Genomic DNA, 54,343 nt, shown 5'->3' with positions numbered 1-54,343 from the left:
GCACCGCCGCCGGCTACGACCTGACCACGGGTGCCCAGCGTTGGCAGGGGCAGGAGTACCTCAACCTGGAGCTGCGCCCGGCCGGGCCGGGACTCTTCCACCTGTACGCCCGCGACCGGGCGGACTACCGGCACGTCTACCAGCAGTTCCTCGATCCACGGAATGGCGAGGTCCGGCAGACGGACGCGCCGACCGCCTCCAAGTGCCGGCACGACGGCGCGAGCGCGGTCGTCTGCTGGGGCCGGGACAAGGTCGTGGGCGTCGACGCCACGACCGGGGCCGCCCTGTGGCAGCTGCCGGACGAGAAGGCGGGCCGTATCGCCCCCAAGGTGACCACGGTGTGGCACGGGCGGGTCTATGCCAAGACGGCCGACGGCACGGTGGCCCTGGACTCCCGTACCGGAGCGGACCTGCCCACACCTCCGGGCATCGCCCCGGACCTCGTCAATGCCTTCACGGGCATCGCGATCTCCAAGTCCGGAGATGACGTGACGGCCTACCAGACCGCCAGCTGACCGACGCCGCGTACCCAGTTCCAGGCGTCAAACGTCGGGGCCGGGTACGCGGGCCCGCCGCAGGGTGGACTTCGCGTCCTGGACCGACTGGCGTTCTCCGGTCTCCTCAAGCGGGGGCTGGCGCCGTTGTCCGGTGCTCCGTGAGGGTGGGTTAGGCGGCCGGCTGCCCACAGACTCACCTCTTAAGAGGTGAGTGAAGGGGTCGGGGGGATCGGTGCGCTGTCGTGTCTGCCGTCACTTTCCGCGGGCCACCGGTACGGCGGGGCTCGCGGTGCCGCCCCCGCCGGGTCGGGCGAGGGTGGGCTCATGCCCATACCGATGCTGGTGATTTACGAGCCCGACGAGCGCGGCTGGCGCAAGGTCGGCTTCGGCGGGCAGATCCTCGGGACCGCGTACCGGTTCTCCGACATCGCGGAGCTGCTGCGTCAGGCCGGGATGGAGAACGCCGAGGACTTCGACCTGACGCAGGGCGAGTTCGTCCAGTGGCGCGGGGGCGGGCCGGAGACGTGGGAGGAGTCCACGCCGTGAGGGTGGAGCACCTGCGCCGGCGGAGGTGCTGTGCGTCATAGGCCGCGGGCTGGGATGGTGGCTCCCGTACGGCCGGGACCGTCGTGCTCGCGGACGGTGAGGGTCTTGACCATGACCGCGTACAGGGGGGAGTCGTCGGAGGGCTGGGTCTCGCTCCGCTTCTCGTAGCCCCACCGCTCGTAGAGGGCCTGCACGCGGGTGTGCGTGGAGTCGACCTGGAGCGTCACGTAGTCGACGTCGAAGGAGTCGACCAGCGCATCGTGTATCTGCTTCGCGCGGCCGGTGCCCTGCCACCGGGGGAGGACCATGAGTTCGGACAGGGCGAGGATGCGGCCGATGACGCCCTTGGGCCGGCTGGAGCCCAGCCACCAGCCTCCGGGCTTGAACCGCGAGCCGTAGGCGTAGCCGACGGGGCCGCCGTCCTCCCAGCCGGAGATGCACGCCCAGTCCTCGCGGCCGGACCAGCGGTCCACAAAGTAGGAGAAGCGTTCGCGGGAGTTGAAGGGGGTGGGGTCGGCTGCGTACACCTCGTCGTGGATGTCGAGGAGCAGCGAGCGGACGTGGGGGGCGTCGGCGTGGGTGTACCGCTTGAGTTCCATCAGCGTGACTCCTCGATCCAGCTCACGGCCTCGGGTGCTCTGGTGCCCGTGGCGGCGATGACTTTGCGGGTGACAGCGAGCGTGTTCGTGGTGCGCAGGGAGCCGGAGGTCGGCAGGAGCATCCCTTGGGCGCGGCGGCCGGTCGCGGAGGCCAGCTCCACTTCGCCTTGCCGGGCCTGGGCGAGGGAGAGGTGGGCGGTGTAGAGGGCCTTGTTGCGGGCCATGTCGTCGGGGATGGAGGCCAGGGTGCGGTGGAGGCAGGACTCGGCGCGTTCGTGGTCGCCGAGCGCGGTCCACACGTAGGAGGACAGGGCGTCGAATTCGGGTCTGCTGTAGAAGGTGATCCACGCGGCGGGCTGCCGGGTGCGGGCTCGGGCGAAGGCATCTTCCGCGCGGGCCAGGGCCCGGAGGGATTCGGCGGGCTGGTGGAGTCTGGCCAGGGCGTTGGCGTGCCGCATGTGGCCCAGGGACGCGTACAGCGGGTCGCGGCGGGAGACGGTGGAGCGTTTCAGTACTTCCGCTGCGGCCGCTGCTTCGGCGTGGTTCTCGCGCTGGCTGGAGGCGAGCATCAGGTGGTTCCAGACCCGGTACATGGCCTCGGGGTCGCGGGAGAGGCCGGCGAGGGTGAGGGCCTGGTCGAGGTGCGTGCGGGCGCGGCGGGGGGAGCGGGCGTCGATGGCGCCGAAGGCGGCCAGGCAGGTGACGTCGGAGGCGAGTCGGTAGGCCTGGCGCTGGACGCGGTCGGAGGCGCTGCCGTCGGCGAGGGAGGACTGGATGCGGGCGGCGAGTTCGACGGCCCTGTTTTCGATGCGGCGGGCTCCGCCGAGCTGTGCGTCTTCGCGCAGGAGGTCGGCGTAGTCCTGGTGGAACCGGTCGGCGTCGGGCTGGCCCAGGCGTGCGCGCCGTGCGGGGACGGCGGCGGTGGCGGCGGTTGTGGTCGCGGCGAGAAGGAGGGTACGGCGATGCATCGAGTCCTCCGCGTGTGCTGCGGTCTTCGGGAGGCTGAACCCTAAGTCGGTGACGGGGCATCCGAACACCTCCTCCAACGCGATACAGGTGCGGCCGATGGGGCGCCGCGTGCTGCCGTTCAGGAGGTTGCGCACTGTCCGGGCTGACACCTCGCCGGGTCTGCCGGTGATCGCCTGGAGCGCGGTGTTCATCTGACGTGCCAATTCCTCTTGTTTCAGGCCGAGTTCGTCCATCTGCGCCTGGAGGATGACGTTCGCTCCCATGCGACAGAACGTAGCCGCACCCCTACTGGCCGCACTAGCGGACGGGTAATGCGGTCGCAAAGTTTTCCGGTGCGCCGGGAGCAACCCGACGGCAACCCTTCCTGTCCGGCGCCAGCCCACAGCCGTTGACTGGACACACGCCGCGAGGAACCGGCCCACCGCGTCCGGGCCTTCCCCCCTCCCCAGAGAGGCAGGTACGCCGTGACCAACCGCCCTACGCCTCCCCCGCTCCCGGATCCGCCGGGCGCTCCCAGCCGCCGGCTGCGGCTGCGCGCCGCTGGCGGCCTGGCGGTGTTCATGGCCCGCTGGGAGAACCCGCCGCCCGCCGACGACGAGGACCAGGACGACGCCGCCGACAGCGGCCGGAGCGAACAGTGAGAACCATGACCCGCGCCCGCAGCGCGCCGTACGAGGTCGGCGAGACGGACAGCGGCACCACCTACGTCGAGCCGGGCGACCGGGCCCGCGAGGTCCCGGTGACGTTCACCGGCGAGGTGGTGCAGGTCGGGTCCGGCTGGGACGGGGTGGATGCCGATCTCGCCTACCTGTGGGCCCGTCTGCCGTCCGGCCGGGAGGTCAAGGCGCTGATACGGGACGTGGAGCGCGTGAAGTAGAGCACCGTGGCCGGCGCAGGTGTCCGTCGTCACCTGCCGCGGCCCGGTCCTTAAGACTCCCGTACGTCCGGGGCGGACGAGAAACCCCCGGGCGTACGGGGCACGAACCGCACCGGCCCACCCGGGCCGGGCGGGGCACCGCATGACCCTCTCGAAGGAGCCACGCTGTGAGCACGAGCATGCCCACCCCCACACAGACCGCCGCCCGGGCCCGCGAGGTCATGGACGCGATCCTCGCCGACGAGGAGTTCGGCGCGTTCGAGGGCGCCACCATGGAGTACAGCAGCGACTGGCAGTGCCTCACCGGGTTCCCCGTCATCGAGCGGTGGAACCTCGATAGCGACAAGCGGCCGCTGTTCACCGAAGCCCTGCGCGCCCTGTCCATCAAGGCCTCCGTGTTCGACCTGACCGGCGACGAGCGCCTCGCCGAGGTCGCGGTCGCGGTCCCGGTGGACGAGATGACCCACGCGATGATCGCCCAGCCGCAGCTGTTCGCGCGGATCGCTCACCGCACCGGCTTCCAGCTCATCCACCAGACCGACCAGGAGCACACCGACTACGAGGCGGGCGACTTCACCCACCTCACCTACCGCCTCGCTTGGGGGGAGCCCCCGGCCCGCTACTGGCTGGAGAAGAGCGAGGTGGACCGGCGGGTGACGATCCTCACCGCCCGGTACGCCTCGATCGGCCTGAACCGGGCCGGCCGCGAGCACGACATCGACTTCGCCGCCGCCTAGCGGCCGGTCCGCTGCCACCACCGGCGGCGCTGGGCCGGTTCGGCAGGCAGGTCGAGCGGCTTGGGCGGCGGCGCGATCCGGTCCGGGTCGAGGCCGACCCTGGCGGGGTGGACGCAGGCCGGGGTGCCGTCGGCGGTGTACCGGTGGCCGTCGGCCGGGTTGAACGGACACTCCCAGCTCGGCCTGCTGTAGACCACGAAGCCCTCGCGGGGCAGCCGGTGGGCGGGACAGATCTCGCACGCCGGATGGTCGGGGTCCGTCACGAACGGCGTCGTCATGGCCGGACGGTAGCGCAACGCCCCACCCGACCGCAGGGTCCTCATCACCTCGCCGGCCGCGGTGCTCGACCTCACCTGTGAAGTCCAGCGCCACCGCCGGCCCACGAGTTCCATCCGCCGCCGCACCGTACGGGTCGGCGGCGGACGGTCCGGCGCCCGCCCCGTCCTGGGGCGGGGCGGGCGCCACCCCAACCGCACCACTCGAATCCGACCGAGAGGAGCACCACCATGCAGAGCAGCACCGTCGAACGCGTAGAGCTCGGACGGTTCTTCGCCGTCGCCGCCGACCGGCTCACCGCCGGGCAGTCGGGGCCGGCTCCGCATCGTGCGTGAGGCGCGTTCACTGTCCGGTATGCGTCCATACATCGCGGTCGCGATCGACGGCGTGCTCTCCCCCTACGCGGGACCGGCGCCCTCCGGGTACACCGTGCACGACGTGGAGTCGGCGGCCTGGCGAGACTGGGCCGTGTGGGTCTACCCGCGCCCGGCCGGCCTGCGGCTCACCCTGAACCCGGCGGTCGGCCGGGCCCTCGCCGAGCTCCCGGCGGACCTGACCCTGGTCTCCAGCTACGCCCCGGCGGAGGTTGAACCGTTGCTGCCCGCGCTGGGCTGGGAGGCGGTGCCGCCGATGATCCCGCTGCCGAGCACCGGCTCCGTGCACTACATGAGGGTCGACGATCCGGGCCGGTCTCCCGACGCGGAGGACGGGCTGCCGTGGCGCGCGGAGGAGATCGCCTCCTGGGCGCGTACCCACGACCGGCCGGTGGCGTGGGTCCGGGCCGGAGACGAGCACCGGGAGGCGGTCCGCCTCACAACGTCCTACCTCTCCACGGTCGGACCGGTGCTCGCCTACGGAGTGGATCCCGCCCTCGGCATCACTCCCGCCGACCTTGCGGCGCTGCGGGAGTGGGCGCAGCAGATGGAGCGCCTGCCTGAGCCGGCCCCGGTGACGCCCCGCCGGTGCAGGGACTGCGGGGACCGGCGCACCACCGTCATCGGCGGCCGTCGCGTCGACCAGGTCCACGACGTGTGCGGGTCCTGCTGCGAGTGCTACTGCCCTGGGGCAGACGACGCGTTCCAGCCCTGCGGAGACCTGAGGCGGGAACAGTGTCTGGACTGCCGCTGCTGCCTGGTGTGCGTGGGGTGTTGCTGCGCAGGGGATTGACACGGCGTATGCTCCCTGGCGCCGGTACCTCAGGCGCTCCGGTGCGGCTTCCTCTTCGCCGACGCCTTCTTGGCGACAGCCTTCTTCCCGGCTGCCGTGCTGATCTTCTTGGTCGCCTTCTTGTCGGGTAGCGGGTGCACGGTGGCGTTGCCGCGGGTGACCTTGGCGTCCTGGACCGACTTCTCCAGCATCGCCATGAGGTCGACGACCTCCGCAGAGACCGCCGGAGCCTCCTCGTCGGCCGCGGGCAGGGTGCCGGTGCCGCTCTTCGCGGCGATGACCTGCTCCAGCGCGTCCCGGTACTCGTCATGCATCTGGGACAGGTCACTGCTGGCGAGGGTCTCGGCGAGCCGGACGGCCGCCTCGGCGTCGGAGACGGCGGTGTCGGGGACGGGGACCTGGCCGGTGGAGCGGATCTCGTCCGCCACCGGAGCGCGTGCAGCATGATCACGTTGTCCTTCACCCGCAGGAGCCCGAGCCGCTCCCGGTCGCGCATCGCGAACTTGGCCACCGCGACCTTGCTGCTGCGCTCCAGGGCCCGGCGCAGCAGCTCGTACGGCTTGGCGGCGACGGCCTCGGTCGCGGCGAGGTAGTAGGAGGCGCCGATCTGGATGGGGTCGATGCTCGCGGCCGGCACGAAGGACACGATCTCGATCGCCTTCCCGGTCGGCAGCGGCAGGTTGTCGAGGTCGGCGTCGGTGACCGGGATGGTGCCGGTCGCGGTCTCGTACCCGCGGACGATCTCGTCCTGACTCAGCTCCTGCCCGTCCAGCTCGCACACCTTCCGGTACCGGATCCGCCCCCCGTCGGCGGTGTGGATCTGCCGGAAGGAGATGTCGTGCGACTCGGTCGCAGGCACCACCTTGATCGCAATGGTGACCAATCCGAAGGAGATCGCTCCGGACCAGATGGGACGCACAGGGACCTCCCGCTCGCAGGCCCCTCCTTCAGGGTCGCACCGGCCCGCTCCCCGGGCGTGAGGTACGCGGCCGTCCGGGCCGAACCGCTTCCCGGGCGCGTGGCGCATCCGCTTCAGCCGACTCGCTTCGCCGAGGATCGGAACCGCTGCGGCGCAGAGGGGTACTGGGCCCTTGGGCCAGAAAATCGAACATGCGCTCTAATGGGAGGTGAAGCCTCCGCACCCCCACCAGGGAGCCCGCCATGATCACCCCCACTGCCGCGCCGCGCCCGCATGACCCCGCCCCGAACACCCTGAACTCACGTCATTAACAGCCGCACCGCAAAGGCCTCGCGGGATCTCGCCCACCGAGGCCCGGCGGAGAGGCAAGGTGTGCGGGGACCGGGGCACGTCACGTCCTTGTAAGGACGGCCACCAGGAAGTCGGACCCCTCGGCATAAGGCTGCAGGTCCCACGCAGACAACAGGAGACCGGGGGACAGGCCGACGGCCTCGGCGTCCTGCAGGAATTCTTCGGGCGGGTAGCCGCGTTCGGTGCCGAACCCGATCACCGCTCGCCCCCCTACCCGTAGGTGCTTCGCGAACCGGTCCAGGACGGTGCGGCGCGTGTCGGGGGCAAGGAAGGTCATCACATTCCCGGCACACACCAGCACATCGAAGCCCTTGGCAGGGAGGTCGAGCTCGGAGAGATCCCGAGTGAGCCATTGCGCTCCGGGGTGATCGGTTCGGGCCGCGGCAACGAGGGCCGGGTCGAGGTCGACACCCGTGACGTCGTGTCCGGCCCGAGCCAGATACCCGCCGACCCGGCCGGTACCGCAGCCCGCGTCGAGGATCCGAGCTCCGCGAGGAACCATCGCGTCGACCAGGCGGGCCTCACCATGCAGATCGACGCCGTCCTTGGCGAGCTTCCGAAAACGGTCGATGTACCACTGCGAGTGACCCGGGTTCTCCTCGAGAAGGGCGAGCCAACCGTTCTTGTCGTTCACCCAGCCAACTATGCCTGCCCTGGCGTAGAGGCATGACACACCTCCTCTACTCGCAGTAGAGTCGAGGTATGGCAGACGAGACGAGCATCAAGGTGAGCGCGGCGACCCGCGACCGTCTGGCGGCTCTGGCGACCGAGCAGGGCACGACGATCCGGCAGCTGGTCGAGGAGCTCGCCGAGGGCCGGCCCACCCAGGCCGAGTACGCGGAGCGTGCCGAGCAGGCCCGCGCCGAGCTTGCCTCCGTCCTGGGGGCCGTCCCGAGCGAGGAGGCCGAGGCGAAGGCCCGCGGACTCCTGGAGCGTCTCGGCGCCCGGCAGGACTCGGCGGCCGCGTAGTGGGGCCGATCGCCGTCGTCCTGGACCATACGACCGCTACCGCACTGCATGATCCGAAGGACCTGTACAACGAGGCTGTCGCCGCCTTCTACGTCCAGGCCTCCGGCGGTCTGGGCACCCTGTACGCGCCCGTGCTCTCCCTGACCGCTGGCGACACCGGGCGGCCTGGTTTGGTCGCCTACATCAACGGGCTGCGGTTCATCCAGATCGAGCCTTTCGACACGGCCGCCGCCCTGTCCGCGACCGAGCTCCTGCACGCCGGGCACCCTTGGGCGGTCGTCCACGCCATCCACGCGGCCCGCCCCTCGGCCGACTTCCCTGCCGGCCGCTACCTGCTCACCCTGGAACCCGAGCTGTACGAAGGCACCGGCGTCCAGGCCGTCCATCCCGATCACTGACCCAGGACAGTCCCGGCGGGGTCCGGAGACGCGCTGCTAGGGTCGACGCACTTGAAGGGGCACTCTCCATCGCCGGCCACTGCCCCTCTTTCTTTGGTCCGCACGCGTTCCGCGTGCGGACCATTTGCTTTGCCGGCCCTGGCTCTGGCGAGGGTCCCGGGCGGGCGAGCTCGGTCCGGGGCCGTCGTGTTTGCGGGGTGGTCAGCCTTCGGTGGGCAGGTGTTCCTGCCGGGCGTGGACCAGGCGGCGCCATGCGGAGCGAACATGTTCTTCGCTCTCGGTCCAGCGGATGGCTGAGGGGGCCGGCAGGGGCAGGCCGGCCATGAAGTGGGCGACGTCGACGAAGTACGCGAAGTCGCCGCTGCCCGTGAGTTCGCGCAGGCGGCTGCTGGTGGCGGCCAGGTCCTGGTGTTCGTCGCGGACGGTGTGGTGGAAGGCGGCCGCGAGTTCCACGAACCGGTGAAGGAAGGGGAGTCCGGCGCCCTCGATGTCGGCGTGCAGGCTCTGGGCGCGGTGTGGAACGTCCGCCGTCCGTACCATCCGCATCCTTCCGCCCGGCACCGCCCCCGCCGCCCCGCGCCCTGCTGACACCCCCCGCAGTACGGCACCCACCCCGGACCCGGTTCAGCTGCGGACGGAGCCCTACAAGCAGCCCGCGGGCTACCTGGAGGCCATCGCCCAGCACCGCGCCCACCGTCGCAGCGGCCCCGTGGACACCCGGATCGCCCAAGCCGCACGCGAGCAGATCCGCACCCGGATCCTCGAGCCCGAGAGCGCCTTCGCCCAGGGACGGGCCGAGGCCCAGCGCCTTCGTGAGCAGACAGAACGGGATCAGAGCAGGGGAACCGCGGAAGCCCGCGCCCTGGTTCGGGCCCGCGCCGAGAAGGCCGGCCTCACCCACCTTCCGCCGCGCCAGACCACGGCAGCCGCGCCCGAGCTCCTTGAACGCACCGCTTGAACGGGCGCTTCGTCGGCATGGCACGCGACTGATGCCCGGGGCGGCCGCCCGCCGGCTCAACAGTGGGTGTGTCCGGAACCCTGGTCGGAGGAGACGAACCGCCACTGCCCCCCGACGGCTTGGGGAGGGATCGTCAGCCGCAGTACGTCGTTGTCGTTCAGGAGAAGACGTCCTGCGGCATGCATGTGGTGCAAGTGCACCCAGATTTCGTGCTCGGCGGCCACATGCCGCTGTCCTGCGCAGTTCAGCTGAGGACACACATCCGGGTGCCCGCTCCCGTCGGAGGAGGCGACCTTCTCGGCGAACTCCGTGACTGGCAGCGCGGTCACGGGAGCGGCCGGGTCGTCGCTTTCGCCGTACGCGATGAATCCCGCCTTGATCCGGTCGTCGAGGTAGGTTGCGGCAAGCGGCACCCTCCGTCCGTAGATCGGGAGGAGTAGTTCCTCGATCCGGCGGAACCAGATCCGGGTGTCCATGGGCGCCGTCGTCTGGAGAGCGAACATGCCGGTCACCGGGTCAGGGGTGAGCCACTGCCGATATCCCTCGTAGGGGGGCCGGCTGTGGAACAGAGGGTCTCCAGCAGCCGCTGCTCCCGACGCTGCCTGGCGGCACGGGCCGCCTGCCTGTTCGGACCGTCCTTGGAGTCTTTGCGCTTCTTGGCCATGATCCGAATCCTGTCGCGTTATCCCTTCACGCCCTGGCAGAAAGGGAGCCCCCTGATCCGGCGCGTCAGGGGGAATCCGACTGTTCATGCGCTGACGAGTAGCCACGGACTCCGCCAGCACGATGCGGCACTGCCGGCTGTGCGCACGCCTTGCGGTGGAGCAGCAGACGAAGGCGATGCGGGAGCTGTCCCGCCGTGCGTTCCCCGAGCCCGACATCGTTCAGGACGATGCGCGATCCCGAACGCGTGAACGAGGACCGGTCGCGCCGTATCCAGCCAGGCACGATGGCTTTGTGCCATTCGTCGGCAACCCGCCTCCGACATCACCAACGCGCCGCTACACAAGAAGGCTGGGGTGGCGTGCTGCCGCTCCCTGGTGATGTCCGATCGTTGGGGGAGGTCTGGACGGTTGCTGACCATCAACGTGGCCGTGCTGCTCGCAGTCATCGTCTTCTTCCGGCTGCGGCGCCGTACGCAGGCCCGCAGCCGCTTCGACGAGAAGACGACCGTCGTCATCGTCCTGGCGCTGGGCGTTCTGCTCGCTCCTACCCCGGTCGGCCAGGGAATCCTGGATGTCCTGGGGCAGCTGGCGAGCGGCGTCACCCAGGCCAGCCGATGAGCCCCCGCACACGCACGGGCCGGACGGCGCCCGCCAGTTCACACGGCGGACCACCGGTCCGGGAGGCGGGGGAGTGATGGCGGCACGTCGACGGCGCCTGAAGAAGAAGACCCGCAAGAAACTGCAGGTCTGGGGTGCGGTGGCGGCGATGATCGCCGTGGTGTGGGTCGCCGGGAACTGGTCGACGGTGTGGCCCGTCCTGGTCGCCGTACTCGTTGCAGCCGTACTCGGCGGAGTCGGCTGGGTGCTGCTGCGGGCGCACCGCCAGGCGGTCGGCCGGGACCGCACGTGGCGGGCGCAGGAGGAGGCCCGGGCGCGTGAGTTGTCCATGGCCCAGGTCGATGCCCTGACGTGGCAGGAGTTCGAGACGTATGTCGCGGAGCTGTGCCGGCGGGACGGCTGCAGAAACGTCATCGTCAGCGGTAAGAGCGGTGACCTGGGCGCGGATGTCGTCGGCTACCTGGCCGACGGCCGCAAGCTGGTCATCCAGTGCAAGAAGTACGCGGCGCATCGGAGCGTGTCCTCGCAGGACATGCAGAAGTTCGTCGGCACCGCCCGCCTTGAGCACGGCGCGGACGTTGCCTTGTTCGTCACCACCTGCCGCGCGTTCACGAGGGACGCACTGGGCCTGGCACTGCGCCAGGACATCGTGGCCCTGCACCGCGACCTGCTGGGTTCCTGGGTCAAAGGCGCTCACCTGGAGAGCCTGATCCCGCTCAACGGCAGCGGCGGCGGCACCAGGCGTCGCCCCGCCACCTGACCGCGTCAAGTCCGCGCACAGTTCGGCGCAGGGACGGGTCCGCAGCGACGGCGCCGACACCCGCCCAGCAGCCGCGGCCCGTACCCGGACAGAAGACCGGCGCCTGGGGGCACTGGTCCCTGACCCTCCTCCTACGGAGTGGTCCGACCCACGGCGGCCGAGGGCGAAGAGGTGAGCACCGGGATATGACCGGGTGCGGCATGACGGGCGGGGGTCAGCGGCCCTGCAGAGCCCTCGCTGCGGCTCGTGGGTCAGGGCCGCCGATGCCGACTTGCAACCCGGGCGGGTCCCCCCAGACGCCGGGGCCACCATCGTCCGCCTCGCCGAGCATCGACTGCTTCCGTCCGCGGTCTACAACCTTGGCGCCGGCACCACTGTCTCCTTCGCCGACATCGCCCAGTGGTGCGTCCGCCTCCACCACCGGGCAACCGGCCGGAACCTCCGTGTGGAGCTCGTACCGAACCCGGTCGCTCACGCCTACCAGTACTTCACCTGCGCGGACATGACCGCGCTCGACAGCGTCCTGACCGACCGGCCGGCCACCTCGGTGGCCTTCGTCGAAGCCCGTGCCACCGAGCTGTTCGAAGCCTTCCTCCGCAATGCACACGGCTGAACCGCCCGGCTACGCCCCCCGACTCGACCGCCCACTGCGGCCCGCGGTATTCCTCGACCGCGACGGCACCCTCACCGAGCTCCGCCACTACCCCACCCACCCTGACGACCTGGTCCTCCAACGAGGAGTCGGATCACCGCTGCGCGCCCTTCAGCACGAGGGCTTCGCACTGATCGTCGTAACCAACCAGAGCGCACTGGCACGGGGTCTGCTCGACGCCGCAGGTCTGGACGCCATGCACGACCGGCTCCGCACGCTCCTCGGCCACCATGGGGTGCACCTCGACGGATCTACGCCTGCCCTCACCACCCCGAGGGCACCGTGCCCTACTACCGGAGTGCCTGCCAGTGCCGCAAGCCCGCCCCGGGCATGCTCCAACAGGCCGCCCAGGAACCAGGGATCGACCTCACTCGCTCCTGGACCATCGGCGACTCGCCCTGCGACATCGACGCAGGGCGTCGAGCCGGGACCGACACCGTGCTCGTTGCGACCACGCCGCTTCACTACATGGCCGCGGACGCTCACTGCGCGACGACAGCCGAGGCACTGTGCCAGGTAGTGCGTCACCACCGGGTTGCGAGACGGTCGAAAGCTGCGGTCGAATCGGGCCGCCTGTGCATCTGCCGCCCGGGCGGGGAGGGATCGGTTCATGGATGAGGCGACAGCGCTGGACAACGTGCTGCATCAGGCACATGTGGTTCAGGTCAGCTCGGTGAACGGGGTCGGGGCCGGCGGGGAGATCCGGGTGGATCTCTCCGATCCGGCGGAGTCGGCCCAGCTCAGGACGGCTATGGCCGTGGAGTCGATGTCCGGGTTCCACTGCATGTGCCTCGGGGACGTCCGCTTCGAGGTGTTCGACCGGCGCGGTGAGCGGCTTGCAGCCGTCGTCCTGCACCACGGGGCGACACTGAGGTGGGAGGCGTGGGAGAGCGACGCCGTCCTCGCTGACGGCCGCCTGCTCCTGGCCTGGCTGGCCAGGCACGGCATGCCCGGCCCCCTGCAGCAGTTCGAGGCCGCCCGGCTACGGGCACAGAGAGGGACCGAAGAGGAGCGCAACTGGCTGGCTGCGATGCCCGCCGGGCTGGAAGGACTCGCCGACCGGATCCTCGGCCTCTCCCGCACCGGTAACAATCCCTCCCCCGAATTGCTTGCGGAACTCAAAGACCAACTGCACCTGATGTTCCCCGACCCGGTGGAGCGGGTGCTGGCCCTGCTCAACTGGTGCGGATCCGGTGGCGGCCGCTGCTCCGGATACCCCGTCCACGAGGGCGTACCCGGCGAGCTGCTCGGCAGAATGCCGATCGCCGAACTGCTCGCCGCCCTGGCCGACCCGCGGGCCGAGGAGCGGCACGACGCCGGAGCCGTGCGCCATCTGGTGGGCTGGAAGACCCGCCCACGCCAGAAGCGGGACGTCGCCCGCCTACCCGAACCGCTCCGCGTCCGCCTGCTGGCGCACGCCCGCCGCTGTGGAGACTCCGACAAGCATGTCCGCGCCGAACGGTGGTTGGGACCCCCGCGGGCCTGAGAAGTCGGGCGACCCTGGCTGCCGACATGCGCACGGCCACCTTCACGCCTCACACCAAAGTGCTCTGGAGCGGCAGCTGGCCGAGACCGAGGCCCTGATCAACCGCAGCACCACCGCATTCCAGGAGCGGCATGCACCTCCGATGCCCGAGGACAACGTCTGGCTCCTGCAGCGGCGGGCCGAGCACGCGGCCTCACTAAGCTGCTGGACACCCTCAACTCCAGGCCGGGACGCGCGGTCCAAGGCGCCGGCTGCGGCGCCATCCCCACCGGCCCCGTCCCGATCAGCCTTGATCTCGACCGTCACCGAAGGACCCGGCCATGACCGACGACGCCCGCGCCAAGCGCACCCAGACGCTCGCAGCCGCTGCGAAGGCGAAGTCTCAGGCCAAGACCGCCATGGCAGAGAAGGCGATCCGCACCCTGGTCAAGCGCGGTGAGTCGATCACCTTCCAGGCAGTCCCGCGCCAGGCAGGCGTCTCCCACGCGTTCCTCTATAACCACCCTGACCTGCGGGGACGCATCGAACGGCTTCGGGCCCAAGCCCGGCCGGTTCCCACACCCACGCCTCCGGCGGACGAGCAGAGCACCCTCGTCCTCACGCTGACCGGCCAGATCACCCGCCTGAAGAAGCAGCACCGAGAAGAAGTACAGGCTCTGCGGCACGCACTCGAACAGGCCCACGGAGAGAACCTCGACCTCCGCCGCGAACTCGCCTGCCGCGGCGGCGACGCCCCACCACTAACCCAGTCCATCGGGCCCTGTTGACATCAGTCCGCAGTCATCAGCTCGATCAGCTCGGCGTCCGTGACGTCCGACCGGAGCCGGACGTCGAAGTTGTATCCCTCATCGCAGAACACCAGGTCAAGGTTCGTCGGAGCGAGCCTGCGGAACACAACAGCCAAGCGCACCGCATCAGGCTCCGAGGAGTCGAAATACAGGCAGGTGCCGTCCTCATGCAGATACGCCTCACCCGGACCGTCCTCCGACTCGAAGGACCAGCAGAAGCTCCGTGCCTCGCTGCGGGGCGTCGAGTCCGTCTCGACGCTGGCCCATCCGTCCCGGATCGCAGCTGTCAGAGCCTCGCGGTCGGCGCCCCAGCCCCCCGCTTCACCGTCGACAAGCACCATGAACGTCGCCATAACCCGTGTCTATCACCCACGACCGACACCCTGGGCCGCAGCGCTGTCAGTCCACTACGAATCGATCGCAATGACGTTCTGACCAGGCATGTCATCCGCTCGTTCCGCACGACCTTTTGATAACGCCCGGGATCGGGAAGACCCATTCGGCCATCGGCCTCGGGGTCAAGGCCACCCAGGCCGGCTACTCGGTCCTGTTCGACACCGCCAGCAACTGGATCGCCCGCCTCGCGACAGCCCACCAGGCCGGCCGCCTGGAGGCCGAGCTCAAGAAGATCCGCCGCTACAAGTTGATCATTATCGATGAGGTGGGCTACATCCCGTTCGACCAGGACGCGGCGAACCTGTTCTTCCAGCTCATCGCGTCGCGCTACGAGCAGGGCTCCGTGATGGCCACCGGTGGGCAGAGTGGCGTCGTTGTCGAGGAAGAACAGGTAGGGCGCCGGGGGCTGTTCGGCGAGCAGCTGGTCGGCGCCGGCGTTGCGGCCGCCGGGGATCCCGATGTTCTTCGGCAGGACGACCGTCAGGGCGGCCGGCGGCACCACGGCAGGTGTCACGCCGTTGCCGACCACGCACACCCGTAGATCCACGCCCTGCTGGGCGAGGAGCGTGGCCTTCTGGCGGGCGCCGGGTGGTGCCGGGCCGACGACGCGGATGCGTTGCCGGCGGCGGGGCCGCAGGTAGTCGCTGATGGTCTGGTAGTGGCCTCGGTAGCCGAGTTCCTGGAGTTCGGCGTGTAGGTCGATGGCGTTCGTGCAACCCTCTGAGCAGCGTTTGTCCAGGTGGGCCTTGTAGGGGTCGAGCTGGCTGGGTCGTGGTTGACGTCGTCCGGTGAGCAGTTGTTCGGGGGTTTCGGCGCGGGCGGTGCGGCGGACGGTGTTACCGCCGATGTGCAGTTCCCGGGCAATCTCGCGGATGCCGTGCCCCTGGGCAAGGAGGGCGTGGACGACGGTGTGGCGTTCACGGATGCGAGCTTCGATCGGCGACATCTCCTTGGCCGTGCTCGCCGGGCCGGTAGCGGCGATACTCGCGGTGCCGTCCGGTCCGGTGGACGGTTTGAGAGTGACGTTCTGCCGGCGGACGCTTGTCTCGACCGCGGTGGCGAGGTTCTGCCAGATGTGAAAGCGGTCTGCAACCTGCACTGCTTGTGGTGCGCCGGTGCGGGCGCCGTCGGCGTAGGAGCCGCCTCGGTCTCGGCAGATGATCTCCACGCTGGGGTGTTGGCGCAGCCAGTTCGCCAGTGTCTTCGCGTCCCGGCCCGGCAGCAGGTCAAGGGGCTGACCGGTCGCGCAGTCGATGATCACGGTGCCGTAATGCTGTCCGCGGCGGGTAGCGAAGTCATCGACGCCCAGCACTCTCGGGTCGGGCCAGTGCGGGTCGGGCAGGGCCATCACCAGCCGTAACAGGGTCGTCCGGCTGACTACGCTGCCCAGCATCACGGCGAATCGGCTGCCCGCCCGGCCTGCGAGAGCGACGGCCACCGCCTCCAGAAGCCGACGCGACGCGGGTGTCCGTCTGCCGTACCGGACGGTCAGCCCCTCGACCTGTTCGGCAAGCGTGCGCCGCGAGCAGTCCGTGTTCTCGCAGTACAGCCGGCGCACGGTCAGCTCGACCAGCACCGGCTGACCGCCGATCGGAGTGTCGGCCAGCCGCCGCTCGTAAGCGCTGTGCACCCGACTCGAACGAACCGAGCAGTCCGGGCACGGCACTCTACGGCTCCGCGTCCTGGCCGAGATCCGCACCGTCCCACACTCAAGGAACACCCGCTCCACCAGCACCGCGCTGAAGTGCGGAAACAGCACCGCTATGAGGTCATCACACCGCACCACGGTCCCAGATGACGAGACGTCACCGTGACAAAATGCCGTTGATCGCCCTCACGGAATGTGTGCCTGATCCGGGTTGTGAAGCCCGTTGTTCACGGGTTTGGGAGGCGCCCAGATCCACGGTCGGGTGATGTTCACGAGTTTTGGTTCTGGCTCGGGTTCCGTGCAGCCGCCACGGTGAGTAACGGCTGAGCTTTCCCGAGCGGCATGCGAAGTCGCCCGAAAATAGATGGTGGTCAGGGCCGCTGGGCTGACAGTCCGGGCCGTGGAAGAGGTCGTGCTCCGACTGAGGGAGCTGCTGTTCCCGACGGTCGCAGACATCGCGGTGCTGTCGGTGGACGTGGAGCTGCCGCGTAAATCGCATGAAGACCAGCCACGCAGCCTGAGTGGTCAACTCGGTCTGCGTCGAGCGCCCGACTTCCAGCTCGGCACGCAGGACATCAAGGGCTGTCTCCATCCGTGGTCTGTCGTGCACGCCAGATCTCCTCGGTCCGCGAATCAGCACCCTAACCTCGTAGTGCCGGATCAAATCCAGCCCTGACCAGCGAGGCAGCTACCTCCCGAGGCGCAACGCTCAGTCACTGCTGCACGGAACCTGAGCCAGAACCCCTAGAAGTGAACAAAGCCACTCGATCACAAACGACGGTCCCACCAGGCCTCCTTCACATGAGCTGAAGTGGATTTCCGATCCGCGGAAGCAGGACCTTCGCCATGACGGCGAAGACTGCCGCGAAGCAGAACAGGGCAACCAACAGGTCCACGAGATTCGGCTTTAACGGTCCCGTGAGCGGGATGATATGCGTGTGCGATTCGCCGCCCGCGTCGGACCCGGTTTCCGCAGCGAGCGAGCCGGTGATCGGCTACGGCCGTCGTCCCTACTGCGGAGAGGGAAACAGCCGCTGGATGCCGGCGGTCGGTCATGCGGCGGTGCCGAGGGGCGAGGCGAGGCCGGTGGTGAGCCAGCGCTGGGGGTTTGTCCCGTTGCACTGCCACAGCTGGAGCTGGATGCCGTTGTCGGTGCGGCCCTGGGGGAGGTCCATGCAGCGGTTGTTCATCGGGTTGTAGAGGCTGCCGTCGGCCTGCGGCAGCCACTGCTGGGGTCCGGTGCCGTTGCAGGTCCACAGCTGGACCAGGGTGCCGTTGTTGGCGGCGTCGACGCATTTGCCGAGGACGCGGATCTCGCCGTTCTCGCGGATCTCGAACTGTTGCGGGTTGCTGCCGTTGCAGTCCCAGATCTGGATGCGGTTTCCGTCGGCGGTGCCGCCGGCACTGTCGTCGGCGCACTTGGCGTCGCTGACGCCGGACACCAGGGAGGTACGGGTCGCAGAGGGGACGGTGGAGTGGTTGTAGACGGTCAGGTTGCTGATGCGGCCGTCGAGGAAGGCGTCTGGGTTGCCCTGGTTCTTCTTGCGGCCGAGGACCAGGGGGCCGGTGGCGTTCCAGGCGTTGGCCTTGGCGTGGTGTCCGGTGGCGGCGAGGGTGCCGTTGACGTAGAGGGCGATCAGGCCGGTGGTGTCGTCGTAGGTGGCGGTGAGCTGGGTCCAGACGCCGATCTGCACCTTGGCGGCGTCGTTGCGGATGTTTGTCTGGTCGTAGTTCGCGCCGTCTGTGTCGGTGCGGGCGAGGGCGAAGCGCCAGGTGCCGTCGGGGTCGGACCGGAGCATGAAGCCGCTGGCGCGCTGGCCGTCCTGGCTGACGATCGCCCCGCCCAGCTTGTCCGTCTTGGTCCAGGTGGAGACGGTGAAGCTGCGGCTGGTGTCGATGCCGGGCCCTCCGGCGGTGATGGTGGCGCCTGTGCCGTCGAGGTCGACAGCCTTGGTGGCGGTGCCGGCGACGGTGTCGTCGGCCCAGCTGGCGCCTGGTCCGGTGAGGGTGGCGTTGTTGCGGCCGCGCAGGTCGGCTGCGGTGGTGCCGGTGCCTTCGTTCAGCTTCCAGGTGCTGGTGGAGATGCGGGAGTCGCCCATGGTCTGCGGGGTTCCGAAGCCGGTGACCTTGCCGCTGGTGGCGCTGCTGTTCCAGGTCAGGAGGCGGTGGCGGCTGTCGAGGGCCCACAGGTCAGGGGCGCCGTCGGCGCTGGTATCGCCGGAGGAGCCGATGACGGGGTGGGTGGCGGCGCTGACGCCGCCGCCGATCCGGGTGCGCTTGCTGTGGTCTCCGAGGGCGGCCGGGTTTCCGGCGGCGTTGGCGTACTGGTAGACCTCGCCGGTGGTGTTGTCGCGGGCCCACAGGTCGGGGAGGCCGTCGCCGGTGGCGTCGCCGGGGGCGATGAGGGTGAGGTTGTCCCAACCGGAGCCGCTGAGGACGAGTACGACCGGATCGCGCAGCGACCCCGTCGATGCCTTCCCCTGGAGCAGTACCAGGTGCGAGCCTCCCGAGCCGTTGCTTTCGACGGTCAGCAGGTCGTTGCGCGGTTCGACGCCCTGCTCGGGCAGTGCGTCGCCGACGGCCAGGATCTGCCTGACCCGGCTCCAGTCCGTTGCGTACGAGGCTCCGCAGGGCTGGCCGGTGGCCGCCACCGTGCAGTCCTCCGCGTAGGGGCGCGGCACCGGCGTGGCGTTGGCGGCGGTGTAGTAGAGGCCCCCGTTGGCGACGAGCCCGCCCTGGGTGAGGGAGTTGCGGTAGAGCCGGAGCTGCCCGTCGCGGTAGGCCCACAGGTCGTCGATGCGGATGCCGTTGCCGCCGCGGTGGGTGGTGAGAGTGCCGTTGCCCCAGCCCTTGCCGCCGGGGCTGTTGGCAGCGTTGGAGGCGAGGACGCCGCCGGAGGCCGGGTCCAGGGCGGTGGGGTAGACGACGAGGTCGCCGCCCGTACTGGGTGCCACGAAGTCGACCCGCTCGTCGCCGGTGATGTCTCCGAGCGTCGTCTTCGCGTTGGGGTTGTCGGGCACGTAGAAGGTGTACGTCTGCTGCTGCGAGCGGTTGCCCGCCCGGTCGACGGCCTGGACACGCAGGATGTTGGTGCCCCAGGTGGTTGGGGTCAGGAGGATGGTCGCGCTGCCGTCGGCCAGCGGGTCGAGGCGGTTGCCGCCGCCCGTCGGGATGGCCGCGTTGAACGCCCACTCGTAGTAGAGGACCCCGCTGATCGGGTCGGCCGAACTGACGGTGAAGGTACCGGGCCGGCCGATGTGTCCGGTGGGGCCCGGAAGGGTGCCGGACGGCGGGTACTCGGCTGAGGTGACCACCGGGATGGACGGCGGCTGCGTGTCGACGGTGAACGTGCAGCCGTTCACCCACTTGGAGTCCATGTCGCCGTCGTGGGAGGCGACCCGCCAGCTGTAGGTGTGTCCGTCGGAGAGGCCGGTCGGGTGGACGGAGGCCCAGTGGGTGCCTGTGGCTTCGGCCACGCGGCCGCTGTCGTAGACCAGGGTGTTGTCGGCGGCGTCGTTGACGTAGAACAGTGCGGAGACGGGCTGGTTGTCCGGGTCGCCGATCCAGGCTCCGAGGCTCAGGCCCGCATGGGAGGTGGCACCGACCCAACCGCAGCCGTTGCCGTTCGGGTTCTGCGGGGACGGAGCCATGCCGAGCGACCAAGGATTGTACGGCGCACGGTTGTACTCGACGTAGAGGAACGGAAGGTGGTTCTTGTCGCGAGTGAACCGCTTGAAGGAGTTATTGCTGCTGCTCTTGGACTCGTTGGAGGCGAAGAGGCCGTAGGTGAGGCTGCCGCGCCATTCGTTCGCCATGAGGTGGTCGCGTACGTCCCACTCGCCGCGCGAGGTCGCGTCCGGACAGCCGGGGCCGCCGGCGCTGTTGATCGCGGTGGTGCGCAGGACCTCCCAGTCGCGGGGCTGGGTGTTCCAGGTGATATCGGAGCGAAGAGGCTCGGTGGAGTGCAGGTCCACGGTGTAGGTGCGGCTGCAGGTGGCGTCGGCGGCGTAGGACTGGGTGGCGAAGAAGGAGGCCTTCTTGATGCTCTTGTCCCGCAGGTCGCTGGTGTCGACCTGGACGTAGTACCGCTCCAGGCCCGTCCGTTGGCGCCAGCGCTGGTAGCCGACCCCGGGGTCGTAGGTGTCGCCGTAGTCGTCGTAGCTGACGGTGGTGGGGTAGGCCTCCTGCACCCAGGCCCAGTGCTGCGTACCGCGGTTGGTGGGCTGCCAGCCCGGGTCGATGAAGACCGGGTAGGCGGTCGACGGGTCGGCCAGGAAGGTGCGGTCCGGGGTCAGGGCGACGGAGTCCTTGCCGAGCTCTGTCCGCAGGGGTGTGACCTTGGCGGTGTCGCCGGGGCCCTCGCTGTCGGAGACCGGCTTGGCGGCGGCTCCGGCCGGGGCAGGCGGGCCGGAGCCGCCGCCGGTGTCGGAGGCCCGGAAGGACTTGGCGGGAGCGGGCAGGGCCAAGGAACTCGAGTCCCACATTGTCGGGGCCGGCGCCTGGAAGACCGTACGGCCGGTGGAGTCGGCGGCCTTCAGGTTGCCGGTGGAGTCGGCGGATGCGGTGACGCCGTTGCCCTTGAGGCCCATCGTCAGCCTGGCGAGCTTCGGATGGCGTGCCGCCTCGGCCGACTTGACCACGAGGACCTGCGAGATGCCTCCGCTTTCCTCGGCCGTGACCTTGAGGTCCGTCCCCGGGGCGACCTCCCGGTAGACCGCGGTCGGCCCCTCCAGTACCGGTGCGGGCAGTTGCTCCGCCCAGCTGAGGACGAGCTGCTTGCCGTCCTGCTCCAGGGTTGCGAGGGGGCCCGGACCGCCGCCGGACAGGGCCAGGGCGCTGGACGTGGCCTTCGGACGCAGGGTGCCATCCGGTTCCTTGACCAGCGTGGCGTCCAGTTCGGCCCAGCCGCCTCCGCGCTTCGTACGCAACGGAACGACACTGCGGGTCAGGCCCAGCGTGCCGTCCGGACGGGCGACCACCGTGTCGGTCTCGGTCGTCGCTGCCGGGACGGGGACGGGCTTTCCGCTGCTCCGGGCCTCGGCCAGGGCACTGCTCTCGGCGCGCTCCCGCTCGGTGACCGGTCCCTCCGATGGCTGCTGGGTGTTCTGCGCACCTGGTTCCCCGGCTGCGGAGGCCCCCTGCGTTCCGCAGACCGCGGTGATGCCCATGGCCAGTGCGACCAACCCGGCCAGTGCGACCGGCCTCCTGGCCGGCTGCCTTCTTCTCGGCATGCCCCCCCCACGGCAGCCTCCCCAATGTGCTTGTGACTGACAACTGGGCGCGAACGCTAACAGCCCCTGCGATTGCCCAGCCAGCGGTCACGATATGGAATTCATCATTCCTGGAGGCTTATTCGAATAATCGCGACTAATTACCTGTCGAAAACGAGTCATCGCGCAAGCGAATGAGCTATTCTCGGGCGTATTCTCGAACGTGGGGCGCTTGCCTGGTGTTCCTTGTCCGGGTTGGCCCCAATTTTTCGTTGTGCGAACGGGCTAGGCTCCCGGGTCAATTGACGCTCGGAGACCGTGGGGGAATGCCGTGCCGGCGCCGGATGATCTTTTATCGGCGATCAGAAGCAGGGCGCTCCGGCGCCGTGCCGCGATTTCGCTCTTGATCATTCTGTCCTTGATCTTAGGTACGGGAACGGCCGATGCCGCCTCCGGCTGGAAACCCAAAGATCCCCGCCGCTGGTCACCGGGCCCTCTGGAAAAGACCAAGCCGGTTTCCGGCCGGAATGCGGCCAAGACCGCACCGATCGTTCCTCCGGGCGACCGCACCGCACCGTGGAAGTCGCAGGACGTGCACTGGCCCGCGGCCGCCCAGGCCGAGGTAGATCTCAGCGCGGCCCCCGCCGCGGTGCGCCCCCGCTCCCCCTTCGCCGCGCCTGCGGACGGCTCTTCCGCAGCCGTCCCGGCCGTCCCCTTCCGTGACCCCGGCCGGGCCGGCGCCTCACCGGTGTGGGTGACCGCATCGGGGAAGGGCCTTGCGGCCACGGCGAAGGACGCCCCGAGCAAGGGCAAGGCGTCCGTCCGCCTCATGGACAGGGCCGCGGCCGAGCGGGCCGGCGTCCAGGGATTCCTGCTCTCGGTCCGCCCCACGGCTGACCCAGCGGGCGGAACCCCGGTCACGGTGTCCGCCGACGTCTCCTCCATCGCCGGCGCGTTCAGCGGCGACTGGCTCTCCCGCGCCCGGCTCGTCCGACTGCCCGAGTGCGCGCTGTCCAGCCCCGAGCGCGCGGAATGCCGTACGCAGACACCGCTGCCGACCTCCAACGACACGGACCGGCCCGGCCTACTCAGCGCGGAGGTGGCCCTCGACGGCGGGCCCGGGCCCAAGGACGAAGGGCAGCGGTCCGCCGCCGCGGGCGGAGCCACGGTCCTCGCCGCGACCGCCGCACCCGCCGGCCCCGCTGGCACCTACACCGCCACCAGCCTCGCGCCCTCCGGCACCTGGAGCAGCGGCGGGAACACGGGCGGCTTCTCCTGGAGCTACCCGATCGCGGTGCCCGACGGGCTCGGCGGCACCAAGCCGAGCATCGCCCTGCCGTACAGCTCGCAGTCGGTCGACGGCCGTACGGCGGCGACGAACAACCAGGCGTCCTGGATCGGTGAGGGCTGGGACTACGCGCCGGGCTTCGTCGAGCGCCGGTTCAAGCCCTGTTCCAAGGACGGTGAGACGGGCACTAACGAACAGTGCCTCGCCGGCGACAACGCCGTCCTCTCCCTCAACGGCAAGACCTCCACTCTGGTGCGCGACGACACGTCCGGCACCTGGCGCCTGGAGAACGACGACGCCTCCAAGGTCGAGCGGCTGACCAGCGCCGCCAATGGCGACAACAACGGCGAGCACTGGAAGATCACCGCCGTGGACGGCACCCAGTACTACTTCGGTGCGGGCCGCAGGCCCGGCAACCCCGCGGCGCCCGCGACCCACTCCGCCTGGACCACCCCGGTCTACGGCAACAACACGGGGGAGGAGTGCCACCAGTCGACCTTCGCCGCCTCCTGGTGCCAACAGGCCTGGCGCTGGAACCTTGACTTCGTCATCGACCCGCGGGGCGGCCTGATCACCCACTGGTACGAGACCGAGACCAACCACTACAAGCGCGGCGCCACCGCAGCCACCCCGGACGGGACACGCACCCCCTACATCCGCGGCGGCAACCTCGTCCGGACCACCTACGGCTCCAAGGCAACGGACGCCGACACCGTCAAGCCCACGGCCCAGATCCTCTTCGCCACGGCCGAACGCTGCCTCGCCGACGCCGCCTTCGACTGCGCCCCGGCCAAGCTGACCAAGGCCAACGCGGCGAAGTGGCCGGACGTCCCCTTCGACCAGAGCTGCACGGCCACGGGCACCTGTGAGAACACCGCCGCCACCTTCTGGAGCACCAAACGGCTCACCACCATCACCACCCAGGTCCTCAACGGCAGCGGCGGCTACAGCAGCGTTGACTCCTACGCGCTCAAGCACGAGTTCCCCAACCCGCAGGACGGCACCGCCCCGTCCCTCTGGCTGGCCTCGCTCACCCACACCGGACACGACGGCACGGCCTCGCTGCCCACCCCGCCGGTCACCTTCTCCGGCCGTCTGATGAACAACCGGGTCGACTCCAGCGGCGACAACAAGTCCCCGCTCAACCGGCGCCGGATCGTCGGCGTCACCACGGAGACCGGCAAGGTGACCGATATCGGCTACGCCGACCCCGACTGCGGCCCGGGCATCGCACTGCCCAGGGCCCAGGACACCAACACCACCCGCTGCTATCCGGTCTACTGGAACCCGGACGACAGGAGCCCGCTCGATCCCACCCTCGACTGGTTCCACAAGTACGTCGTCGCCCGCGTCACCGAGATCGACCCCTTCGGCGGTTCCCGTCCCAGGGAGGTCCGGTACGAGTACGTCGGCGCCGCCGCGTGGCACCGCGACGACGAGGAGCTGACCGAGGACAAGCGCCGCACCTGGAACCAGTTCCGCGGCTACGAGCAGGTCGTCTCCCGGACCGGCAACGCTCCCGACGCCGTCTCCAAGTCGGCGGTCTTCTACCTGCGAGGCATGGACGGCGACGTCAAGGCCGACGGCAGCAAGCGCACCGCCACCTTCACCGGCGTCTCCGGGAACACGCTCAAGGACAACGACCACCTCGCCGGCACCGTCCGCGAATCCCAGACCTTTGCCTCGGACAACGGCGAGCTCGTCTCCGCGTCCCAGTCCGAACCCTGGCTGTCCCAGGCCACCGCGACCCACAGCCGCGGCACAAAACTTCCCCCGCTCACGGCCCGGATGCAGCGGCCCGGAGCGTCCCAGGAGAAGTCCCTGCGCGCCGACAAGACCTGGCGGACCACCTCGCAGGCCGCCACGTACGACAGCGTCTACGGCATGCTGCTCAAGGCGCTGGACCGAGCCGACAGTCTGCCCGACACCTGTACCACCACCTCGTACGCCCGCAACACCTCGGCCTGGATGGTCGACAGGGTCGCCGAGACCGTGCAGGTCGAGGGCGACTGCGCCACGACCCCGAGCGCGACGAACACCCTCGCCCGCAACCGCACCCTCTACGACAGCCAGGCCTTCGGCACCCTCAACGGCCCCGGTCTGGCCACCAGCACGGAGAACCTGGACCGCTTCGAGTCCGGCCAGCCCAAGTACACCACCGCCTCCACCGTCACCTACGACGCCTACGGGCGCATCACCAGCACCACCGACCCGGGGGGCGCCAGGACCACGTCCGTCTACGAGCCGGCGACCCTCGTACCCCCGGCCACGACCAAGGTCACCAACGCCAAGGGCTGGACCACGACTTCTACGCTCCACCCGCTGCGCGGCCTCTCGGTCAAAACGGTCGACCAGAACGGCCGCACCACCGAAGCCGCGTACGACGCCCTGGGCCGTACCACCGCCGTCTGGCTGCCGGGCCGGGCGAGGGAAACGACTGCCAGCACGCTCTACACCTACGCACTCTCCAACACCGGCACCAGCTCGGTCACCACCCAGTCACTCAGGTCGGACCAGTCCTACGCGACCTCCATCGCGATCAACGACGCGTTCGGACAGCAGGTGCAGCTCCAGTCCGTCGCGCAGAACGGAGCCGTGGGCAGCCGCCTCATCACCGACACCGCCTACGACAGCCACGGCCTCGCGGCGAAGACCAACCAGACCTACGTCAACAAGAACTCCGACCCGATCGCCACCCGGTTCGTCGCCGACGACAACACCGTCCCCGCCCAGACCACGACGGACCACGACGGCCTCGGACGGCCGACCGCCTCGGTCTTCCTCTCCAAGGGGAAGGAGCAGTGGCGGACCACCACCGCCTATCCCGGAGCCGACCGCACGGATACGCTCCCGCCCATGGGGGACACGGCCACGAGCGCGATCACGGACGCCCGCGGCCGCACGGTCGAACGGCGCACCTACAAGGGCGCCGGCGCGGACGGCGAGTACGACGTGCTCCGCTACACCTACTCGACGACCGGGCAGATGACCCGGCTCACGGACGCCGCAGGCAACGCCTGGACGTACGAGTACGACCTGCACGGCCGCCGCACCCGCTCGACTGACCCGGACAAGGGCGTCGCGACCACCGCCTACGACCAGGCCGGACGCCCCGTCTCCGTGCAGGACGCGCTCGGCACCACCATCTTCACCAGCTACGACGTCCTGGGCCGCCCCATCTCGCGGAACCGGGGCGCCGTCGACGGCCCCAAGCTGGCCACGTTCGAGTACGACACCCTGCTCCCCGGCAAGCCCACGTCCTCCACGAGCTGGGTGAACGGCAAGGCCTGGCGGCAGGAGACCACCGGCTACGACATCGGCTACCGGCCCACCGGCACCCGACTGACCGTCCCCGACGGCGAAGGCGCCCTCACCGGCACCTACTCGCTCTCGACCAGCTACGACCCCGTGACCGGACTGGAACGCCGCACCGCCCTGCCTGCCGCAGGGGGCCTGCCCTCCGAGCGCCTCGAAGCCGGCCGCAACATCAACGGCCTGCCGGTCTCCTACGGCTCTGACACCACCGACTACGTCAACTTCACCGACTATGACGAACGCGGCACCGTGCTGCGGACCACCTTCGGTGACGTCCCCAAGCAGGTCAGTCTCACCACCATCCAGGACCCGGCCACCGGCCGACTGCTCGGCACCCGGATCGACAAACAGGACCAGACCACTGCGGTCGAGACCACCAACTACACCTACACCCCTTCCGGTGACGTCACCTCCGTCGACAACAACCAGGGCTCCGTACGCGACCTCCAGTGCTTCACGTACGACCACCTGCACCGCCTGACCGGCGCGTGGACCGACACCGGAGCCACGACCACCCGGCCCGCCCCCTCCGTCCCCGCGATCGGAGGCTGCTCCCGCACCGCCCCCGAGGCCGGGGCGATCGGCGGACCGGCCCCCTACCGCCAGGACTTCACCTACGACATAACCGGCAACCGCACCTCGCTCACCGACCACGACCCCGCGGGCGACCCGGCCAAGTCCGTGACCATCACGACGGCCTTCCCGGCGCCCGGCTCGGCGCGCCCGCACGCCCCGGCTTCCACGACCAGGCAGACCGGCACCGGCCCGGCGGCCGCAGCCCCCGTCACCTACGACTCGACCGGAAACACCCTCACGCGCCCCGACGGCACGGGACGCAGTCAGACCCTGACGTGGAACGAGGAGGGCCACCTCGCCTCCGCCACCAGCAAGGCGGGCACCTCCACCTACGTCTACGACGCCGACGGCAACCGGCTGCTGCGCCGCGACCCGGGCAGGACCACGCTCACTCTCGGCTCGACCGAACTCACCCTCGACACCGCGACGAACAAGGTCACCGGCACCCGCTACTACGCCACCCCCGGCGGCCCGACCATCGTCCGCACCTCCGACGGCAAGCTCTCCTACGTCGTGGCCGACCACCACAACACCGGCACCACGGCCATCGACGCCACCACCCTCCAGGTCCAGCGCCGCAGCACCAAGCCCTTCGGCGAGGAGAGAGGCCCCAAGCCGGCCGCCTGGCCCGGCGAGAAGGGCTTCGTCGGCGGAACCCAGGACACGTCCACCGGCCTCACCCACATCGGAGCCCGCGAATACGACCCCCACACCGGCACCTTCCTCAGCGTCGACCCGGTCCTGACACCCGGCTCCAGCCAGTCCCTCAACGCATACAGCTACGCGCACAACAGCCCGCTCACCACCTCGGACCCCAGCGGTCTCTGCGCCGAACTCGACTGCCCCACCCGCGCCTGCGCCACCTGCCACAACACCACCCCGGGCCACCAACCCCGGCCGGACGCCCAGCAGCCGGGCAGCGGCTCGGGCAACCCGGCGGCCCGTTCCGGCCACGGCGCGAACTACGGCAACAGCTACCGGGCTCCCCGCTACGGCGGCAGGCCCCCCAACTGCAGCATGACCCGCTACGGCTGCGGCGGCCCGAAGCCCCCTCCGCCGCCTACCCCTCTCCCGGCTCCCCCGTGGCTGCCGCCGCCACCTCCCGTGATCGTTCCGAACGACTGCCGCACGGACGACACAAGGGTTGATTGCATGGTGGATATCTCACCCGATAAGATCCTTTACCGTCCGTTCAATGAGGGGAACAAGAAGAACGGCGCCAATGAATTGGCGTACTGGTATTCCCAAAATTCGGACAGCTGCGCAAAGCGCGCGCAGCAGTACGTGTGCTTCGGCAGCTCACCTGCGGGGGATCAGCCTCTGACTGTTGGTGACGTGCATTTCTATCCGGAAAGTAAGGGTGATTTTTCCGAACGCCTCAAAAGTGAGGCGGATTGGCGACAGGCGATGATGCCGCTCGTAGGACCGGAAATGACTGAGGAGCGTGGGCCGGACCTGGAGCGTCATGAAGCAATTCACTCACAGCAGTGGGCCAGGTCCGAGAACGCTGCAACATTCGCCCTGAAATATTTCAGGGAGGTCGCCGCGTCAGAGCATGAAGTGGGAACCCCTGCGCATGCGAATCGATTTGAAATGGAGGCGAACCTCTGGTGGGGGGGATATCTGAGATGGTATCCGGCACAGTTCATCGTGCCCGGCGAAAAGATGAAATTCTGAAAAGGGCGGCCATGACGTCGAGTCTGAGAGACGCTGGACGGATGGCGGCCGCAGTAGTGCTCACAGCTTTGGCTGCTGCCGGATGTACACCTGCCCCCAAATCCCTGCTTGCAGTCGAGCGTATCGATACAGGTAAGGCTCGCGTGCTGGTTGCTCCTTGCCCGCAATACGTTGCAATGCAGTTCTCTGTCTTCAGCTCTGGGGGTGCCACAGGTTCTCGGAGGTGGGCCCTCATCAGCAACTCCATGGGTGGTTCACTTACGCAGGTGGAGCTCTTTTCCGCTCCTCCGGGCTGGAATGTCACCAGCTCGGACCTGAGTGATCTCACGGGCGGGAGTGAATACACGGTGACGATGCGCGGGGCGGTGAGCGGTCGCGGACTGGATGCGAAAATATCCTTCACTCCCGATCGATTCGAAGCTATCCAGCCTGGGCAAGTTCTGGTCCGAGACGGCAAGGGGGTGAAGATGGTAAAGAGATCTGAATTTATGAAGAAGGACTCTGCTCGCTGTACTCCCGAGTAGGGAGGCCGGGGCCGTGCGCGCCGTCGCCGAAGTCGTTGAAGACCTCACCCGGCGCGACTTCCTCGACGTCGCCGGCCGCTGCCGGCTCCCCGTCCTGTTCGTCAACGGCCTCGGCGACCCCCTCTTCCGCGCGAGCTTGCGGTGGTTGCCCGGCGCCGCCGGCACGCCGACTTCCCGGTCCCGGCCGGGGGAATGGACATGCACCCGCAGTTCGACCGCGCATGAGGGCCCGGGCAGCCCTGCCCACCGGCTTTGAGGCGCCGGGCGGGGTCAGGCTGGGGCCGACCGGGCAGCGGTTTTGCCCCGAGAGGGGGACCGGGACGGTGTCCTCCCAGCACCCAATCATGTGATATGCGTATTTTGCGACCTATGGTCAAGGTCAAGCTCACCGCCCTCGCGGGCGCAGCCGGGGCACTGGCGACTCTGGTCGCCCTGCCCGCCCCCGCCCACGCTCACATCCCGCTGCCCGTCGCGTGCAGCGAGACAGCCCTGCGCACCGCCATCAACCGGGCCAACACCCTCCCCGGCCCGGACACCCTCTTCCTCGCCCTGGGCTGCACCTACACCCTCACGACCGCCGACAACCCCGGCAACGGCCTCCCCATGGTCACCAGCGACATCAACATCATCGGCAACGGCAGCACCATCCGCCGGCAGTCAGCGGCGGACTTCCGCATCATCAAAGTCTCGGGCCCCGGCGGCCGCCTTACCCTCAACAACCTCACGATCCGCGACGGCCGCTCCGCCAGCGGTGGCGAAGGCGGGGGTGGAATCGCCGCCGAGACGGGGACCACCCTCACCCTCAACTCCGTCGAGGTATCCCGCAACTTCGCCGGCGCGACCGGCCCCGGCGGCGGCATCGTCAGCAGCGGCGCACTCACCCTGCGCAACAGCACCGTGAGCTACAACATCTCCACCAACAACGGCGGCGGCATTTACACGTTCGGGACCACGAACATCTCCAACAGCACCATCACCGGCAATACCGCGAAGGACGACGGCGGCGGCATGGACACCCGCGGCAGCCTCACCCTCACCGGCAGCCGGATCACCGAGAATGCCGCCCGGTTCGGCGGCGCTGGCATCTACGCCTACCAGCTGACGGGAACGATCACCGACACGCTCATCCGCGGCAACAGCGCGGCCGAGAATGATGGCGGCGGACTGTACAACCGCGATTCCACCCTCACCCTGGAACGGGCCACCATCCTCGCCAACCGGACCCTCAGCAGCGGAGCACGCGGCGGCGGCGTGGGAAACACCTCCAGCGCGACCCTCAACATCCGCAACAGCTCCGTCACCAACAACTTCTCCAACACGGCCTCCGGCGGCATCTTCAACGACGGCGGAACCGTCAACCTCACCACCACCCCCGTCACGGACAACTACCCCACGAACTGCTCCCCGAGCCCGGTCCCCGGCTGCACCGGCTAACCCTCACGCCGCCACGTCGACCCTCGACTGGCTCCCGGGAGGCGGGACCGCAGCGCCTCGCACTGACAGCGCGACTCCCGCCTGCCCCCCCCGACCGGACCACAGGCGGCGAGAACGGGCACGCGGCGGCGACAGCCACGGAGACCAGGGGAACTTGCACAGTTCTCCTGACCCAAGCGGCCGCGGTGCGCCATGGTCGAGGCAGGGACCGCCGCCGAGGCGGCCCGCATGCGGAAACGTGAGCGCCACGATGGCGGATGACCGGGAGACCTGGACGACGCAGGAGTTCGGCCGCGTCCACGAGAGCTCGGTCGGAGTCCTCCTGGCCGACGGCGGCATCCCGCGGCCAGCGCTCTTCGACACCGGGTCGGGCTTGGACGTGCACGAGAGCACCCACTGGTCCGTCTACGACGGCCGCCTCCCCCCCCACATCCCCCGCGCGGCCGCGCTGCGCGCTGCGTAGCGTGCTGTGGCCGCCGGACCCCCGTCGCGGAGCGGCCGGTGCAGCGCACCGTGCCGGTGGGCGGCAGCGGGTCCGTTTGGCGCTGGGGTGGGTGGATGAGAGCGGCCGGCACGAGGGTGTGGTGGTCGCCGTCCTGGCCGGCGGCCAGGAGGCCGCGCCCATCGCGGCTCTGGATGGGAGCACGGCGTGGTGGGACAGTGACGGAACAGTGTCCGAGCGCGCGGTCGCGGTGAAGGCCGCCTGCGGATGCGGCTGGCGGGCGAGCGCGACTCATCCGGTGGTGTGGGGCGACGTCGAGGCGACCGAGGGCGAGCACGCCCGGACGGGTCCGTTCGCGGACTGGGAGTACCACGTCACCACCGTCGAGGGCCTCTTCCCGCGCGACGTCGAGCAGATGCTGACCGCCCTGCAGCAGCGGATCGGCGAACTCTCCAACACCCGGCCGACGGCCGCCCTGCACGCTGTCGCCCGCCTCCAGGACGCGGTTCCCGGCCTCGCCATCGACACCGTCCGGGCCGCCCGCGGTTCCCTTGTCACCTGGGAAGTGATCGGGACGGCTCTGGGCTGTACCCGTCAGTCCGCCCATGAATGCTACGCCCACCACGTCAAGGAGTAGTCCAGGCCGTGGCATCCTTCGACGCCGTCACCACGCAGCGCACCACAACCTGGCTTTGTTCACGAGTAGTGAAGCCCGATGTTCACCGTTTCGGAAGGCAGCCGGGTCGCTCCGGGGTCGATGTTCACGAGAACGGGAGGCACCCTGTGGCGGCCTCTGCCGATCGAGTGGGGCAAGGGCAACTCAGGGCCCGTCATGGGGCCATGCGGGCCCGGGCAGCGGCCCGTACCTCCGGTGTTTCCATCGGGTCGTCACGGAGTACGGCGATGCGGTGCAGGGCCTGCGGGTGGTGGGGTGCCGAGGCGATGGCGAGGAGCCGAGCCCGTTCCTCACAGTCCCAGAGCGACTCGGTGTACGCCTCGTCCAGGCCGGAGGGGTCGATCGCGGCGAGGGCCTTCAGGTAGTCGGCGCGCTCGTACGAGTGCGGGGTATGCCGCCAGTAACGCCACAGGACGGGCACGGCGTCGGCGGCTTCCGGCCCGAAGCGGGCCAGTCGCTGCGCCGTGGTGTCGGGACCGCACCAGACACGGGCCTCCCACTGTTCGGCGAGTTCGGCCACGAGCCCCGGAAGCGCTTCGGGCCCGGGGTGGTCGGCCAGGACCGCCGCCCCCAGCGCCGCGAGCCACTCCCGGCCGTCCGCGGCCCACTCGCGTGCCGCCGGCACGGCGAGGGCTCCGAGGCGTGCGATCGCCGGCCGGAGTCGGGGCAGGGGGCGGCGGCCGTCGAGGGTTCCGAGCGAGGGCACGAGCGGGATCAGCCCCGGCACCGGCTCCCGCACGGCCAACGCTCGCAGGGCATCGACCTTGGTGTTGAACTCCGTGCCGTCGGCGGTCAGCAGGGCGAGCAACTCCTCGTCGCTCAGGTGGCTGAGGGACGGCCGCGGAATGAACCGGCGGTCCGGCAGCATGATCCCGAACCGGCCCCACGGCTCGAAGGACCACGGGAGGTCCTCCTCCCCGCTGATCCGGGCGCGCGCCACATCGCCCAGGTCCTCCCACCACTCGGCCGGCCAGCCATCCGCGACCGATTGCAGTACCGCCACCCAGTGCTCGCCCACCCGGATGTACGCCCGAAGCCCTTCCCGGGCCTCACCCGAACCGGCCAAGGCCAGCAGCTCCAGCACATCGGCGGCCCGCCGGCACTCCTCCTCGTCCCCCGCCAACTGGGCCACCAGCGGCGCCGGCGAAAGCTCCAGGTCCCGGATCAACCGCGCCTGGTAGACGCAGCGGGTCTCGGTCTGGGAATCCCACTTCCAGTTCCGGCGGATCCCGTCGTACACGAACCGCGCTCCGGCCCCGGGCTCGGCCAGTGCGCGCTGCGCGCCCAGCCCGCGGCCGCGCTGCAGCATCCCTTCCAGCGTGTCGTGGCGGGCGTAGGACAGGGTGCGGGACATCTCATCGTGATAACTCACCACGCCACATCCTGCCTGGCTGGGAACGCAGTCGCCCTGCGATATCGGCCCGAACCACCGGACGCAGCCGCCTCAGCGGTTCGCCCGAGGCCGATGACGATCGAGCAGAACCGCCCAACGCCACCGACCCCGGACAAGGGACTAGAGGACCGACCCCTCTCAGCCCCACAGCCTCGTGCTGTCGAAACTCGTGAACAAACGGTGTGCCGGCTCAGGGCCGCGTGCCTCCCGAACCACTGTCGAAGCACTGTCCATTCCCATGTACAAAGCCACCACCCGCAGGCCCGCGTCAGCAGCGGATCACAGGAGGGTAGGACGAGCGGACGGCGGCGGCGCGTTTCTCTTCCGCGATCCGCTCCCGGTCCCGGACGAGCGCATCCTCTTGGGCCTCCAGGGAGACGGTCTCGCCGCAGGTGATCGCTGCCGTGTCGCTGACGGCGGCCAGGGAGTACCGGATGGGGGAGCGGGTCGCGCGCGTCGGCAGACGCAGGCGGGCGACGCCGGCCGGGAGTTCGGCCCGCACCGCTCCGTGCCAGCGGATCCACAGTGCGGGGCGCCCGCGCAACGCCTCGTCGCGGAGCTTGTCCACGGCGGTGCCAATGTCCTCGCGGTCGTCTCGACCGCGATCGGGGGGCCGTCCTCGCGCAGGAGCCGGAGGTCGAGGTACGCGGACCAGGACGGTGACCAGTACGTTCGGCAGCCCCCCGGCTGCAGGCGAGGCGGGTCGATGTACCGCATGGATGCTTCCGCCCGGCACTTCCACCTCGAAGCCCTCGCCCAATCGGCCACTGCCCGGGTGATGGCGGGGGTGGCCTCCGCGGCGGTGACGCGGGTGAAGGCGAAGCCGGTCTCGGACAGGTACGCGTGTAAGGAGGCGGCGAGGCTCTCGGACTCGCACGCCGTCGGTTCGTCTGACATCCGCTGATTCTCGGGCCCCCACTGACAGCGCGCGGCGCATCCTGCGAATGGACAGGCCGTTTCTGTTGGGCAGTTGGAGTATCCGCAGGTCGCCTGCGGGGAGTACCGTCCGGGTGAGGAGTCCAGAACGGAGAGGTGCCCGTCATGACCCATTCCCCCGACACCGGCATTGGCGCGCGCGTGCGTGTGGCCCGGATCGCGGCAGGCCTGACGCAGGCGGAGATGGCCGGTCTGGTGGGCCGCTCGGAGCGCTGGGCCGAGGACGTCGAGGCCGGCCGCCTCCCGCTGGACCGCTATTCGCTGATCACGGCCGTGGCCACGGTCTGCGAGGTCGACGTCGTCTGGCTCTTGGGACAGCCGTACCGGCTGCGCCGTGAACAGGGCTCCGCCGTCCCGCACGTGCCCGCGCTCCGCGCCGCGCTGCGCCGCTCCTCACTGATCCTCTCTGGCCATCCCGGTCTCGTGCCGTCGGGGCCGGCCGCCGACGTCCAGCGGGTCCGGGACCAGGCCGCCGCCACCAACCGGCACCGCCAGGGCGCGAACCTCCCCGCGGTCGCGGGCCTTTTGCCCGCCCTGCTGGAGGACCTGAACACCACGATCCTGTCGAGGTCGGCGGGGACTTCCTTGTCGAGCTTGACGAGGAACTTCTTGAACTCCTCGGCGCGGTGGCGGTGGTGCAGGGATCCGATGACCTTGCCGGTGGCGACTTCGAGTGCGGCGAAGAGGGTGGTGGTGCCGTGCCGGACGTAGTCGGCCGTCCGCCGCTCGGGCACCGCCGGCATCATGGGCAGCACCGGCTGGGACCGGTCCAGGGCCTGGATCTGCGACTTCTCGTCCACACAGAACACCAGGGCCCGCTCAGGCGGGTCCAGGTAGAGGCCGACGACATCGTGGACCTTGTCGACGAAGTACGGGTCCGTGGACAGCTTGAACGTCTCAAACCGGTGCGGCTGCAGGCCGAACGCCCGCCAGATACGCGACACCGTCGACTGCGACAGACCGGTCTCTTTGGCCATCGACCGCGTGGACCAGTGCGTCGCACCCTTCGGTGTCGACTCCAGCGTCCTGGTGACGAGGGCGGCGACCTGCTCGTCGGTCACCGTCCTCGGACCTCCCGAACGCGGCATGTCTCCCAGGCCCGAAATGCGGTGCTGCACGAAGCGGGCCCGCCAGCGGCCCACCGCCTGAGGCGTGGAACCGACCAAGGCCGCGACGTCCTTGTTCGTCGCACCATTGGCACAGGCCAGAATGATCCGACAACGCAAGGCCCACGCCTGCGGCGTCGAGCGGCGCCGCACCCAGCCCTCGAGCGCGGCCCGCTCCTCATCCGTGAGCACCAACTCGGCCTTCGGCCGCCCCATCGCCATACCGAAAGCCTACATCTGAATGGAATTCCAGACTCAGAACACTAGTCGTCGTCGATGGCCTCGTCGTCGCGGAACCGGCGCCAGATCCGGGTGCGGTGCAGTACGTAGAGCGCGCCGATCAGGAAGACCGCCTGGAGGCCCACGGCGAGCATCCAGAAGATGGCCCGGCTCTCCAACTCATCCGACAGGTACGCGAAGTTCATTCCGAAGAACCCGGTCAGGAAGCTGAGCGGCAGGAAGATCGTCGAAACGATCGCCAGCCGGTTGATCACACCGTTCTGCTCACCCGACACCAAGGAGGAATAGGTGCCGAAACCGCGCCGGGCCGCCTCCTGGAGCGCCTCGATCTCTGTCAGTACCAGCCGCGACGTGCGCTGGTACTCGCGGGCGAGCCGCTGGCGCTCCTCCGGGAAGCTGCGGTTCAGGATCCTGCGCGTGACGAACTCCTCCGCCGCCTGGTGGTAGGGGAGCAGCGAGTGGTGCAGCAGCGCCGCGGCCCGGCGTAGCCGCGCCAGGCGGTAGAGCTGCTCCGCATCCCGCTGCCGGAACATCGCGTCCTCCAGGTCTTCCACCTCCAGGAGCGCTTGGACGGCAGAGCGCCGGTAGGTCTCCAGCGCCTCGCCGAGCAGCAGGAACAGCGTGGAGACGGCGTCGGGGGGCCGCTCGTGCGCGAAGCGTGCGACGCAGCGCTCCACCAGGCCGGCCGGCCCCCGGTGCACCACGACCACGTACCGCTCGGTGGCGACGACGTGGAGGTGGACCACCCGGTCCGCTTCCATGGCGGGCACCACGAAGACGGCGGCGTCGCCGAGGAACTCGGCGCGGGCGGTCTGCCCTTGCCGGCCCAGCCACGGCAGGTCCGCGCCCTCCAGGCCCAGCAGATCGGCGACCCGCTGCTCGCCGGGTTCCGCCTCCTCGGGCAGCTCGGCGTACACGAACAGGAAACGGGATGCGGCGAGGCGCTCACGGGCCTCCTCGGAGCGGGTGCGCCGTATGACGCCCTCGGGCATCGACACCACCGAAACGATCATCGCCTCACCGTGCCAGGACCTCCGCGAACGCCTGGGCTTCCAGTGTCTCGGGGTCGGCCGCCTTCCGCACCCGGGGCCCGACGGGGCGGTCTCTGCTCACCTGCTCGGGACGAGCGGGGTCAGCAGGCGCCCGGGTCCTTCCAGACCCCCACCCACTGGCGGTGCCCGCTACGTACGCCAGGTTCGTACAGGTCCCGCCGGGCGGCGGCGGGGGCGCCCATCTGACCGTCCGGCTTCACGCCGACGAATGCCCAGTCGTCGGCGGCCAGCCATACGAGGAACCCCGGGGCTGCCCATCGCCGACCGACGCGGACCCCACAAGATCGGGGCGGGCGTCCTCCTGGAGAGGGCCGGAATCCACCGCCCCGACGTCGACGCGGCAGCGACGGCTCGGCGCCGTTTGTGGCACCACGGTCAACCTCCGCGGCAGCGGCCTGCGAACGGGTTCTCCACCTGCGCCGGCTGCTCGACTGGAAGGCGATCGCCGACCCGGCGGACGTCCTACCCCGGGGCCGGATCGCGATCGCCGCGTACCTGGGCGGGGGCGACCTGTTCGACTGGGCGCTCGAGCGGTACGCGGAGCCTCACGCCGACCGCGATGTCCCCCGGCCCGGCTGGCTTCGGCCACCCCGATCGAGGTCCCCGCGGACGCCGAGGTGCGCGGGTTCCGGCTGGACGGCGACGAGGAGATCAACGGGCGCGACATCGCGGTGGACCGCATCGACGAGGTCGTGCCGGCCGGACCTCGCGAGATCTGGGAGAACGACACCCACGATCACGCCCACGACTTCCACGTCTACGAGGTGGCCCTGCCCGTACTCGATGCCGACGGTGCTGAACACGGTGAGCGTGAAGTACAGGGCGTCGGTACGGGTGAGGGGCGCCGAGAAGCTCCCTGGCCCGGACGCCTCGAGCAGATAGTAGGTCGTCGCGTAGAGCAGCAGGAACAGCGGGATCGTCGTCGCGAGGACCTCGACCCCGCGCAGCCGCGGGTGGTCGGAGAGGGCGATCGACCGGATCTGTACGGCGAAGATGACCGCGACGGCGCTCAGGCCGAGGACCAGGGCCGTGATGTCTCCCTGCTTTCCGGTGAAGGGCAGCAGGCAGTATGCGACGAGGACCGCGGCGACCGTGGCCAGGCACCTGATGGTCACGACCAGAGCCGGCCGCACCCGTCGGCGCGGGCGGCCGGCGGGCGACGTGGGCCCCTCGGGCGGGTAGTCGTCCTGGGCGGAGCCCGTCGCGTCCATGCAGCCTCCCGCCTGGCCCTCACCGTCCTGGGAGGCAGCATGGAACACACCCTCCGGTGAACGGGGGCACGTGGTGCCGCGGGCCCAGGGGTGTAGACGGATGGGCGTCGGCGTCGCCCCTCGGTGGGACAGGGCCGCTTCGGCGGCCACGATCACCGGGCCGGCCACCAGGTTCACCGCGGCCGACGCGGTGCCCAGGCGGCACGGCGCCCCGCGCGCAGGGCTCCAGCGGCGGCCCAGCCGACCTGGCCGCACAGGGCGAGCGGAAACGCCAGCCACACCCTCGCCTCGACATCCAGCCCCAACGGGGGACTGATCGCCACGCCGGTGGCCGGCGGCACCGCCACCTCGACCATGGACCCCTCACCGTCGCGCAGCGCCCGGCACTCGCCCCAGACCAGGTGTTCCTGGGTGAGCGAAAGGCCGAAGAGAAGGGCGTAGTGCGGAGGCGGCCAACAGCGAACCGTAGACGTCGCCTGGCCATGACGGTTTGGGTCGGCCCCAGTCGGGCGGCCTGAAGCGGCCCCGGTGAGGGTCGGATCCGGTGGTGGTGGCGGCCCGAAGTGGACCCGGGTGTTGGCGTGACGCGGCCCCGCCCGATGGGCCGTCGTCCTTTGCTGGGAGAATCAGCTGGTCCGAGTGCGGCCAGCGAGATGACCGGAGGAGCGAGTGACTGCTCAGCAGCCCCTTGACGAGGTTACCGCGACGGTCGCCACGGACGCCGGAATGCTCGTCTTGTGGGATCCGCAGAGGTTCGAGGCCGTCGTCGATTACGACACGTGGGAGGACGAGCTCCTGGAGGACGAGGACATCGTCCGTCATATCCAGGCGGGTTCCCTTGTTCCGCTGAATGCCGGCGGAGACGGCGCGTTCGCTGTTCAGATTCGCTCGGGCACTGCGGCCGCGCCGGCTGCGTTGACCGAGCGGGAGACAGCCCATCAGCTGGTCGCCTCCCAGCCCTACCTCTTCGTCTCCCGTGGTCGCGCGCTCGTGGGTGGCATCGAAGACGTCAGTGGGGACGCGTCGGATGGCGTGATCGAACACCCAGTGCCTGAGGGCCGCTATGCCGTGGTCGTCCACTTGATCGACTGGCAGGCCGAAGCCGGCAGCCAGGACGCGGCTGGGCGCCCTGTTCCCGGAGCCCTGCCGGACTTCGTGGTGCTGATCGACCTTGCTCAGCCCGGTCAGGGAGCCTTCCGGACCGCAGTGAATACGTTCGAGGCCCCGAACGGCTGACGTCAGCGGACCCGGTTCAGACCGCCTTGAGCTGCTGCTGGGCCTTGGTATGGGCGAGGCGGTAGGACTCGGTGCCGGTCTCGATGATCGCACCGTTGAAGGTGAGGCGGTCGACGATGGCCGCGCAGAGCCGGGGGTCGGTGAAGGTCTTGGTCCAGCCTCCGAACGATTCGTTCGAGGCGATGGCCACACTGTTCTTTTCCTCCCTCTCGGTCAAAACCTGGAAGAGTATTTCGGCGCCCCGCCGGTCGAGTTCGAGATATCCCAGCTCATCGATGCACAAAAGATCGACACGCCCGTAGCGGGCGATGGTTTTGGTCAGCTGTTTGTCGTCGGCGGCCTCCACGAGTTCGTTGACGAGCTTGGCCGCCAACGCGTATCGGACTCGGTAGCCGGCCATGGCAGCGGCCGTGCCCAGGCCGATCAGCAGGTGAGACTTGCCGGTGCCGGAGTCGCCGATCAGGCAGAGGGGCTCACCCTTGCGGATCCACTCGCAGGTGGCGAGGTTGTTGATCAATGCGGGGTTGATGTTGGGGTTGGCGCGGTAGTCGAAGTCGGAGAGCCACTTCTGCCGGGAGAATCCGGCTGCCCGGATCCTGCGTTCGGACCGGCGTCGGTCGCGGTCTTCACATTCGGCCATCAGCCGCTCGGCGAGGAACCCGCGGTAGGAGAGCTGTTCGCGTTCCGCCCGGCCCACGATGTCGGGGAACTGAGCCCGCATGGTGGGCAGCCGAAGGACCCGGCAGGCGGTGTCGATGGCAGCATCGGAGGCAGTCTCGGTCAGGTTGTGGGGCGGGTGGGTCATGACGGCTCCTTCCGGGGAACACGCAGCAGGTGGTCCCAGGCGTCCAGGGCTGGTGGCGGTCGGTTGTCAGCGGGCAGCTGGGCGACCCGCCGCACGGTCAGGCTGGTGACCTGTGAATCCGGAGCGGGGGCCGCAGGCTCGGGGGAAGGGGTGTTGGCGGTGACGGTCGGGGACCTGCCGCCGGCCTCGGCGACCTTGCGTGCTTCGAGGGCGACGACGTCGTGGGTGAAGGAGCCGACGGCCAGGGCGGAGCGGATGCCGGCGATTACATCGGCATGCTGGAGGTGCCGGTGCAGCAGCAGGACTTTGACCAGTGCTTTCGTGCCCTCAATGTCACCGAGGGCGGTCTTCGCCGCAGCCCAGAGTGCTTCGTGGGTGCTGGTGAAGGAGCCGTTGGCACGGGCCTGGTCGAGAGCTTCGGAGCCGGCGAAGGCGCCCGGCTTGCGCAGGAGGACTTCGAGGTAGTGGTCGAGGACGATGCGGTCCTCGCCCCGACCGGTCAGCCGGGGATGGCGGACGATCTCGGTGCGGCCGTCGTAGGCGATCAGCTCGGTGGACCGCAGGACTACCCGGATCTTGTGCCCGATGAACCGGGCCGGGACCGAGTACCGGCACATCTTCACCGTGATCATCGAGTAGCGGTCGACCCTCGGCGTGAGGGTCAGTCCGGTCTCGAATCCCTCATCGGGCAGCGGCATCAGCAGGCCAGCCTCGTGGGTGAAGTCCTGGCCGATGGTGCGGATCCGCAGCCCGATCCTGCGTGCGTCTTCCTTCCTCTCGAAGCCCAGCAGCCAGGTATTGAGCTCCTCCAGGCTGTCGGCCTGCGGCACCGGAGTGAGGTAGTTGCGGCGGAAGTAGCCGACCTGGCCCTCGACTCCGCCCTTCTCGTGGGCGCCGCGCAATCCCGGCTCGCAGTAGAAGGGGAGGAAGCCGTAGTGCTGGTGAAACGCGGTCCACCGCGGATTCTCCTCCCTGGAGCGGCTTCGGAAGACCACCTTGGTGACCGCGGGCGTCAGGTTGTCGAACCGGACCTGACCTGCGGGAATCCCCCCAAGCACGGAGAACGCGTGGACGTGGCCTTCAAGGAATGCCTGCTGACCGCAGGAGGCGGATATCCGGTGGACGGCTTTGCCCGAGTAGGCCAGCCGCAAGGCGAACAGATAGCACCTGGTCAGTGTGCCGGCCAGGTTCACCCACACCTCACCGAAGTCGACCTCGGCATCCGCGCCGGGCCGGTTGTGCCAGACGATGAACCCGTCGGCCGGGGCGCCGGCCTCAGCGGCGATCTGCGGCCGCCGAGCCGAGACGTAGTCGCGGACAGTCGAGTACGGGACCTCTGCCCCAAGCTCCTCCTCCAGCCGGGACACGATCCGCCGGACGGTGTGCCGCTGCTTGCGCGGCGCCTCAAGATCCGACCTCAGCCAGTCGTCGATGGTCTTCTTCAAGGGGTCCAGCCGGGGCGATCTGCGTACCGGCGGCCGCCGCGGCCTTGGAACCGGCGACGCTAACGCTTCCCGTACCAGCCGCCGATGGACCCCGTACTTCCGCGACAGAGCCCGGACCGACAGCCCCTCCCGCCACGAGTCGTGACGGATCCGGTGATAGATCTCTTCCTTGGTTAAGGACACGGATCCCCCAACCCAGCAACAGCTGAATCGTCCCACCGCAAGCTTCTGGGCGGAGCCACTTCACCCCGTCACAACCCCCACGTACCCCCAATGCGACCCTCACCGGGGCCGCTTCAGGCCGCCCGACTGGGGCCGACTCAAACCGTCATGGCCACCTACGGCCCCCAAGTCCCGCCCGGTACCGGGGAGGCGGTATGCCGTGGGTTCGCGGATGCCTACGGGCTTCCGGAGGTCTTCCGGGAGGCGATCGCGCTGGGCGCACACCTGGTGGAGGTCCCTGACCCGACGGCGCCAGCGGAGCAGCAGCTTGAGCAGCGGCAGGCCTGGTACCGGCGGTGGCTGGTGACGGGCGAGGCGGACTGCGCGGACTGCGGGACCACCGTCCGCTGCGAGAACCTGGAGACGCTGCCCGCCCACCACTGCACACAGCGCCAGGGCGCCCGCCGTGCGGCTTCGGGGCGCGCGGTCTAGGGATGCCGGGAACCGGGCCCGCACCCCGGGGTGGGCCCGGCTCTGCTGCGGCAGCCGCGATGGTTCCTGTGCGCGGAGACGGGGTGCTTGCTTCCGGTGAGCTGCGGAGCTTGGGATGCCCCGAGCCGACCGGGCACTTGGGGGAGCCTGTCCCGCGCGGTCGGCCGTGGGTCGGCCTCCGGCTGGGGGCCGGGGTGGCCAAAGCGTTCGACATCGAGGCGGTTGAGGCCGTGGTGTCGGCGTGGGCGCCGGAGGGGGGGGACGCGGCGGGGCTCCGCCGCGTCCGGGGCGGGCACCCGCGCTGCACAAGCCGGTGCCCCGGTCGGCTCCGAGAGGGCCGGCCGGGGCGTGGGGGTGCCGTCCTGGTGGCGTTGGCCCGGGCGAGCCGCGCGCGCCACCGACACCCCACTACCCGTGACGAGTTAGGAGGTGCAGGGCAGATCGTGCTGCATCTACCACGCCCACCCACAGGGGATCGGCAATGATTTGCTGATCAGTCGCCCCTTCGCCAGTGGTGCGCAGAACGGCATCGAGGCATTCTGCCAACCGGCTCATGGCCTCGGCTTCTTCTTCCGATGCGAGCGTGTAGCCGATGGTCGTATGCGGATGGTCGAGAACGGCAGCGTCATCGAGGATATTCACATTGATGGTGAAGTCCTCGAAGTACTCCGTACTGGGAAACTTGCGCTCAATCCACACTAGCCTCTGATGCTCGGGATCCGAGAGAGCGCGAACCGCTCCCACTACTTCTGCCCTCATGTCAGGCAAGCTTACATTCTCAGGATTTCGTTTCACGGATGATTCCAAGACTTCTACTTGATCCACTCTTCGAGTGGAATGTGAGCATTTTTGGCGTCTTCCCTGATCGATCCAGTGATGGGCTTTCCATCCCTGCCGATTACTTTACCACCGGAGTTGATCACGACGTGATCCACCTGCTGGTATTCCTGCGAATTGCTTGCCTCGACCTTGTCGATACGTACTCCGTTTCCCTTTCGGTCATTCCATCGAACCCCTACGCCCTTCCGGTTTCGGGCCTCGTATTGCTTGAGGGAATCAGGCACCTTATCGCGCGAAGCCTGGCTCAGCCATTCATCTGCTTTGCCTGTAGGAGTACTCTCTGCCTCGCGAAGAGCTGTGCCGAGGCCGTTATTGAAGCGTCCGACGCCATCGGCTGCGGTATAGGCGCCACCAACAATGAGGCCAGTTGAGAGGGCAATGGCTGGAGCTCCCGCCAGACATCCAATGCCCGTCAGGCATATAGCACCACCGCCGATATCGCCGCCCGCACCCCCGGCCATCATCACAACACCAAGTGCTGATTCAAACCCGCCGAGCCACACGTCGGAGTTGGTCAAGATCGCCTGACCGTAGTTGGCTACGGTATTGGCGCCGTCCTTCAACCAGTCGGGTACCCATCCCCAGATACCTCCGTCATCGCTGTTGATGCGTTCATCGGGACCGTAGTCCTGATCCCATGCATCAAGGACCTGTCGACGCTGTGCTTCCTCTTCGCGCTGCTTGAGAATGACGGTCGCAAGGGTGTCGACTCTGGCCTTTTCTGCCGCATCTGCATCTTTTCCTGCCGCAGTGGCTGCTGACCGTGCCTGATTGGCGGAGCCCCAGGCTGTGTCGGCCGAACTACGAGCCCAGTTCGCAGACCGTTGTGCGTCTGCGGCGGAATTTACTGCTCGCACTGCCGCACGCTGGGCATTCCCTTCAGCCTGACGGGCGGTTCTCGCGGATGCTGCAGCAGCTGCGGCAGAGGATTCGGCTTCCTTTGCGGACTGCGCTGCCTGTTTAGCGTGAGTATCAGCCTCCGCAGCCGAATCCCGGGCCTGCTGGGCGTACTGACCCGCTTCTGCAGCTGCCGCACGTTCCGTGGCTGCTGCTGCGTTCGCCTCGGCCGCGCTTTTCTGAGCCGCCGCAGCAACGCGCGCAGCTTCCGAAATTCGCTGCGCAACCTGTGCGACATGGGTGGCCGCCAGCTCGTCCTTCTGCTGTGCCTTGTACTGCTCGGTCTGAATGAAGTTGTGCAGAAGGTCGGTCGGACCCTCGAGAGCGATGCGTGCAGCCGCCTTTACTTCCGGGCCACCGACACTGATGAGCTGAGTGGCTCGGACGCGTTCGTCCTCGGACCGGGAGAGATACTGACCGGTGTTGAGGAACTCCCTGTAAGTTTCGACCTTTCCAGAGTTCAGCGCTGCCCGGCCTGCATCCTTCATGACGGGCCCGCCCGTGGAGGTCAGTTGAGTGATGTAGAGACGGAGGTCATCACCCATGACCTGGTACTGGCGGGTCTGCCAGAAATCGCTGATCTGCGATGCGCCGGTTTGGTGTCAGTGAGGGATTGGCAGTGACGGTCCGTCAGTCAAGGGCGTTCGCGCTGGTCGTATGACCAGGAGCCGCGTCGGTTGCTGACATGGAAGCGGTGCTTGGGGTGGTTGCCGCTGCCATGGGGCGGTACACCAGCACGGTCTCCACTGCCACGGAAACGGTGCTTCTGATCCATGGCGGATGTGGAAGCCGGGAGGCTAGGGGTCTGTGGCGGTCTTCCCGGGCGTAGGGGTGTGTGGTGGTGGGGGAGCGGAGCGCGCTGCCTGAGGCCGCGCAGGTTCAGATGCGTGGCGCGGCGGTGGACCGGCTGCCGGAGTTGCGGGCAGCGGGTCGGCTGACGGCAGGCCATGTGCGGGTGGCCGCAGGGGCGCTGGGGGTGTCGGAGCGGACGGTGTGGCGGTGGCTCGCTGCGTCCGGTCCCACTCCCGGGATGGTCCCGGGTGTCCGGCTGGCGCGGGCGGACCGGTTCGTCGTGACGGACGAGGTGCGTGCGTTGCTGGCGTTGTGGGGCGGGAACGTCGCTGCGGTACAGCGTGAGCTGGCCGAGCGCGCTGGCCGGCAGGCGCCTCCCGGTACCGCCCCGTCGTTGACGACGTTGCGTCGTGCGATCCGGCGGGATCTGTCTGTGGGGGAGCGGGCGGGGCTTGCTGGTGGTGAGCGTGCAGCCCGGAAGCATGATGTGTTCCTGGCCCGGCCTCGGGGCTGGCGGAATCAGGTGTGGGAGGCCGATCACGTTCAGGTCCCGGTCCTGGTCGAGGTTGAGGGCACGGTCCGTCGTCCGTGGGTGACGTGGTTCGTGGACTGCGCGACGAACACGGTGATGGGGGTCGCGGTCACGCCCGGGTATCCGTCGCGGGAGTCGGTGCTGGCCGCGATCCGCGCGGCGGTGCTGCGCGTGGACCCGTTCGGGCCGCAGGGAGGGCTGCTGGAGAAGGTCCGTGTCGACCGGGGTAAGGATTTCTTGTCGAGGACGGTCGCGGCGGCGTTCGGGGCGCTGGTGGTCGAGGTGGAGGACCTGCCTGGCTACACCCCGCACCTGAAGGGCACGGTCGAGGGCCTGAACCGTGCGGTGGAGGTGATGTTCCTCGCCGCGTTGCCCGGCTACGTACCCCAGCCGCGCCCGGGCCGCCGCCCTGGGCGGCCGAAGGACGAGGGGCTGCTCGGCTTCGAGGACTTCACCGCCCGGCTGCTGGGCTGGGTGGAGTGGTGGAACACCGTCCACCAGCCGGGTCCGCTGGGCGGGAAGTCGCCGCTTCAGACCTGGGAGGCGGACCCGACTCCGGTACGGGAGGTCAGCCCGGAGGAGTTGTGGACGTTCACGCTGGAGGACGACGGCCGTGTGCGGGTGGTCTCCACCCGCGGTGTCCGGTTCCGTCGGCGGGACTATGTGGGGCCGTGGATGACGGGCCTGGCCGGTACGAGGGTCAGGGTGCGGTTCATGCCGCACCACGATCACCGGATCGAGGTCTTCGACGCCGAGACCGGCCGCTACCTGGGACCTGCGACCGTTGCGGACGAGGCGAGCCCGGAACAGATCACTGCGGTGCGCACCGCGCGGGCCGCGCGCAGCCGGCGTCTGCGCAAGGACCTCGCCGCAGCCCAGTGCAAGCGCTATGCCGCGGTGACGCGGCCGGGGAAGCCGGAGCGGCTGGACGCGGTGTCCACGATGGAGGCTGCTGCCGAGTTGGCGGTGGCTGATCGGGCGGATCTGTCGAGGCTGGCGCTGCCGGACCTGATCCCGCCGGCGGCGCCTCCGTCTGACTGGCGTACCCCGGCCTCCCTCGCGGCCCGTACCCGGCCGCAGACGTCACCCGTGCCAGATGACGACGAGCCCGGCGGCGGACCGCAGGCCGGTGTCACCGGTGACGGAGGCGGCGCTGCGGGCGGTGGTGTGCGGTGACCGCGCCCACCTACCAGTACGTCGACTTGCCCGACGCCTCCATCGTGACCACGAAGGCACTGCTGACCGCGCGGGAGAACATCGCCGACACGGTCGCCGCGCGGGCGATGATGTGCATCCACGGCAACGCCGGCTTCGGCAAGACCCTGGCGGTCAACACCTGCCTGCACGAGCTGGAGGCATCCCGCGGCGAGGAGGTCTGCCGGGTCACCTTCCGGGCCCCCCACCGCCCGCGCGGTCCGCTACGAACTGTTCGAGACGCTCCGCCTGCCCGGGGAGCCGCCCCGCCACCCCTCCGAGTTCGATCGCCTGCTGAAGACGGCCCTGTCCGAGCGGCCCCGCACCTTCCTCGTGGACGAGGCGCAGTGGCTCAACGGGGAGGCGTTCGAGTACTTCCGCTACCTGTGGGACGAGCCGGCTACTCAGATCGCGATCGTCTTCGTCGGCGGTGCCGGCGCCCACACCGTGCTGCGCCGCGAGCCGATGCTCTCCTCCCGGATCTTCATCTGGCAGCAGTTCACCCGTCTCACCCCCGCAGAGGTCCTCGACGTCGTCCCGCTCTTCCACCCCGTCTGGGAGGACGCCGACCCGGCCGACATCACCTTCGCCGACGAACAGGCCGCCCACGGAAACTTCCGCGCCTGGGCGCAGCTGACAGCCCATGTGCGGACCGCAATGGAGCGCATGGACCGCCCGCGCCCGCGCCCGGACCGCGACCTGCTGCGCTGGGCCTTCAGCCGCCTCGCATGACCCCGCCCTCTACGCTCCGCCTGGCCGTCGTCCTCGACGCCGGTGACGACGCCGCGTTCACCCACAGCGCGCTGGCCGCCCATGCCCCGCACGCCGGCCGCATCACCCTGCATCCCGCGCCGGGCACGACCAGCGACACCGCTCTGGCCGGGGACCTGCTCTTCGCGCTGGGCAAGCCCGCCCACCTCCCGGGCCGTTTCCCGCACGGCCGCCCGCCGTTGTGGAAGGCGGCCTCGGCGTGGACGTCGGCCCGGGCCGTGACCCGCCTGACCGTCTTGCGCGCTCACCTGCTCGACGACCGCCGGCTCCAACGCCTCCTGGCCCTGTGGCGGCAGACCGGCATCCATCTCCCCCTCGTCGTCCACCGCCCCCGCCTGACCGCCGCCCTGGACCGCACTCTCGCTGGCCTGTCCCATACCCGCACCACCATCCTGACCGCGGCCCGCGCCCTCTACGGCGACGTCCCCGCACCCCCAACCGGTGCCGGGCCTGCTGCCGCTGTCACGGTTGGGACCGGTGTGGAGCCGGGACGCTGGCTCACGTTGTCTCCCCTGGACCGGCTCGTCTCCTACGACAGCCCCAGCCCGTGCACGGGCCCCTGCAACCCTGACCTGATCGACTGGAAACACCGGCCCGCCCCCACCCCTCTCACCCCCGCCCAAGCCGAGGAAGCCGCCCGCCGGATCCACACCGTGACCGCCCACCCACAGCTGGCTGCAGCCCTGGCCGCCACCCTGTTCACCGGAGCCTCCTTCCAGCAGCTGGCCACCGCCCGAAGCGACGACTTCCACGACGCCCCAGTCCTGCTCGCACTCCACGACCAGGCCCGGTTCACCGACGGCTGCGCCACTCACCCCGTCCCGCCCTGGGCCATCGTCTTCCTGCGCGCCGCCACCCGCTACGCCCACCTGACCCAGGCCACCCACCTGCTCGCCGGCCCCGGGGAGCGCCCGACCGTCCTGCGCCTGGCCGAGACGGCCGGACTACGCCCGCCTCAGCCACCCGGCGCCGAGCGTGTGGACCGGCAGGACGCGGTGGTGTGGGACTGGTGCGAAGTACAGGAAGCCCACGGCTACTACCGGCTCCCGGCCACCCGCTGACGGCCTGCCGCAGACCCGTCACTGGAGAGCGAACTCGATGAAGTCGATGTCCTCGAGGGTGACGTGGAGACCATGGGCACGGTGACCGGCCTCGCGGAAGTACAGGTGCCCCAGCGCATGCCCGAGGATCAGCTCGTGCTGCTTCTCGCTGACACCCGCGTCCAGGGCCGCGAAGATCTGCTGTGTCACCGCCCCGTTCAGGCGCCCGGTGACACGCCGCAACCGCGGATCGTCGGAGCTGCCCCCACCGGCCTTGAACCCGAACCAGGCCCGGGTATGGACGACCGCACCGCTGGCCTCCGCCGCGGCCCGCCGGCGCGCACGGATCAGCGGCTGCCAGCGGGCCCGCACGAGTTCCGCGATCTTCTGCTCGTGGCCGGGGCTCGGGCGTCCTTGGCTTCCCGGCTTGGGGGTCACCCAGCGCTGGACGGTCCGTTGGGACACGCCCAGGACGGCGGCGACCTGCCGGGTGGAGCCCCGCTCCCACCGCAGCAACGCCTTCAGCTGATCCGCCGTCGTCACCGGCACCGGCCGCGTGTACAGGAGCCGCTCCAGCCCATCACCTATCGCCCGCACCATCGCACCCGCCCCCTCCGGCACAGCCTCCCCAGTCCCAGCAGGTCCACAATTCCTACGACCGTGTGCCGGCGGAGCCGTATCCGGCGTACCGCTGACGCCGCGCTACCCCTTGCGGTAAAGAGCCTGTCCCGTCCGAAGCCGTGCGACGTCCCGGCCCGGTATGACGTCCGACCGCTCCAGGTCCTGCCCGCGGGCCTTGAGGCCAACCCGAAGGCCAGGACTTCTCCTTGTGTCCACCTTGTTCGGCGGGGTCGGTACGCTGCGGGGATGGATCATCCCGCCAGGCAGTACTACAACCCGCAGATCACGGCGGCCGAGGAACGTGACCTGCTGCGGCGGAACTATCTGCTGATTCAGACGGGTCAGGCCTCGCTCGGGCTCATCGGACCGTATGTTCTTGGTATCGCCGTCGAGCCTCGGCCGGAAGAGATCGTCCTCCACTTCGCTGTCGCCGCACACACCGCTGAGGTAGAGGAAGATCTCGAAGACATCGTCTTCGAGCTCGCGGTGTTCCTCGCCGGTGGTCCCGAGCAGCGCTCGAAGATCACCACGGAACTTCACGTCGGCCATCCGCCCGCGACTTGGTTTAGCCCCCGCTACGCGGTGCTCTACCGCGCCAAGACCAATGCCGAGGTGGAGTAGCCGAGCTCCCCATTCAATTAACACCTGCCCGTCTCGGCGTTCACCGCGACCCAGTGGATGTCGAGGCCGGTGAGCGCGGTGGTGGTGCCGCCCGCGATACACCCGTGCGCGTTCAATGCCCCAGCGATTCGGTCGCCGTCCGTGACCGCCAGGTGCCTTTGCCCCTGGCTGAAGGTCCTTCGTCGCGCCTTCCCTCGTCAGGTGGAGGCGTTGAGGATGTGGCGGATGATGGCCGTGGCTTGGTTCGGGTTGTGGTCCATCCAGTCGCCGAGGTGCTGGCGGACGACCTTCTGGACGTAGGTGTTCGCTTCGGGATTGCAGAGTTTGGTCCTGGTGGCGCCCTCGAAGACGGGATGGGCGAGCTTTACGGACACGACCGCGGCCAGGCCCTCGTGTACGGCCTCGGCCGTGATGTCCTCGTCCTCTGCGGATATCTGCCGTTGACGGCGCGCGTGCTCGTTGACGACAGCTGTGAGCGCGGTACGGAAGCCCACTTCGTGGGCGCCGCCTTCATGAGTGCGGGTGCTGTTCGCGAAGGAGTGGAACTCTCCCGGGGACCAGGTGTTCCACTGCATGGCGACCTGCACGGAGATCGTCTGCTCCTCGTTCTCCGACGTGAAGCCGATGGCGGGGGAGTGGACGAGACTCGGGGGGTAGGGGTTGAGGTGGGCGACGTAGGCGCGAAGGCCGTCAAGGTGGTGGTGGCGGACCGGTCGCTCCAGACGCTCGTCGGTGAGTGAGATGGCCAGGCCCCCGTTGAGGAAGGCCAGTTCCTGGAGGCGCTGCGACAGCGTGGCGAACGACCACAAGGTGGTCTCGAAGATGTCGGCGTCCGGCAGGAACACAATCGCGGTGCCGCGTCCGCTGCTCTCTTCGTGCCTCGTCAAGGCACTGATCGGGATGCCCTTCTCGTACTCCTGGGTCCAACGGTGGCCGTCCCGGTGGACCTCGACCGTGAGACGGCTCGACAGCGCGTTGACCACGCACAGGCCCAGGCCGTTGATGCCGCCGGACACCCAGTAGCCGGTGCGGGGCTTGGGGACGAAGGACAGCTCCGTCAGTTGGCGTTCGACGGCGGACTTGCCGGCGGGTTCCTGCGCCTCGACGGGCATGCCTCGTCCGTTGTCCGCGACGCGAATGCCGCCGTCCGCGGTGATCGTGACGTCGATGGTGTCGGCGTGGCCGGCGAGGTGCTCGTCGACGGCGTACGTGACGACCTCGTAGACCATTTGGTGCAGGCCGCGTTCGCCGGTCGAGCCGATGTACATGCCGGGCCGCCTGCGTACCGCCTCGAGGCCCTCGAGTACCTGGATGTGACTGGCGTCGTACTCGTTCACGTTTACGGGCTGACTGGGGTTGCCGGATTCGGTCATGAAGCACCCTCCCTGGGACGTCCTGAGCATGGTGAGCGCAGGTCACCAAAGCGCGGACAACACCGCGTTTACGCTGTCGCCCGTGCACGTCTATCCTAGGTATCCGAAGGAAAACGTGCAGGTCAGAGCACATGTGCTGAGGTCGCCGGTGGCCGCGTCCACGACTTTGCCGACAGCATCGTTCTGGAGTGCCGCCGCCCGGAGCAGGGCAACACGAAGACCCCGCCACAGGCGTGCAGGGGGCGTTCCAGGCTGGAGCCGGGGGGTCTTTCCTCGCGAATTTCGCCGCGTGTGACTCGCCTGCCCAGCGTGTGACTCGCCTGCCCTGGAGAGACCACGCCGAGAGGTCGGCCCCTGGAGCTCTGCCACAACCGCTACCGCGCCCAGTCGACGCCAAGCTCCCGCAGGGCGGTGTGTTGGTCGGTGGTGAGTTTGTTGCGTCGGGTTTTGGTGTTGGAGACCCATACGCCGAGCTTCACGATCACCGGTGCCGCCTCGCCCTCGACCGCGATCTCCTCCCCGTGGGCGCGCGGCACCGGCCGGTCCGCGCCTTCCCGCTCGACCCACTGGGCAAGGGCTGTCAGGCCCCGCTGGAACGCCTGCTGTGCCTTGCTCGGCCCCTTCGCTCCACGCCCGGCGGCCGGGGCGGGAGGCGGCGCTTGGGCGGGTTCTACGCCGATCGCGGTCAGCCGTGCCTGCTGTTCGGGCAGCAGCCGGGTCCAGGTGGTCGGCTGTTTCTGCTGTTGGAGCCAGCGGCCGATGTCGTCGCCGTCCCACAGCACGCCGGGGGCGATGTTGGGCAGTTGTCCGTCGGCGTCGACGAGGTCGGCCAGGATGCGGTGGTGGCGTTGCCAGTCGAGTGGCCAGGGGCAGTTCCAGTCCTTGTCGATCGCGGCGAGCTGTGCGGCCCGGGTGGTGGCGGTGTCCTCGTTCTTCCCGAGTCCGTTCTTGGCGCCTTTGCGGCGGAGGTTGGCCATGTACTGGCCGATGGGCACCATGGCGTCGTCTTCGCCCCACACGGCGTCCTGCCGGGGCGCCAGATGACCGGTGGCCCGCCGATACGACCGCAGGACGGCGAGCTTGGCCTCCCATGCCTCTTCGCCGGGCTCCCAGACCATCCCGGCTTCCGGCGCGTCCAGCAGGGTCTTGCGCCGGTCCTCGAGTTCCCCGGTGCGCAGGTTTTTGCGCTGCTGGTGCACCCACCGGCCGAGGGGGAACGCCTTGGTGACACCGACCTCGGTCTCGACGTCGTACGGGACGGCGTGCAGGCCGACGATCTCGTTCTCGCCCCGCCACCGGATGAGGGCCTGGTAGCCCTCCAGCCAGACCAGGGACTCGGGCCGGTAGACCCGGGTGCGCAGGAACGCGGCAATCGTGGCCGCGTCCCGGGGCGAGGAGAAGTGGAGCAGCGCCGACTCGGCCGCCGCGTCGGTGTCGTCCTCCTGGTCCTCGCCCTCCCCGCCGGCCCCGACGATCCGCCCGTCCTCGTCGCGCCGGACATGAACCTTGCGCTTGCCGCTCGTCAGGGCGCGGGAAGCGAGCTGCTCGACGAGGCGGTCGTCATGAGAGCGCAGGCCCTGGAGGACCGCCACAAGAGGGCGGAAGCTGGCGGAGGCGACCATGTCGGTCGGGTCCTCACCAGGCTCCAGGAAGATGGGCACGATGATCCGCGCGATCTTGGTGGAGCCGTCCTTGTTGAGGCGGAGGGCGCGGCCGATGTTCTGGACTATCTCGACTTGGGAGCCGCGGGTGTCGGCGAAGCAGATCGCTTCGACGCCGCGTTCGCCGGTGATGTCGACGCCTTCGCCGAGGACGCGCACGGAGGCGAGGAAGGCCCGGTGTACGCGTCGGTTGTTGGCGTCGATGCCGTTGGCGAACTGCCGTAGGACTTCGCGGCGCTCGGTGACGAGGTGGTCTCCGCACAGCCATGCTGACCAGACCCGGTCCGGCGGGACGTGGCGGCCGGCCTCCAGCTCGTAGAACTCGGCGTCGATGGACGACTTCGGGAGCTTCCCTGCGGCCGCCAGATCGGCGTCCGTGGCGTCGGTGACATGCAGCTCGGCCGCCGTCTGCGGCAGCTTCTCCGCGAACGCGGCGGCCTCTTCTACCTTCTGGTGGAAGGTCATGACGGTGCGCAGGTTGTACGCGGCGGCGTGCTCGAGGAGCGCGGCCTGCAGCAGCGCCAGGCGCCGGCCCCGCCGGGCCTCCTCGGACTCGCCCAGGACGGGTGAGGGGTCGCGGATCTCTAGGACGTCGATCTCGAACCCGGCGAGGATCCCCCGCTCGATCGCCTCCGACAGCCCCAGCTCGGCCAGCCACGCCCCGTACGTGCCGTTGGGGTCGTCGGCCATGCTCGCGATCTCCGCCTCTTGGCCGCCTGCCTTCTGCGGGCGGGCCGCGGCGAGGATGCGCGGGGTCGCGGTGAGGTACAGCCGGAAGTCCGCCGGGATCCGGGTGTTGTCGTGGATCGCGGCCCACGGCCGTCCGAGGTCACCGGCGGTTCCGTGCGCTTCGTCGACGATGGCGAGGTCGAACGGTGCCATCCGCTGCTCGTAAAGCCGCTCCCCGCCCGCGAGAGCGGCCTCCAGCGGGCCGCGGACCTTCCGCTGGCCTTCGGGTGCGTCGATGTCCTCGCGGTCCACGAGGGAGGCGTACGTGGCGAACACGACCACCGGCCCGGACGCGGCCCACAGGGCGAGCTGGATGGGGTTCGTGGTGGTGCGCACCCCGAGCTCGTTCAGGGCCGGGTCGTTCTCCAGCGAGCAGACGGCGATCATCGAGGCCCGGTGGCCTACCAGGCGCCACGCCTGGGCGGTCTGGGCGAGGAGGTCCAGGGTGGGGACGGTGATGAGGATTCGGCCGCCGGGGAAGCTGTCCAGCGCGCACGCGGCGGCTGTGATCGTTTTCCCTGACCCGGTCGCGGACACGATCGTGGCGCGGGCGCCTTGCGGGGGCAGGGAAGACGTTGCAGGAAATCCTACCCACTTCCGGAAACTCGATTTCTGATCCACCTGGTGCTCTCGGAGTGGGATCAAAGGGGTTCTCCTGGTTCCGGCAAGACTTGTTCGACGGAGGTGATGTGGCTTGTTCGGTAGGTACCCTCGGGGCGCCCGTAGGCGTTCCAGGCTCGGTGGGCGGCTTCGCTGAGTGATCCGGCCATGAGGTGGATGACGAAGTCGGCACCGTCTGGTGCGTGCTCGTCGATGGGCTGGCCGGTGATGCGGTAGACCCGGTGTCTGATCAGCTCCACAGGGAGCTGATCGTTAGACGTTTCAGCGTCCGCCCGGTCTTCTTCGAGGCGCCGGAGCCACTGTTCCTCGTAGCGGACCGCGCGCGGGTCCTTGGCGGGCTTGTAGAGGCGCATCTGCATCTCGGTCATGACGTGGGCGATGCGTCGCCACTGGTGGTGCTGGAGGTAGGCGATGTGCAGTTCGCTCAGGCTCTTCGGTTCCTCGGGCGCCGCGCTTGCTCGGGTCTCGCGTTCCTGCGCGAGCTGTACGTGTTCCGTGACCTGGTTCAGATCGAGACCCGTCGCTTTTTTCAGTACATTGAAGATAGCTAATTCATGGGGAAGATACTCGTAGACAGTCATACGTGTGCCTTACTCAACGATCCTGGGAGGTGTGATCTTATTTCTCCAATGGTACATGCTGCATCAGTTTGATGCAGCTGCCCGCCGTCAGAGTCCGGCGGGACCAGACGCGAACATCTCCACCCGCACCCTTCCACTCCTCCGGCGACCGTGCGCGCCGGAGGAGAAAGCTGTCGCCCGGTCGCATAGACTCCGGGTACCGCGGCTGGGGGCTGTAGCGCAGAGGTTGACGCGACCTTCTCGACAAGAGGGGATGACGCCGGTTCGAATCCGGCCTGACCCCCGGCCGCGCGTATTCAGCCCACCACGACACTGCTGCCGGCGCCCGCGGAGCGGGCTGGTCCTGAAGGCGAAGCCGGAAGGATCCGGGTGGGGGAGCGGAGCGAACCCGCCCAACGGGCCGAAGGCCCGGACTCCGTGAAACGGAGTCATTCAGGCCTGCGAAGCAGGCTGTTCGGCTGGAGCGCAGCGAAAGCCGAACAGGTCCGCAGCGAAGCGAAGGACCCCGGCCCGAAGGGCCGGCCCTGGCTCGGCGAAGCCGAGCCCCGCCGAGCGCAGCGAGGCGGCTCACTGC

48 protein-coding genes and 6 pseudogenes are annotated in these 54,343 nt (G+C 69.4%); 30 read left to right on the top strand and 24 right to left on the bottom strand.

Going from position 1 to position 54,343, the window contains the following annotated elements; genetic code table 11:
• Window positions 1-515, top strand: a pseudogene (locus ACIPW5_RS36630) (hypothetical protein); the annotation flags it as partial.
• A gap of 306 nt (window positions 516-821) precedes the next feature.
• The gene (locus tag ACIPW5_RS36625) at window positions 822-1,043 is read left to right on the top strand and encodes a hypothetical protein (RefSeq protein WP_401254798.1); all 222 of its coding nucleotides are present in this window, start codon (window positions 822-824) and stop codon (window positions 1,041-1,043) included.
• Between the two features lie 35 nt (window positions 1,044-1,078).
• Here ACIPW5_RS36625 and ACIPW5_RS36620 read toward each other — a convergent pair whose 3' ends face one another.
• The gene (locus tag ACIPW5_RS36620; RefSeq protein WP_401254795.1) at window positions 1,079-1,642 is read right to left on the bottom strand and encodes a GNAT family N-acetyltransferase; all 564 of its coding nucleotides are present in this window, start codon (window positions 1,640-1,642) and stop codon (window positions 1,079-1,081) included.
• On the bottom strand, window positions 1,642-2,874 hold the full coding sequence (locus ACIPW5_RS36615; RefSeq protein WP_401254793.1) for an XRE family transcriptional regulator: 1,233 nt from the start codon (window positions 2,872-2,874) through the stop codon (window positions 1,642-1,644). Before ACIPW5_RS36615 ends, ACIPW5_RS36620 begins: the two co-directional genes overlap by 1 nt.
• A 201-nt stretch (window positions 2,875-3,075) precedes the next feature.
• On the opposite strand from ACIPW5_RS36615, the gene ACIPW5_RS36610 reads away from it, so the two are divergent.
• The 3 genes from ACIPW5_RS36610 (at window position 3,076) to ACIPW5_RS36600 (ending at window position 4,225) form a co-directional block, all read left to right on the top strand.
• A complete protein-coding gene (locus ACIPW5_RS36610; protein ID WP_401254790.1) occupies window positions 3,076-3,252 on the top strand; it encodes a hypothetical protein in 177 nt (58 codons plus the stop codon).
• A 5-nt stretch (window positions 3,253-3,257) separates the two neighbouring features.
• Window positions 3,258-3,488 carry a hypothetical protein gene (locus ACIPW5_RS36605; protein WP_401254787.1) on the top strand — a complete coding sequence of 77 codons (231 nt, stop codon included), beginning with the start codon at window positions 3,258-3,260 and terminating at the stop codon, window positions 3,486-3,488.
• A 167-nt stretch (window positions 3,489-3,655) separates the two neighbouring features.
• Window positions 3,656-4,225, top strand: a complete 570-nt coding sequence (locus ACIPW5_RS36600) for a hypothetical protein (RefSeq protein WP_401254785.1) — start codon at window positions 3,656-3,658, stop codon at window positions 4,223-4,225.
• Here the strand turns inward: ACIPW5_RS36600 and ACIPW5_RS36595 are convergent.
• Window positions 4,222-4,503 (bottom strand): hypothetical protein, encoded by a 282-nt coding sequence (locus ACIPW5_RS36595; protein WP_401254782.1) that lies wholly within the window; start codon window positions 4,501-4,503, stop codon window positions 4,222-4,224. The two genes, ACIPW5_RS36600 and ACIPW5_RS36595, sit on opposite strands and share 4 nt — an antisense overlap.
• A gap of 352 nt (window positions 4,504-4,855) precedes the next feature.
• Here ACIPW5_RS36595 and ACIPW5_RS36590 point away from each other — a divergent pair, with 352 nt between their 5' ends.
• Window positions 4,856-5,668 (top strand): hypothetical protein, encoded by an 813-nt coding sequence (locus ACIPW5_RS36590; protein WP_401254779.1) that lies wholly within the window; start codon window positions 4,856-4,858, stop codon window positions 5,666-5,668.
• A gap of 29 nt (window positions 5,669-5,697) precedes the next feature.
• Here ACIPW5_RS36590 and ACIPW5_RS36585 read toward each other — a convergent pair whose 3' ends face one another.
• The 3 genes and pseudogenes from ACIPW5_RS36585 to ACIPW5_RS36575 all read right to left on the bottom strand — a co-directional run bounded on the left by ACIPW5_RS36585 (window position 5,698) and on the right by ACIPW5_RS36575 (window position 7,572).
• Window positions 5,698-6,096, bottom strand: coding sequence for a hypothetical protein (locus ACIPW5_RS36585; protein WP_401254776.1), 399 nt, complete (start codon window positions 6,094-6,096; stop codon window positions 5,698-5,700).
• A 53-nt stretch (window positions 6,097-6,149) separates the two neighbouring features.
• Window positions 6,150-6,695 (bottom strand): annotated as a pseudogene (locus tag ACIPW5_RS36580) (Ku protein); the annotation flags it as partial.
• Between the two features lie 283 nt (window positions 6,696-6,978).
• Complete coding sequence (locus ACIPW5_RS36575) at window positions 6,979-7,572, bottom strand: class I SAM-dependent methyltransferase (protein ID WP_401254773.1); 594 nt, start codon at window positions 7,570-7,572, stop codon at window positions 6,979-6,981.
• 68 nt (window positions 7,573-7,640) lie between these two features.
• Between ACIPW5_RS36575 and ACIPW5_RS36570 the strand changes: the two genes are divergently transcribed.
• Together ACIPW5_RS36570 and ACIPW5_RS36565 are read left to right on the top strand one after the other, a co-directional pair.
• Complete coding sequence (locus ACIPW5_RS36570; RefSeq protein ID WP_401254770.1) at window positions 7,641-7,907, top strand: hypothetical protein; 267 nt, start codon at window positions 7,641-7,643, stop codon at window positions 7,905-7,907.
• Entirely contained in the window at window positions 7,907-8,305 is a 399-nt protein-coding gene (locus ACIPW5_RS36565) for a hypothetical protein (RefSeq protein ID WP_401254767.1), read from the top strand. Before ACIPW5_RS36570 ends, ACIPW5_RS36565 begins: the two co-directional genes overlap by 1 nt.
• A 201-nt stretch (window positions 8,306-8,506) precedes the next feature.
• Here ACIPW5_RS36565 and ACIPW5_RS36560 read toward each other — a convergent pair whose 3' ends face one another.
• A complete protein-coding gene (locus ACIPW5_RS36560; RefSeq protein ID WP_401254765.1) occupies window positions 8,507-8,845 on the bottom strand; it encodes a hypothetical protein in 339 nt (112 codons plus the stop codon).
• Window positions 8,846-9,014: 169 nt separating this feature from the next.
• Here ACIPW5_RS36560 and ACIPW5_RS36555 point away from each other — a divergent pair, with 169 nt between their 5' ends.
• On the top strand, window positions 9,015-9,263 hold the full coding sequence (locus ACIPW5_RS36555; protein ID WP_401254762.1) for a hypothetical protein: 249 nt from the start codon (window positions 9,015-9,017) through the stop codon (window positions 9,261-9,263).
• Window positions 9,264-9,319: 56 nt separating this feature from the next.
• On the opposite strand, the gene ACIPW5_RS36550 is transcribed toward ACIPW5_RS36555, so the two are convergent.
• The gene (locus tag ACIPW5_RS36550; RefSeq protein WP_401254759.1) at window positions 9,320-9,775 is read right to left on the bottom strand and encodes a hypothetical protein; all 456 of its coding nucleotides are present in this window, start codon (window positions 9,773-9,775) and stop codon (window positions 9,320-9,322) included.
• A 561-nt stretch (window positions 9,776-10,336) separates the two neighbouring features.
• Between ACIPW5_RS36550 and ACIPW5_RS36545 the strand changes: the two genes are divergently transcribed.
• The 7 genes and pseudogenes from ACIPW5_RS36545 (at window position 10,337) to ACIPW5_RS36515 (ending at window position 14,211) form a co-directional block, all read left to right on the top strand.
• Entirely contained in the window at window positions 10,337-10,546 is a 210-nt protein-coding gene (locus ACIPW5_RS36545) for a hypothetical protein (RefSeq protein ID WP_401254757.1), read from the top strand.
• 76 nt (window positions 10,547-10,622) lie between these two features.
• Complete coding sequence (locus ACIPW5_RS36540; RefSeq protein ID WP_401254754.1) at window positions 10,623-11,306, top strand: restriction endonuclease; 684 nt, start codon at window positions 10,623-10,625, stop codon at window positions 11,304-11,306.
• 445 nt (window positions 11,307-11,751) lie between these two features.
• Window positions 11,752-11,919 (top strand): hypothetical protein, encoded by a 168-nt coding sequence (locus ACIPW5_RS36535; protein WP_401254752.1) that lies wholly within the window; start codon window positions 11,752-11,754, stop codon window positions 11,917-11,919.
• A pseudogene (locus ACIPW5_RS36530) lies at window positions 11,906-12,148 on the top strand (haloacid dehalogenase); the annotation flags it as partial. The gene ACIPW5_RS36535 and the pseudogene ACIPW5_RS36530, both read left to right, overlap by 14 nt.
• A gap of 92 nt (window positions 12,149-12,240) precedes the next feature.
• Window positions 12,241-12,576, top strand: coding sequence for an HAD hydrolase-like protein (locus tag ACIPW5_RS36525; RefSeq protein WP_401254749.1), 336 nt, complete (start codon window positions 12,241-12,243; stop codon window positions 12,574-12,576).
• The gene (locus ACIPW5_RS36520; protein WP_401254747.1) at window positions 12,569-13,444 is read left to right on the top strand and encodes a hypothetical protein; all 876 of its coding nucleotides are present in this window, start codon (window positions 12,569-12,571) and stop codon (window positions 13,442-13,444) included. Before ACIPW5_RS36525 ends, ACIPW5_RS36520 begins: the two co-directional genes overlap by 8 nt.
• Before the next feature lie 320 nt (window positions 13,445-13,764).
• Window positions 13,765-14,211 carry a DUF6262 family protein gene (locus ACIPW5_RS36515; protein WP_401254744.1) on the top strand — a complete coding sequence of 149 codons (447 nt, stop codon included), beginning with the start codon at window positions 13,765-13,767 and terminating at the stop codon, window positions 14,209-14,211.
• Window positions 14,212-14,213: 2 nt separating this feature from the next.
• Here ACIPW5_RS36515 and ACIPW5_RS36510 read toward each other — a convergent pair whose 3' ends face one another.
• On the bottom strand, window positions 14,214-14,573 hold the full coding sequence (locus ACIPW5_RS36510; RefSeq protein WP_401254741.1) for a hypothetical protein: 360 nt from the start codon (window positions 14,571-14,573) through the stop codon (window positions 14,214-14,216).
• A gap of 128 nt (window positions 14,574-14,701) precedes the next feature.
• Between ACIPW5_RS36510 and ACIPW5_RS36505 the strand changes: the two genes are divergently transcribed.
• Complete coding sequence (locus tag ACIPW5_RS36505; RefSeq protein WP_401254805.1) at window positions 14,702-15,169, top strand: ATP-binding protein; 468 nt, start codon at window positions 14,702-14,704, stop codon at window positions 15,167-15,169.
• Window positions 15,170-15,649: 480 nt separating this feature from the next.
• On the opposite strand, the pseudogene ACIPW5_RS36500 reads toward ACIPW5_RS36505, so the two are convergent.
• A pseudogene (locus ACIPW5_RS36500) lies at window positions 15,650-16,327 on the bottom strand (ISL3 family transposase); the annotation flags it as partial.
• A gap of 349 nt (window positions 16,328-16,676) precedes the next feature.
• Between ACIPW5_RS36500 and ACIPW5_RS36495 the strand changes: the two are divergent.
• A complete protein-coding gene (locus tag ACIPW5_RS36495) occupies window positions 16,677-16,952 on the top strand; it encodes a hypothetical protein (protein ID WP_401254739.1) in 276 nt (91 codons plus the stop codon).
• A gap of 376 nt (window positions 16,953-17,328) precedes the next feature.
• Here ACIPW5_RS36495 and ACIPW5_RS36490 read toward each other — a convergent pair whose 3' ends face one another.
• Window positions 17,329-21,507: a ricin-type beta-trefoil lectin domain protein gene (locus ACIPW5_RS36490; protein ID WP_401254736.1), complete on the bottom strand. Its 4,179-nt coding sequence runs from the start codon at window positions 21,505-21,507 to the stop codon at window positions 17,329-17,331.
• Window positions 21,508-22,078: 571 nt separating this feature from the next.
• Here ACIPW5_RS36490 and ACIPW5_RS36485 point away from each other — a divergent pair.
• The 5 genes from ACIPW5_RS36485 (at window position 22,079) to ACIPW5_RS36465 (ending at window position 31,379) form a co-directional block, all read left to right on the top strand.
• The gene (locus ACIPW5_RS36485) at window positions 22,079-28,342 is read left to right on the top strand and encodes an RHS repeat-associated core domain-containing protein (protein ID WP_401254733.1); all 6,264 of its coding nucleotides are present in this window, start codon (window positions 22,079-22,081) and stop codon (window positions 28,340-28,342) included.
• A 537-nt stretch (window positions 28,343-28,879) separates the two neighbouring features.
• Window positions 28,880-29,122: a hypothetical protein gene (locus ACIPW5_RS36480; RefSeq protein WP_401254730.1), complete on the top strand. Its 243-nt coding sequence runs from the start codon at window positions 28,880-28,882 to the stop codon at window positions 29,120-29,122.
• A gap of 113 nt (window positions 29,123-29,235) precedes the next feature.
• Window positions 29,236-30,300, top strand: a complete 1,065-nt coding sequence (locus ACIPW5_RS36475; RefSeq protein ID WP_401254727.1) for a right-handed parallel beta-helix repeat-containing protein — start codon at window positions 29,236-29,238, stop codon at window positions 30,298-30,300.
• A gap of 238 nt (window positions 30,301-30,538) precedes the next feature.
• Complete coding sequence (locus ACIPW5_RS36470) at window positions 30,539-30,763, top strand: hypothetical protein (RefSeq protein WP_401254726.1); 225 nt, start codon at window positions 30,539-30,541, stop codon at window positions 30,761-30,763.
• A gap of 91 nt (window positions 30,764-30,854) precedes the next feature.
• Window positions 30,855-31,379 (top strand): hypothetical protein, encoded by a 525-nt coding sequence (locus ACIPW5_RS36465; protein ID WP_401254723.1) that lies wholly within the window; start codon window positions 30,855-30,857, stop codon window positions 31,377-31,379.
• 193 nt (window positions 31,380-31,572) lie between these two features.
• Here ACIPW5_RS36465 and ACIPW5_RS36460 read toward each other — a convergent pair whose 3' ends face one another.
• Together ACIPW5_RS36460 and ACIPW5_RS36455 are read right to left on the bottom strand one after the other, a co-directional pair.
• Complete coding sequence (locus ACIPW5_RS36460; protein ID WP_401254721.1) at window positions 31,573-32,790, bottom strand: hypothetical protein; 1,218 nt, start codon at window positions 32,788-32,790, stop codon at window positions 31,573-31,575.
• A gap of 289 nt (window positions 32,791-33,079) precedes the next feature.
• Entirely contained in the window at window positions 33,080-33,379 is a 300-nt protein-coding gene (locus tag ACIPW5_RS36455; RefSeq protein ID WP_401254719.1) for a hypothetical protein, read from the bottom strand.
• 473 nt (window positions 33,380-33,852) lie between these two features.
• On the opposite strand from ACIPW5_RS36455, the pseudogene ACIPW5_RS36450 reads away from it, so the two are divergent.
• A pseudogene (locus tag ACIPW5_RS36450) lies at window positions 33,853-33,987 on the top strand (helix-turn-helix domain-containing protein); the annotation flags it as partial.
• A gap of 326 nt (window positions 33,988-34,313) precedes the next feature.
• Here the strand turns inward: ACIPW5_RS36450 and ACIPW5_RS36445 are convergent.
• The 3 genes and pseudogenes from ACIPW5_RS36445 to ACIPW5_RS36435 form a co-directional block, all read right to left on the bottom strand.
• A pseudogene (locus ACIPW5_RS36445) lies at window positions 34,314-35,069 on the bottom strand (IS630 family transposase); the annotation flags it as partial.
• Window positions 35,070-35,116: 47 nt separating this feature from the next.
• A complete protein-coding gene (locus ACIPW5_RS36440) occupies window positions 35,117-36,106 on the bottom strand; it encodes a CorA family divalent cation transporter (protein WP_401254716.1) in 990 nt (329 codons plus the stop codon).
• A 584-nt stretch (window positions 36,107-36,690) separates the two neighbouring features.
• The gene (locus tag ACIPW5_RS36435; protein ID WP_401254714.1) at window positions 36,691-37,356 is read right to left on the bottom strand and encodes an ion channel; all 666 of its coding nucleotides are present in this window, start codon (window positions 37,354-37,356) and stop codon (window positions 36,691-36,693) included.
• A 669-nt stretch (window positions 37,357-38,025) separates the two neighbouring features.
• On the opposite strand from ACIPW5_RS36435, the gene ACIPW5_RS36430 reads away from it, so the two are divergent.
• Window positions 38,026-38,592, top strand: coding sequence for a hypothetical protein (locus tag ACIPW5_RS36430; protein WP_401254711.1), 567 nt, complete (start codon window positions 38,026-38,028; stop codon window positions 38,590-38,592).
• Between the two features lie 16 nt (window positions 38,593-38,608).
• Here the strand turns inward: ACIPW5_RS36430 and istB are convergent, their stop codons facing one another.
• Both istB and istA read right to left on the bottom strand, forming a co-directional pair.
• On the bottom strand, window positions 38,609-39,397 hold the full coding sequence (gene istB / locus ACIPW5_RS36425) for an IS21-like element helper ATPase IstB (RefSeq protein ID WP_401254709.1): 789 nt from the start codon (window positions 39,395-39,397) through the stop codon (window positions 38,609-38,611).
• Entirely contained in the window at window positions 39,394-41,025 is a 1,632-nt protein-coding gene (istA, locus tag ACIPW5_RS36420; protein ID WP_401254706.1) for an IS21 family transposase, read from the bottom strand. The genes istB and istA overlap by 4 nt, the downstream gene beginning before the upstream one ends.
• Before the next feature lie 147 nt (window positions 41,026-41,172).
• Here istA and ACIPW5_RS36415 point away from each other — a divergent pair, with 147 nt between their 5' ends.
• Complete coding sequence (locus ACIPW5_RS36415; RefSeq protein WP_401254704.1) at window positions 41,173-41,496, top strand: hypothetical protein; 324 nt, start codon at window positions 41,173-41,175, stop codon at window positions 41,494-41,496.
• Window positions 41,497-41,904: 408 nt separating this feature from the next.
• On the opposite strand, the gene ACIPW5_RS36410 is transcribed toward ACIPW5_RS36415, so the two are convergent.
• Complete coding sequence (locus ACIPW5_RS36410) at window positions 41,905-42,321, bottom strand: hypothetical protein (RefSeq protein WP_401254701.1); 417 nt, start codon at window positions 42,319-42,321, stop codon at window positions 41,905-41,907.
• Window positions 42,309-43,778: a hypothetical protein gene (locus tag ACIPW5_RS36405; RefSeq protein ID WP_401254698.1), complete on the bottom strand. Its 1,470-nt coding sequence runs from the start codon at window positions 43,776-43,778 to the stop codon at window positions 42,309-42,311. The genes ACIPW5_RS36410 and ACIPW5_RS36405 overlap by 13 nt, the downstream gene beginning before the upstream one ends.
• A 353-nt stretch (window positions 43,779-44,131) precedes the next feature.
• Between ACIPW5_RS36405 and ACIPW5_RS36400 the strand changes: the two genes are divergently transcribed.
• The 3 genes from ACIPW5_RS36400 (at window position 44,132) to ACIPW5_RS36390 (ending at window position 47,583) form a co-directional block, all read left to right on the top strand.
• The gene (locus tag ACIPW5_RS36400) at window positions 44,132-45,733 is read left to right on the top strand and encodes a Mu transposase C-terminal domain-containing protein (RefSeq protein WP_401254803.1); all 1,602 of its coding nucleotides are present in this window, start codon (window positions 44,132-44,134) and stop codon (window positions 45,731-45,733) included.
• A gap of 249 nt (window positions 45,734-45,982) precedes the next feature.
• The gene (locus ACIPW5_RS36395) at window positions 45,983-46,483 is read left to right on the top strand and encodes an ATP-binding protein (protein ID WP_401254800.1); all 501 of its coding nucleotides are present in this window, start codon (window positions 45,983-45,985) and stop codon (window positions 46,481-46,483) included.
• The gene (locus ACIPW5_RS36390; protein ID WP_401254695.1) at window positions 46,480-47,583 is read left to right on the top strand and encodes a hypothetical protein; all 1,104 of its coding nucleotides are present in this window, start codon (window positions 46,480-46,482) and stop codon (window positions 47,581-47,583) included. The genes ACIPW5_RS36395 and ACIPW5_RS36390 overlap by 4 nt, the downstream gene beginning before the upstream one ends.
• Window positions 47,584-47,601: 18 nt before the next feature.
• Here ACIPW5_RS36390 and tpg read toward each other — a convergent pair whose 3' ends face one another.
• Complete coding sequence (gene tpg, locus ACIPW5_RS36385; protein WP_401254693.1) at window positions 47,602-48,162, bottom strand: telomere-protecting terminal protein Tpg; 561 nt, start codon at window positions 48,160-48,162, stop codon at window positions 47,602-47,604.
• A gap of 267 nt (window positions 48,163-48,429) precedes the next feature.
• Here tpg and ACIPW5_RS36380 point away from each other — a divergent pair, with 267 nt between their 5' ends.
• A complete protein-coding gene (locus tag ACIPW5_RS36380; RefSeq protein WP_401254690.1) occupies window positions 48,430-48,804 on the top strand; it encodes a hypothetical protein in 375 nt (124 codons plus the stop codon).
• A 197-nt stretch (window positions 48,805-49,001) separates the two neighbouring features.
• On the opposite strand, the gene ACIPW5_RS36375 is transcribed toward ACIPW5_RS36380, so the two are convergent.
• The 3 genes from ACIPW5_RS36375 to ACIPW5_RS36365 form a co-directional block, all read right to left on the bottom strand.
• A complete protein-coding gene (locus ACIPW5_RS36375) occupies window positions 49,002-50,177 on the bottom strand; it encodes an ATP-binding protein (RefSeq protein WP_401254687.1) in 1,176 nt (391 codons plus the stop codon).
• 374 nt (window positions 50,178-50,551) lie between these two features.
• Complete coding sequence (locus tag ACIPW5_RS36370; RefSeq protein ID WP_401254684.1) at window positions 50,552-53,212, bottom strand: Helicase associated domain protein; 2,661 nt, start codon at window positions 53,210-53,212, stop codon at window positions 50,552-50,554.
• Window positions 53,209-53,769, bottom strand: a complete 561-nt coding sequence (locus ACIPW5_RS36365; protein WP_401254681.1) for a hypothetical protein — start codon at window positions 53,767-53,769, stop codon at window positions 53,209-53,211. The genes ACIPW5_RS36370 and ACIPW5_RS36365 overlap by 4 nt, the downstream gene beginning before the upstream one ends.
• Window positions 53,770-54,343 lie beyond the last annotated feature (574 nt).

It is taken from the genome of Streptomyces sp. NPDC090077, from assembly GCF_044747545.1.
Classification (GTDB): domain Bacteria; phylum Actinomycetota; class Actinomycetes; order Streptomycetales; family Streptomycetaceae; genus Streptomyces.
Note: the sequence above shows the minus strand (reverse complement) of the source record. Positions and strands in the feature narration are given on the sequence as shown.

Excerpts from the sequence above, each read along its gene's own strand:
- ACIPW5_RS36435 (WP_401254714.1), bottom strand. The coding sequence starts at position 37,356 with ATGGACGCGACGGGCTCCGCCCAGGACGACTACCCGCCCGAGGGGCCC.
- ACIPW5_RS36490 (WP_401254736.1), bottom strand. The coding sequence starts at position 21,507 with ATGCCGAGAAGAAGGCAGCCGGCCAGGAGGCCGGTCGCACTGGCCGGG.
- ACIPW5_RS36440 (WP_401254716.1), bottom strand. The coding sequence starts at position 36,106 with ATGATCGTTTCGGTGGTGTCGATGCCCGAGGGCGTCATACGGCGCACC.
- ACIPW5_RS36625 (WP_401254798.1), top strand. The coding sequence starts at position 822 with ATGCCCATACCGATGCTGGTGATTTACGAGCCCGACGAGCGCGGCTGG.
- istB (WP_401254709.1), bottom strand. The coding sequence starts at position 39,397 with ATGACCCACCCGCCCCACAACCTGACCGAGACTGCCTCCGATGCTGCC.
- ACIPW5_RS36590 (WP_401254779.1), top strand. The coding sequence starts at position 4,856 with ATGCGTCCATACATCGCGGTCGCGATCGACGGCGTGCTCTCCCCCTAC.
- ACIPW5_RS36390 (WP_401254695.1), top strand. The coding sequence starts at position 46,480 with ATGACCCCGCCCTCTACGCTCCGCCTGGCCGTCGTCCTCGACGCCGGT.
- ACIPW5_RS36365 (WP_401254681.1), bottom strand. The coding sequence starts at position 53,769 with ATGACTGTCTACGAGTATCTTCCCCATGAATTAGCTATCTTCAATGTA.
- ACIPW5_RS36605 (WP_401254787.1), top strand. The coding sequence starts at position 3,258 with ATGACCCGCGCCCGCAGCGCGCCGTACGAGGTCGGCGAGACGGACAGC.
- ACIPW5_RS36620 (WP_401254795.1), bottom strand. The coding sequence starts at position 1,642 with ATGGAACTCAAGCGGTACACCCACGCCGACGCCCCCCACGTCCGCTCG.
- tpg (WP_401254693.1), bottom strand. The coding sequence starts at position 48,162 with ATGGTGCGGGCGATAGGTGATGGGCTGGAGCGGCTCCTGTACACGCGG.
- ACIPW5_RS36475 (WP_401254727.1), top strand. The coding sequence starts at position 29,236 with ATGGTCAAGGTCAAGCTCACCGCCCTCGCGGGCGCAGCCGGGGCACTG.
- ACIPW5_RS36515 (WP_401254744.1), top strand. The coding sequence starts at position 13,765 with ATGACCGACGACGCCCGCGCCAAGCGCACCCAGACGCTCGCAGCCGCT.
- ACIPW5_RS36595 (WP_401254782.1), bottom strand. The coding sequence starts at position 4,503 with ATGACGACGCCGTTCGTGACGGACCCCGACCATCCGGCGTGCGAGATC.
- ACIPW5_RS36510 (WP_401254741.1), bottom strand. The coding sequence starts at position 14,573 with ATGGTGCTTGTCGACGGTGAAGCGGGGGGCTGGGGCGCCGACCGCGAG.
- ACIPW5_RS36405 (WP_401254698.1), bottom strand. The coding sequence starts at position 43,778 with ATGGGTGATGACCTCCGTCTCTACATCACTCAACTGACCTCCACGGGC.
- ACIPW5_RS36415 (WP_401254704.1), top strand. The coding sequence starts at position 41,173 with ATGGCCACCTACGGCCCCCAAGTCCCGCCCGGTACCGGGGAGGCGGTA.
- ACIPW5_RS36615 (WP_401254793.1), bottom strand. The coding sequence starts at position 2,874 with ATGGGAGCGAACGTCATCCTCCAGGCGCAGATGGACGAACTCGGCCTG.
- ACIPW5_RS36570 (WP_401254770.1), top strand. The coding sequence starts at position 7,641 with ATGGCAGACGAGACGAGCATCAAGGTGAGCGCGGCGACCCGCGACCGT.
- ACIPW5_RS36380 (WP_401254690.1), top strand. The coding sequence starts at position 48,430 with ATGGATCATCCCGCCAGGCAGTACTACAACCCGCAGATCACGGCGGCC.
- ACIPW5_RS36375 (WP_401254687.1), bottom strand. The coding sequence starts at position 50,177 with ATGACCGAATCCGGCAACCCCAGTCAGCCCGTAAACGTGAACGAGTAC.
- ACIPW5_RS36560 (WP_401254765.1), bottom strand. The coding sequence starts at position 8,845 with ATGGTACGGACGGCGGACGTTCCACACCGCGCCCAGAGCCTGCACGCC.
- ACIPW5_RS36540 (WP_401254754.1), top strand. The coding sequence starts at position 10,623 with ATGGCGGCACGTCGACGGCGCCTGAAGAAGAAGACCCGCAAGAAACTG.
- ACIPW5_RS36520 (WP_401254747.1), top strand. The coding sequence starts at position 12,569 with ATGGATGAGGCGACAGCGCTGGACAACGTGCTGCATCAGGCACATGTG.